The sequence below is a fragment of the Micromonospora sp. KC721 genome (assembly GCF_004348355.1).
Classification (GTDB): domain Bacteria; phylum Actinomycetota; class Actinomycetes; order Mycobacteriales; family Micromonosporaceae; genus Micromonospora.
In genome coordinates this window covers 1-55,457 of the sequence record NZ_SMJY01000014.1, presented here as the reverse complement: position 1 = coordinate 55,457, position 55,457 = coordinate 1, and the positions used below count along the sequence as shown (strand labels likewise).

Below are 55,457 nucleotides of genomic sequence, written 5' to 3'. Positions count from 1 at the left end.
CCCCGCCACCGACCGGTGACGCGATGGCCGAGGTCGCCGCGATGCAACCCGGCTGGAACCTGGGCAACTCGCTCGACGCCGTCGGCGACGACGAGACCGCCTGGGGCAACCCGCGGATCACCGAGGCGCTGTTGGACAACGTCAGGGCGCAGGGCTTCAAAAGCATCCGCATCCCGGTGACCTGGTCGGCGCACCTCGGCGGGGCACCGAGCCACACCATCGAGGCCGCCTACCTCAACCGGGTCAAGGAGGTGGTCGACTGGGCGCTCGCCGACGGGTTCTACGTGATGATCAACATCCATCACGACTCGTGGCAGTGGATCAACACCATGCCCACCGACCGCACCAACGTGCTGAACAGGTACAACGCGATCTGGACCCAGCTGTCGAACACGTTCCGCAACCACTCGTCCAAGCTGGTCTTCGAGAGCGTCAACGAGCCGCAGTTCACCGGCAGTTCCGGCGACGCCCAGAACGCGGCGCTGCTGCACGAACTCAACACGTCCTTCCACCGGATCGTGCGCGCCTCCGGCGGCAACAACGCCAACCGGCTGCTGGTGCTGCCCACCCTGCACACCTCCTCGGAGCAGCCCCGGGTCGACGAGCTGCTGTCCACGTTCAACACCCTCAACGACCCGAACCTGATCGCGACCGTGCACTTCTACGGGTACTGGCCGTTCAGCGTGAACGTGGCCGGTGGCACCCGCTTCGACGCCACCGTCCAGAAGGACCTCACCGACTCCTTCGACCGGGTCTACAACTCGTTCGTCTCCCGACGCATCCCGGTCATCATCGGCGAGTACGGCCTGCTCGGCTTCGACCGGCACACCGGCACCATCGAGCAGGGCGAGAAGCTGAAGTTCTTCGAGTTCCTCGGCCACTACGCGCGCACCCGACAGCTGACCACCATGCTCTGGGACAACGGGCAGCACTTCGACCGGACCTCCTTCGTCTGGAAGGACCCGGAGCTGTTCGCCCAGATCAAGTCGAGCTGGACGACCCGCTCCGGCACCGCCTCGTCGGACCTGCTGTTCAACGCGAAGGCCACCGCCATCACCAGCAAGACCCTCACGTTGAACCTCAACGGCACGTCCTTCGTCGGGGTCCGGCAGGGCGACACCGACCTGGTCCGGGGCACCGACTACACCGTCTCCGGCGACCAGTTGACCTTCACCGCCGCCGCGCTCACCCGGCTGACCGGCAACCGGGCGTACGGGGTCAACGCGACGCTGCACCTGCGGTTCTCGGCGGGCGTACCCTGGCGGGTCAACGTGATCAGCTACGACCGGCCGGTGCTGTCCAACGCCACCGGGACGACCAGTTCGTTCGCCATCCCCACCCAGTTCCGCGGTGATCAGCTCGCCACGATGGAGGCCAAGTACGCCGACGGCAGCAACGCGGGTCCACACGACTGGACGTCGTACAAGGAGTTCGACGTGACGTTCGCGCCGAACTACAGCGCCAACCAGATCACCCTGACCTCGGCCTTCTTCGCCGATGTCGCCGAGAACCGGCCCGTGACCCTCACCTTCCACTTCTGGAGCGGTGAGCAGGTCAGCTACCGGGTGACCAAGTCGGGCAGCACGGTCACCGGCGTCACCGGCTGACCAGCCCCGGACGCGGGTGTCGGCACGGCCGGCACCCGCGTCCGCGCGTCGACGGTCAGGAACGGGCGGCGAGATCGGCGGGGAGCCGTCGCCCGACCTCCGCGCTCCCGGCGGGCCGGTCGGTCAGCCGTCCGGTGCCGTCCGGTGTCGCGTTGGGCTGCCCCGCCGAGGCCAGCTCGTCGAGACGCCGCCCGGACGCCGACACGGGAAGCCCGAACACCGCGAACAGCGACGGGTCGGAGAACGCGGTGACCCGGACGACCGCCGCCCCGACCACGGTGAGCACCTGGAGGTTGACCAGCCGGAAGTCGCCGCCGTCGCCGGCCATGTAGGTGGCCAGGGCGGGCTGGCCGTTGGCGCCGGCCGGCACCAGCCGTACCGGCCCGGGATCCGACAGGCACCGCAGCGCCAGGTGCCGGCCGATGTCGGCCGGCCCCTGGTACCACCCGAGGTACGGCGGCATCTCCCACACCGCGTCCGGCGCGAACAGCTGCACCAGCCCGGCGATGTCCTTGTTCTCGAACGCCGTCACGTACCGGTCGAGCAGTTCGCGTTCCGCCGCGCCGGTAGGCTCGGTGACCTGCTCCTCCCGGGGGGCCAGGTCGTCCAGGCTCGCCCGGGCCCGCTGCAGCAGGCTGTTGACCGCCGCGGTGCTGAGCTCCAGCAGGTCGGCGACCTCGGCCGCCCGCCACTGGAGCACGTCCCGCAGGATCAGCACGGCCCGCTGTCGCGGCGGCAGGTGTTGCAGCGCGGCGACGAACGCCAGCCGGACGCTCTGCCGGGCGCTGACGATGGCGGCCGGGTCCTCCTGCTCCCACCGGAGCATCGCGTCCGGAACCGGTTCCAGCCAGTCGGTGCCGCCGTCGCGGGCCAGGTGCGCGTCCGGGTCGGCGCTCGGCGCGCCGAGCCCCACCGGCAGCGGCCGGCGGCTGCGGTTCTCCAACGCACGCAGGCAGGCGGTGGTGGCGATCCGGTACAGCCAGGTGCGCAGCGAGGACCGCCCCTCGAAACCGTCGTACGACCGCCAGGCGCGCAGGTAGGTCTCCTGGACCAGGTCCTCGGCGTCGTGCACCGAGCCGAGCATCCGGTAGCAGTGGACCAGCAGTTCGTGCCGGAACGGGTCGGTGAGCCGGGGAAAACTCGCCCGGACCGCATTGTCGACCGTCATCGCCTGCCCTCCCGGTGCACCCTGTCGATTGTAGGTCGGGCGGCCCGCAGCCAGCGTGAAAAGCCGCACGACACGACGTTGCCAGCAGGTCAACGCCGTGATCCGTCCGCCGGTACGGCAATCCCGCGAAATGTCTCTGCCGCACCGATGAGTTTCCGGCGCGCCGCGGATCTGTACGAGGGACCAGATTCGGCAACAGGGAAGGATCTGCCATGCACGACACGTCCCCGGACGACACCGGCCAGCTGGCGACCCGCCGGGAGTGGTTCGGGTTAGCGGTGCTCGCGCTACCCACCCTTCTGCTCTCCCTGGACCAGAGCGTCCTCTATCTCGCCCTGCCGCACCTGAGTGCGCAGCTCGGCGCGGACAGCACCGAGGCGCTGTGGATCCTCGACATCTACGGCTTCATGCTCGCGGGCTTCCTGGTCACCATGGGCACCCTCGGTGACCGGATCGGCCGCCGAAAGCTGCTGCTGGTCGGCGCCGCCGCGTTCGGCGTGGGCACGGTGGCGGCCGCGTACTCCGACAGCGTGCCGATGTTGATCGCGACGCGGGCCCTGATGGGCGTGGCCGGCGCGACCCTGATGCCCTCGACGCTGGCGCTGATCAGCAACGTGTTCCACAACGCCAAGCAGCGGGGCGTCGCCATCGCGGTGTGGTTCAGCTGCCTGATGGTCGGCGGAGCCTTGGGGCCCGTCGTCGGCGGTGCCCTGCTGGAAAGCTTCTGGTGGGGCTCGGTGTTCCTGATGGGGGCGCCGGTGATGGTGCTGCTGCTGGTGCTGGGGCCGGTGCTGCTGCCCGAGTACCGCGACCCCAACGCGGGCCGGCTCGACCTGCCCAGCGTGCTGCTCTCCCTGGTGGCGATCCTGCCGGTCATCTACGGCGTCAAGGAGGTCGCGAAGGACGGCTGGGCGGTCGGGCCGGTGCTCACCATCCTGGCCGGCGTCGTGTTCGGCGTGATCTTCGTGGCCCGCCAGCGCCGGCTGACCAACCCGCTGGTCGACATCCGGCTGTTCCGGGCCCGGCCGTTCAGCGCCGCGCTGGTGATCCTGCTCTTCGGCTCGGTCACCACCGGTGGCATCTACCTGCTGGTGAGCCTCTACCTGCAGATGGTCGAGGGGCTCTCGCCGCTGCGGGCCGGGCTGTGGCTGCTGCCCTCCACGCTGGCCATCATCGTGGGCTCGATGATGGCGCCGGCGCTGGTGTCGAAGGTGCGCCCGGCGTACCTCATCTCGGCCGGCCTGGCGGTCACCGCCTTCGGTTACCTGCTGCTCACCCAGGTCAGCCCGACCAGCGGCCTGCCGCTGCTGGTCACCGGTTTCGTGCTGGCCTTCCTCGGTGCCGGCCCGATGGGCGCGCTCGGCACCGACCTGGTCGTCGGGTCCGCACCGCCGGAGAAGGCCGGCTCGGCGGCTTCGCTCTCCGAGACCGGCAACCACCTCGGCATCGCCATCGGTATCGCCGTGATGGGCAGCATCGGTGCCGCCGTCTACCGGAGCGAGATCGCCACCACGGTGCCGGCCGGCGTCCCGACCGAGGCCGCCGTGGCCACCCGGGAGAGCATCACCGGGGCGGTCGCCGCCGCCGAGCAGCTGCCGGCCGGCGCGGCCGACCAGTTGCTCGGTGCCGCCGCGCGGGCCTTCACCGAGGGCCTGAACGCCGCCGCGTTCGTCGGTGCCGGGCTGTTCCTCGCCCTCGCGTTCGTCGCCGTGCTGGCGCTGCGCGACGCCCGGATGCCCGAGGGCGGGGCGGCGCACGGCGGTGGCGGTCCGGTCGCCCCCGAGGAGGACGGGCGGACGACCGCCGCGGTCCGCAGCCCGGCGGCGCAGAAACCGGCATCGTGACGTGACCGCAGCCACGGTGGGTGGGCCGCCTCCGGTGGTCCACCCACCCGCACGGCCGTGGCCCGTTCGGAACGGGCCCGGGCAGGGGATCGGGCCGGCGCGGCGGCGGGCACCGGCACGCGCCGCCGGCCCTCCTGCGGCCTGCGGTGGCGGGAGACCGTGCTCAGGCGTCGGCCAGCGTGAGCGCCAGGTCCACCAGTCGTCGCCGGTCGATCTTGCCGTTGACGTTGTGTGGGAACCGCTCGATCCAACTGAGTTGGCGCGGGACCATGTAGTTCGGCAGTTGCTCGGCGAGGAAGTCCTCCAGCTCGGCCTGCCGGGCCCGGTCGCCGACGAAGAAGGCCGCCAGCTCCACGGTGCCGTCCTCCGCGTGCCACGGGACCACGGCGGCCTCGTCGACCGCCTCGTGCAGCCGCAGCACCGCCTCGATCTCGCCGGTCTCGATGCGGTAGCCGTTGACCTTGACCTGGTTGTCCATCCGGCCGAGGTAGGCGTAGCCGTCGTCGTGGCGGCGCACCCGGTCGCCGGTGCGGTACCAGTGCTCGGCGGTGAGCGGCTCGCCCTCCGTCATCGTCCAGCGGTCGCCCTGCCAGCGGGTGAACCGGCCCACGTCGTCGGCCGGGTCGAGGTACCCGTCGAAGCGTTGCGGCCCGCGGATCAGCAGCTCGCCCTCGTCCGCCGGGCGGCCGTCGTCGTCCATCACCGCGCATTCCACGGTGGGGTACGCCGGGCCCAGCGGCAGGGCGCCGAGTGCGGCACGCGGCCACTCGGCCGGGTCCGCCGGTGCGCGGTAGGTCAGGCAGGTGACCGTGGTCTCGGTCGGGCCGTAGACGTTGGCGATCACGCTGTGCGGCGCGGCCTCCCGCCAGGCCCGGGCCTTGTCCAGGGTGAGCGGCTCCCCACCGAACAGGCTCCAGCGCAACCCCGGCATCGCGCCCGGTTCGAGGTCGCCGAGCATCCGGGCGGTGGTGATGGACGAGGGGGTGGAGAACCAGTGGGTGATCCCGTCGTCGTGGATGTGCCGGCTCGGCACCAGCAGTTCGGTGCGCTCCGGGACGACCAGCGCCCCGCCGGCCGCCCAGGGCAACCAGACGTTCCAGACGGACAGGTCCCAGGCCAGGTCCGAGGTCTGCGACACCCGGACGTCCGGGCCGGCCTCGAAGAGATCCAGCACGTACGGCAGCCAGTGGGCGAGGTTGCGGTGCCGGATGGGGACGCCCTTGGGGGTGCCGGTCGACCCCGAGGTGAACACGATGTAGGCGAAGTCGTCGGGGTCGGCGTTGTACCCGTCGGCGGGGCCGGTGCCGTCGGTGCGTTCCCGGTTGCGGTACCCGTCGGGCACCTCCCACACCTCGGTGCCGGTCCGCGCCGCGACGGCGCCGGCGAGTTCGGCGTCGACGGCGGTGTGCAGCAGCAGGTCGATGCCCGCGCTGCGGATGATGCGCTCGTGCCGGGCGGGCGGGAAGTCGGTGTTCAGCGGCACCACCGTCACGCCGAGCCGCAGCGCCGCCAGGTAGGCCAGGTACGTGCCGGCGGTGCGCGAGACGAACACGCCGATGCGGGCCGGGCGTACGCCCCGTCGGGCCACGATGTCGTCGGCGAGCCGGGCGGTGGCCGTGGCGAGTTGCCGGTAGCTGAGGTCGACGCCGCCGGCCCGCAGGGCGAGGCTGTCCGGGTGGCGTCGTGCTGACCGCGCGAACCAGTCGTACAGGGTGGGTGTGCTGTTCACGGGCGCTGCTCCTCTCCGGCCAGCTCGACGTAGAGCTGGTAGATCCCGCTGACGGTGGTCGCGGCGAAAAGTTGGCGCACCGGCACCCTGCGCCCGGTCTGGCGTTCCAGGGCGGCGAAAAGCCGTACCCGGTGCATCGAGCGCCAGTGCACCGGCTGGTCGAAGTCGTGCTCCAGGTCCGGGTTGGACAGCGGCAGCTTCAGCTCGTCGCGGACGGTACGGATGAACCGCTCTTTTGTGATCATCGAATCGCCTTTCCGGCTCGGCGTACGGTGCTGCGCGGCTCAGTCGGCGCTGATCGTCCACTCGGGCTCGGCCTGAATCTCCAGCACCGCCGAGGTGAAGGTGAAGCCGGTGCCGGCCCCGTTGACCAGCACCCGGTCCCCGACCCGGACGCGGCGGGACTCCAGCAGATACGCCAGGGCGGCGAACTGGTCCCCGGCGCCGAGATGACCGCAGCGGCGACCCCACGGCCAGGTGGTCCGGTCCCGGTTCACGCCGAGCGCCGCCCGGGCGTCCCAGTCGGTCAGCGACAGCCCCATGTTCGGGAAGACCCACCAGGCGATGTCCGCCGGGTCGACGTCCGCGTCGGCGAGGGCACCCTGTACGGTCCGCCGCTCCGCGTCGAAGATCCGCCGGACCAGGTCGATGAAGATCTCCTCACCGTGTTGCCGGACGTAACCGGCGATCCGCGCGCCGGTGTCGATCGGCCAGCCGTTGCCGCCGCTGACCTCCGTCCACGGTTCGTCACCGACCTGGAGCCCCTCGTGGCTGGTGTCGGCCAGCGAGACGCTGGAGAGCAGCCGCGCCACGCCGGCGCCCCGGGACAGCACGAGCGCGGTCCCGCCGTCGCCGTAGAGGGTGCCGCTGGTGCCCCAACGGTCGTAGGCCGGCGGGTGGAAGACGTCGCTGGTGGTCAGCAGGGCGGCCGGGCGGCCAGGGTCGGCCGACAGGTAGGCGGCGGCCAGTTCCAGGGCCGCCATGCCGCCGTTGGAAGCCTGGCGGACCTCCGTCGCGACCGCCGGCCCGCCGATGGTGCGCCGCTGCACGTGTGCCGCGGAGGCGAAGTCGTCGAGGCCCTGGAAGCCGACGTGCGAGTGCGTGACCAGGGCGAACTCCTCTGGCCGGTGGCCCGATCGGTCCACCGCGAGGCGCCCGGCCGCGACCGCCAGGTCGACCGCGGGGCCGTGGTCGACGACCCGTACCGAGAGATAGCCGTCACCGTCGCGGTCCTTCTCCGGGTAGCGGCCGTCGGCGACCGCCTGGTCAGTGGACTCGGCGTGCCCCAGGGAGGCGGCCGCCGCACCGATAAACACGTCGTTCCACCGCATCGGTCCGTCCCCTCGACAGGTGTCTGCCGAGCCGTGGCCCGGCCACGGCGACGGTCGCCGCCGCCGCCTCATCGTGGCACCGGTCGGTGGGGTGGGCCGTCTCCCAGATTGCGCACCGTGCCCCGCCGGGGCGGCGGGGATGGCAGGGTCGGGTACGAACCCGGTCCGGGCCGGACACGGGACGCACCGAACTGTCGGAAACCCAGATGATGGAGGTACGAATGGGCAAGGTCGTGCTGGACATGACGATGTCGGTGAACGGGTGTGTCGCCGGCCCCCACGACGAGCCCGAAGGGCTGCACGACTGGTTCTTCTCGCCGTCGGCGGAGAACCAGCGGGTGGTGGAGGAGCAGATGGCGGCGATCGGGGCCATGGTGATGGGCCGGCGGACGTACGACATGGGAGCCAGTCAGGACGGTTTTGTGGAGAACCCGTTCCAGGTGGAGCACTTCATCGTCTCCCACGGCACGCCGGACGAGCCGGCCAAGGGCGAGACCAGCTTCACCTTCGTCTCCGACGGGGTGGAGTCGGCGGTGCGCCAGGCGCAGGCGGCCGCGGGCGATCGGGACGTCGTCATCGGGGGCGGGGCCCAGATCGCCCAGCAGTGCCTGGCGGCGGGGTTGGTCGACGAGATCCGGGTGGCCGTCCGGCCGGTGCTCATCGACAGCGGCATCCGGCTCTTCGACAACCTGGGGGACACGCTGGTCCTGGAGACCATCGGCGTCGTGCACACCCCCGAGGTGACGCACCTGCGGTACAAGGTCGTCAAGTAACGGCGGCGTTGCGGCGCCGGCGGCCTGCGTGGCCGCCGGCGCCGATTGCTGTCCGGCCCCGGTCGCGCGGCCGGACCGGGCAGGTGGCGGCCCGCAATCCAGGAGATGCGGCGTCTCTTCCCGCTCGCGCAGGATGTGGTGGTCAGTTCCGCAGAGCAACCGACCGGACGTGACACCGGCCGGCCGGGACGGCGGAAGCGCGCCGCCGTACCCGGACCGCTCGGACGGAAGCGGACCGCACCACGGGCGCGACACGCTGCCCACGCGGTCCGCACCCGAATCCGTGCCGTGGCCTGCCGCCCCACCTGGCCCTCGCGGCGCGGGTGGATCGACGGAAGCGACCCCCCATCCTGAGACGAAGGTGCCTCCATGGAGATCGAGAACGGCATCCGCAAGATCCTGAACACCGAGCTCTTCGTCGAGGTGCCGCCGGAGCAGATCGGCCTCGACGACAGCCTGCGCGCCGTGTACGGCCTGGACTCGCTCGGCTTCGTGGAACTGCGGGTGCAGTGCGAGGACATGTTCGACGTGCGGATCTCCGACCAGGACTTCACCCCCGAGAACTTCCAGAGCCTGCGTACCGTGGCCGCTCTGGTCCGCCGGCTGCGTACGGAGGCCCGGGCGTGACCGGACACCTGCCGGCCGACCTGCTGCGCCTGCTGCGGGCCGGCCGTGACCTGCACCTGGACCACTACCAGTCGCACCGGTTGCCGTACGCGGTCACCGGTGGGCGGGGCGTGCGCAGCCGGCTGGTACCCCTGGACGGACCGGACGCCGGCCGGGAGTTCGAGGTGATCGACGCCAGTGGCGCGTACGGCAGTGCCTGCCTCGGCGCCGGCCACGAGACGGTGCGCCGGGCACTGAACCGGGGGGTCCGTGACGGTGGCCAGGCCACCGACGAGGTCGGCTCCCTGGAACGGGCCCGCCTGTTGACCGACCTGTTCGGCCCGGACGGACTGTGGACCGACCACTTCCCGGCCGGCGAGTACCACGTCAGCGGCCGTAACTCCGGATCGGAGGGGATGGAACTGGCCCTGCGGCTGGTGTTGGAGTCCCGGTTCGACCGACACACGTTGCGACCACGTCCCGAGGCGGCGGACCGGGACATCATCCTCGCCTTCGAGGGGGCCTGGCACGGGTGGACCGGCGGCCTGGTGCCGCTGTTGAACCGCCGCCACTACCGGGTGGGCCTGCCGGCGCTCGCGCCGGACCGGCCGTTCGGGGTGACCGTCGAGCACCTGCCCTTCGGCGACGCCGACGTGCTGGCCGCCTGGTTCGCCGAGAAGGGCCACCGGCTGCTCGGGGTGGTGGTCGAACCGGTGCAGGGCGACGCCGGGATCCTCCAGCCGCCGCCAGGGTATCTGCGTGCGCTGGCCGAGCTGTGCCGGGTCAACGGCGCGCTGCTGGTCGCCGACGAGGTGCTCACCTTCGCCAAGACCGGCCGGTTCTTCGCGATGGCGGACGAGGCGGGCCCGGTCCCGACGGACGTCACGGTCATCGGCAAGAGCGTCGGCATGGGTGCGCTGTCGCTGTCCATGGTGATCGCCCGGCGGTCCCTGTCGCCGCGTGGCTCCGGCGCCGTGGCCACCTCCGACCTGCGTCCGCTGGCCTGCGCCGTGATCCGCGACGGGCTGGGCCTGATGGTCGGCGACAAGCTGCTCGACCACTCGGTCGCCCTCGGCGAGCACCTCGCCGGGCTGCTCCGCCGAGAGTTGGTCGAGGCCTTCCCCGACCTGTACCAGGAGGCGCGGGGCACCGGCGTGATGCACGGTGTCGAGCTGACCGAGCGGGCGGCGGGCCGGCTCGCCGAGCTGCGGGAGCAGGTCGTCCGCGCCGGGGCGTACGTCGAGTTCATGGCCGGGGCCGGCCGTCGCTCGCGCGGCCTGCGGTACGTCTTCCCGACCATGCGGGTCGCGCCGCCGCTGATCACCACCTTCGACGAGGCCGAGGAACTGGTGGGCCGGATCGCCGACGGCTCCCGCGTGTTCCGCGGGTCGCGGGAATGACGGGGCTTCGGCAGCTGCGCCGGCGGGTGGAGCATGTCGACACCGACGCGGGCGGCGTCGTCCACTTCAGCCGGTACGCCTCGCTGCTGGAGACGGCGGTGCTGGAGAACCTGGACCGGCTCGGGGTGGGCGTCCGGCAGCTCACCGACCAGGGGTTGGAGTTGGCCGTGCGCGATCTGCGCATGAGCTACCGGGCGTCGGCCCGGTTCCTGGACCGGTTGCGGGTCGACGTCCAGGTGGACCGGGTCGCCGGCGCCACCTGTGAGTTGTCCGGCGCGGTGCACCGTGAACCGGACGGCGACGTGGCCGGCGAGCTGCTGGCCACCGGGGCGCTGGTGCTCTGCGTCGTGGACCGGGCCGGCGGACAGGCGGTGGCACTGCCGGCCCCGCTGCGCCGGGCCCTGCGCGAGTGCCGGCACGAGAGGCAAGCACCGACCGCGGCGGAAGGGGATCGCGATGAGTGAGACGACCGACACCTCCCTCGGTTTCACCGAGCTGAAGAGCTGGCTGCGCCACCGGCACCCGATGATCTACATCGACCGGGTGTTGGAGCACCGCCCCGGCGAGTACCTGCGCAGCCTGATGTCGGTGTCCGGGACGATGGACGCCATCGCCGGTCACTTTCCCGAGCGGGCGGTGTTTCCCGGCAGCCACCTCATGCAGGCGTTCGCGCAGTCCGGGATCATCCTGTACCAGTTGAGCACCTCGCCGCTGGCCGACGACGAGCTGACCCTGATCGGCTCGGTGCAGAGCCGGTTCACCCGGGTCGTCGTCCCCGGCGACCAGGTCGTCTTCGACGTCCGCTGCGACCGGCTCTACCGCTCGTCGTTCCACTTCTCCTGCCGGGCCACGGTGCAGGGCAACCGGGTCGCCGCGTTCCGGGGATCGCTGGTGCGGACCAAAGTCGACGAACTCGGGCGCCAGCTGTGGTGAACCGCCGCGTCCTGGTCACCGGAATGGCCTGGGACACCGCGCTCGGCACCTCGCTCGACGAGGTCTGGGCCCGTCTGCTGGCCGGCGAGAGCGGACTGCGGGAGGTGCCGTCGGCGTACGGGTTGCGCAACCGCACGGCGGCGGCGCTTGCCGACCCGCCGCCGGACTGGGCGCCGGCCCGGCGGCAGGTTGCCCTCGCCACCCGGACGGTCGACCGGGCGATCCGCGACGCCGGCCTCGGCGGCGAGCCCGGATCGGCGCTGCTGGTGCTCGGCACCAGCTACGGCGCCCAGCTGGACGACCCCCGCGCCGGCGGACTGCACGACTGGGCCACGGCGGTGGCGGCCCAGCTCGGCTTCACCCGGCCACCGGTCTCGGTCTCCACCGCCTGCTCGTCCGGGGCGGACGCGATCATGGTGGGTGGGCACCTGATCGCCGCCGGCGTGGCCGACGTCTGCGTCTGCGGCGGGGTGGACGTGCTGACCGAGGCGAAGCGGCTGGGGCACAGCGCGCTGGGCACCATGTCGCCGACCACCCTGCGTGCCTTCGACGCCGACGGTGACGGGACGCTGCTGGGCGAGGGGGCCGGCGTCGTGGTGCTGGAGGAGGCCGACCGGGCGCACCGGCGCGGCGTCGGCGGGTACGCGACCCTCCTCGGTGGTGGCTCGTCCAACGACGCGGCCGGCATGACCGCGCCCGACCCGTCCGGCGCGGCGGTGCTGCTGGCGGTACGGCGGTCGCTGGCCGAGGCGGGCCTGCGGCCCGACCAGATCGCCGTGATCAACGCGCACGGCTCCGGCACGCCGGTGAACGACGCGGTCGAGGCGGCCAGCTTCGCCCGGCTGTTCCCCGACGGCACCCGGCCGGTCCTCTTCGCCACCAAGGGCGCCTTCGGGCACACCCTCGGCGCGACCGGCGCCATCGAGGCGATCGCCCTGGTGCAGGCGCTGCGGCACGGCAAGGTGCCGCCGGTGTACGGCCTGGAGACCGTCGCCGCCGCAGTGACGCTCCCGATGCCCCGGGGCGGGCCGGTCGCGCTGGGCGACGGAGCGGGGCTGAGCGTGACGCTCGGGTTCGGCGGGTTCAACACCAGCCTGGTCCTGGCCGGGGTGCCCGATGGTCTGGGCTGACCAGGATGCGCTGGCCGTGCTGGCGACCGCCACCGTGACCGGCGGCGACGAACCGGACCGGCACCGGGGAGCATCCTTCTACGCCGACCCGGTGGCCTGGCTCGTCGCCGACGCGGTCGGTGCGGTGTTCGACGCGGCGGGACAGAGCGGGAAGGGCACCGGCACCGACGTCGGGGTGCTGGCGGTCAGCGAGTACGGCACCAGCCACACCATGCGGGAGGTGACCGCGATGCGGGACCGGGGACGAGTCTCACCACTGCGGTTCGCCGGTGCGAACCCCGGGTCGGTGGCCGGTCTCGCCTGCATCGTGCACGGGCTGCGGGGTCCGAGCCTGATGCTGTCGATGCCGCCCCCGGCAGCCCGACCCACCGTCGCGCTGCTGGCCCGGGCCTGGCTCACCGGTGGGGTGTGCCGTCGGGTGGTCGTCTCCGAGCACGAGCGGGGCCCGGCTGGACACACCGTCCGCACGGTTGTCCTGACCAGCGCGGAGGCCCGGTGCTGACGTACTCGCGGGACGAGATCGCGGCGTACCTCGACGGGGTGGTCGACCTGGAGCCGACGCCGGACGCGGCCGGCCTGCTCGACGGGGTCGCCGAGGAGCTGCACGCACTGGACCGGCGGCCCGGCGAGGTGGTGCTGGTGGCGCTCGCCAACGGAGCCGCGTTGCTGCGCTGCTTCTTCGGTGTGCTCCTCGCCGGTGGCGTGCCGGCGCTGGTGCCCCCCGGCACGCCCACCGGCCGGATCCGGGAGATCGCCGACCGGATCGGCGCCCGTACCCTGATCACCACCGGCCACCCCGCCGACCCGCCCGGGCGGCAGCTCGGGCCGGTGCAGGTCGAGACCCTCACCGGGGTGCTCCCGCAGCGGCACGAGCCGGGGCACGTCGTCATCCTCACCTCGGGCACCTCCGGGGTTGCCAGCGGCTGCCTGCACCGCTTCTCGTCGCTGACCCGCAACGCGGCCCGGCACGCCCGGTCGGTCGGGCTGCGTGCCGACGACACGATCCTGGTGAACCTGCCGCTGTACTTCTCCTACGCACTGGTGGCGCAGGCGTTGGCCGGTCTGGTCACCGGTGCCCGGCTGGTGATCGCCGGGCCGCCGTTCACGCCGGCCGCCTATTGGACAGCGGTGCGGGAACACGCGGTGACCAGTTCGTCGGTCACCCCGTACATGGTCCGGGGGCTGGTCGCGGCGGACTGGCGTCCGCCGCCGTCGTTGCGGATGCTGACCGTCGGCGGTGAGTCGCTGGACCCGGCGACGGCCGGGGCCGTGCTCGACCGCAGCCCCGGGTTGGAGTTCTACCTCACCTACGGGCTGACCGAGGCGGGGCCCCGGGTCAGCACCCTCGCCGCCCACCGGGAACCGCGCCGCCGGCTCGGCACCGTGGGCCGCCCGCTGGACGGCGTCCGGGTGGCGCTGCGCGACCCCGGCCCGGACGGGGTGGGGGAGCTGCTCGTCACCTCCGACACGGTGCTGCGGCGCAAGGTGGGGGTGGCGGAGGGCCGGGTCGGTGACTGCCTGGTCGGCCCGGACCAGATCGCCACGGGAGATCTGTTCCTCCTCGACGACGACGGCTACCTGCACTTCCGGGGCCGGCTCTCCGACTTTGTGGTGACCGGCGGCACCAAGGTGTCGCTGGCATCGGTGCGGCGGATCGCCAACGCCCTGCCCAACGTGATCGCCTCGGCTACCCGCACCTACCAGGCGCACGACGGCACCCGGTTCGACCTGGACCTGTACCTGTACGAGGCCGACCCGGTCGTCGCCGAGGAGGTCCGCCGCGAGTTGCGCCGGCAGCTCGTCCGCGCCGAGTGGCCGAGCCGGATCAGGACGCTGTCACTGCGGGACCTGGGGCACAAGTAGGCCCGTCGGCGCCACCGCCGGGCCGGCCCGATCCCGTAGGTGGCCGGGCCGGCACAGCGACGGACAGCGACCCCGCCCGAGGGTTGCGCACGGTGGAAGATGTGCCGGCCGGGGCCGGCTGCCAGGGTCGGGCCATGACCGAAACTGGCCCTAGCGGTTCCCCGGAGTTCGGCGCCGCGGGGCGGCGGGAATGGCTCGCCCTGGCCGTACTCGCCCTGCCGACGGTGCTGCTCGCCGTGGACATGAGCGTGTTGTTCCTGGCCCTGCCGCAACTCAGTGTGGACCTGGGTGCGGACGCGGTGGCCCAACTCTGGATCACCGACGTGTACGGCTTCATGGTCGCCGGGCTGCTGGTCACCATGGGCGCGGTTGGTGACCGGGTCGGGCGCCGACGGCTGCTGCTGGTCGGCGCCGCCGCGTTCGCGGCGGCCTCCGTGCTGGCCGCCTTCTCGACCAGCAGCGCGATGCTCATCGCCACCCGGGCGGTGTTGGGGGTGGCCGGCGCCACGCTGATGCCCTCGACGCTGGCGCTGATCAGCGACCTGTTCACGCAGCCCCGGCAGCGGGCGACGGCGATCGCGGTCTGGATGAGCTGCTTCCTCGCCGGCAACGCCGCCGGTCCGCTGGTCGGCGGGGCGCTGCTGGAGTTCTTCTGGTGGGGTTCGGCGTTCCTGCTCGGCGTTCCGGTGATGTTGCTGCTGCTCGTGACCGGTCCGCTGCTGCTGCCGGAGCGGCGCCGCCCGGACCCGGGCCGCGTCGACCTGCCCAGCGTGCTGCTCTCCCTCGCCGCGGTGCTGCCGATCGTGTACGGCCTGAAACACCTGGCCCGCCACGGCTGGCACCCGGTGGTGCCGCTGGCGACCGCGGTGGGTGTGGCGGCCGGCGTCGCCTTCGTCCGGCGGCAGCGCGCGTTGGCCGACCCGCTGCTGGACCTGTCGCTGTTCGCCCGGCGGGCGGTCCGGCCGGTGCTGGTGGTGCTGGTCGCCGGTGGTGTGCTGCTCGGCGGCAGCACCCTCCTGGTCACCCAGTACCTCCAACTGGTCGGGCAGTTGTCTCCGCTGCGGGCCGGGTTGTGGCTGCTGCCGTCCACCCTGGCCATGATCGTCGGGACGATGCTCGCGCCCGTGCTGGCCGCCCGGTTCGGAGCCGGTCCCGTGATGGCCTCCGGTCTTCTGGTCGCCGCCGGAGGCTTCGCGGTCCTGGCCGGGGCGGGCGCGGGCGGCACCGGTGCCGTGCTGGCGGGGTGGACGGTCGTGGCGTTCGGCAACGGCCTTCCCGCCGGGCTGGGCGTCGACCTGGTGGTCGGCGCGGTGCCACCGCAGCGGGCCGGGGCCGCCTCGGGCCTCTGCGAGACCAGCACCGAGTTCGGCCTGGCCACCGGTATCGCTGTGCTGGGCAGCGCGGCCACCGCCGTCTACCGGGGCCGGTTGGGTCAGGCGGTGCCCGACGGGATTCCGGCGGCGGACGCCGCCACCGCGCTGGACGGGCTCTCCGGTGCGCTGCGGGTCGCCCACCGGCTGCCCGAGGTGCTCGCGCCGGCGCGGGAGGCGTACACCGCCGCGCTGGCGGTCGTCGCGGTGGCCGGGGCGGTCGTTTCCGTGGCTCTCGCCGTACTGACCGCGCTCGCCCTGCGCCCGGCCCGGTCACCGGGCACCGGGACCGCGTCTGTCGGGACCGGCCCGCCCGTCCCTCCGGCTAATGCGCAATCGGAGAGATGAGCCGGCGGCCGTCGGCCAACAGGATGAACGGTGACTCGTCTCGGTAGCCGAGGAATCGACCACTGGAGGTCCCATGCGTACATCCCGCGCACTGATCGCGTCGTCGCTCAGCGCAGCGGTCGCCCTGTCCCTCGTCCCGCCGGCCGCCGCGGCGGCGGAGGCGGCCACCCACAAGAAGGTGGTCATCGACGTATGGCTCGCCGACTATCCCTTCCCCGGCTACCTCGACCAACGCAAACAGTTGGCTGAGGAGTTCAACCGGGCCCACCCGCGCTACCAGGTCAAGGTGGAGGCGCACGACTACACCGCCCTGCCCGGCAAGGTGGCCGAGGCGGTCAGCGCCGGCAACCCGCCGGAGGTCGCGAACTACTACTACAACGCCACCCAGATCGCCCGGGACGCGAGGGGCCGCGACGGCCGACCGCTGTTCACCTCGGTGCAGCGGGCGATCGGCGGGCGCAGCCACATCCTCGGCGAGCGGGTGGTGCTGCGGGACCTGCTGCCGCAGGTGCGGGACTACTACACCTACCGCGGTGACCTGATGTCCTTCCCGGTCACCAGCATGACCAGCCTGCTGTACGCCAACACCACCGTCACCGCCCGGGCGGGCATCTCGCGGCTGCCGCGTACCTGGGCGGAGATCGAGGCCGCCTGCGCGAGGATCGCCACGTTGCCGGACGCCCCCGAGCACTGCGTCACCTGGCCGAACCACAACTGGTTCTTCCAGCAGGCCATCGCCCAGCAGGACGGCCTGCTGACCGACCGGGACAACGGCCGCAGCGGCCGGGCGACGCGGGTGCACCTGGACTCGCCCCAGATGCTCGCCTACGCCGGGTGGTGGCAGCGGATGCACCGCGCCGGCCACTACCGCTACAGCGGTACGCCGGAGGACTGGGGCGCGAACTTCGAGTCGTTCGTCGGCCAGCAGGTCGCGTTCGTCCTGGACGCCGCCAACATGGGCGACACCTACGCCCAGTTCGGTGCCGAGGCCGGCTTCGGTGTCGGGGCCGCCCCGCTGCCGCACGACGGGTACGGCCGGTCGGTGGGCAACGTCAACTCCGGTGACTCACTGTGGCTGCGGGCCGGGCTGGACCGGCAGACCCAGGACGGCGCGCTGGCCTTCATGCAGTTCCTCAACAGCCCGCGCAACTCCGCCGCCTGGCACAAGAGCACCAGCTACCTGCCGATGAACACCCACTCGATCCAGCTGCTGCACCAGGAGGGCTGGTTCGCCGAGCACCCGTCGTCGAAGGTTGCGCTGGACCGGATCCGGACGGCGAAGCGGTCGCCGGCCGGTCTCGGCGTGGTGACAGGGGCATTCGACGGCATCCAGAACGAGCTGGTGCAGGCGATGGACGACGTGCTGCTGCGGGGCGCCGACCGGGTCGCCCGGTTCCGGCTCGCCGACGCCCGGGCGCAGCGGCTGCTGGACGCGTACAACGCCCGGTGCGTGGGTGCGGGGCAACGGCCCGCGGAGTGCTACCAGGTCGGGGTCTGGGGCTGACCCGACCCACCGGGCGGCAAACGCTGCCCTGACCCGCCCGTACCCGCGGAAACGGACCGTCGGTGGCGCGTGCGCGCCACCGACGGTCCTGCCGTTTCGTGACCTCGTCGGGCGGTTCGCCGCAACCCGGAAGATGCGTCCGGCGAGTCGCCGGTGGCACCGTCTAAACGTGCCGATGAGGTCGCGGGTAATCGTCCGCGGCGCCGGCGTACGCAATTTCCGCGTGGTGATCCAACGATCCGGCTGGAGGAATCGGATGGCCAATCCCTTCGATGTCGAGGACGGCGCTTTCCGGGTTCTGGTCAACGCCACGGGCCAGCACTGTCTGTGGCCGGAATTCGCCGAGGTGCCGGCGGGCTGGACCGCCGTGCACGGTCCGACCGGCCGGGACGAATGCCTGCGGTACGTCAACACCCACTGGACCGACCCCCGCCCGCGTCGGCTCGTCGACACCCGCTGACCGGTGTCCCGCCGGGCCGTGCCGGCGGCGGCGCCGAACCGACCCACGACAAGGGGAGATGATCTGATGAGCACAGCACCGACCTCGGTTTTCGGCCAACTGTCCCTCGATCACATCGAGTTCTACGTCAGCGATCTGGCCGACGAGACCCGTCGACTGGTGGACGGCTTCGGCTTCGCCGTCTACGCCGGCACCGACCCGACGGCGCCCCTGGAGGCGCGCTCGGCCGGGGTGGGCCGCGAGGAGATCCGGCTGGTGCTGACCGAGCCGCTGGTGGGCGACCACCCGGCCGCCGCGTACGTGGAGAAGCACGGCAGCGGCGTCGCCGACATCAGCTTCGGTGTCGCCGACCCGGCCACCGCCTTCACCGAGGCGGTACGCCGGGGCGCTCGGCCGGTGTCGCCGCCTCGGGAACGGGACGGTGTCGTCCAGGCCACCGTCATGGGTTTCGGCGACGTCGCGCACACCTTCGTCCGCCGTACCGGGGATCTGGACGCCCGCCACCTGCCGGGCCTGCTGCCCCACCACGGCGCCGAGCCGAGCTGGGACAGCGGGTTGACAGCCGTGGACCACTTCGCGGTCTGTCTGGAGCCCGGTCAGCTCGACCCGACCGTGCAGTTCTACGAGACGGTCCTCGACTTCCGGATGATCTTCGAGGAGCGCATCGTGGTCGGCGCCCAGGCGATGAACTCGAAGGTCGTGCAGGACGCGAGCGGTGCGGTGACGCTGACGCTCATCGAACCGGACGTCTCCCGCAGCCCCGGCCAGATCGACGAGTTCCTGAAGAACCACGGCGGCGCGGGCGTGCAGCACGTCGCCTTCACCGCGACCGACATCGTGCGTGCGGTGCGCGAGGCCGGTGAGCGGGGGGTGGAGTTCCTGTCCACCCCGGACACCTACTACGCGATGCTGCCGCAGCGGCTGGAGTTGGCCCGGCACACGGTGACCGACCTGCGTGACGTCAACGTCCTGGTCGACGAGGACCATCACGGCCAACTGTTCCAGATCTTCACCCGGTCGGCGCATCCCCGGCGGACCTTCTTCCTCGAGATGGTGGAGCGGCTCGGCGCCCGTACCTTCGGCAGCGGCAACATCAAGGCGTTGTACGAGGCCGTGGAGGCACAGCGCCAGGCGGAACGGGACTGACGGTGACCTCCGGTATCGGCGTCGCCGACGACCTCGCCGGGGTCAATCTCGCCGATCCGGCGACCTTCGCCGGTCCCGGACTGGACGAGGTGTGGCGGCGGCTGCGCGCCACCCGGCCGGTCTGGCGGCATCCGCGGACCGTCCACGGCCCGCACTTCTGGGTCGTCACCCGGTACGCAGACGCCCTCGCGGTCTACAAGGACCCGGCGACCTTCGTCTCCGGCCACGGGAACATGCTGACCTCGCTGCTCACCGGTGGGGACACCGCTGGCGGGAAACTGCTGGCGGTCTCCGACGCGCCCCGGCACACCGCTGTCCGCGCCACCCTGCTGCGGTCCTTCTCCCCCCGGATGCTCAAGCCGGTGCTGGATGCCGTCCGGTCCCGGGCCGACCGGCTGGTGGCGGCGATGGTGACGGCCGGTGGTGGTGACTTCGCCCGGGACGTCGCGGACGAGCTGCCGATCGGCACGATCTGCGACCTGCTCGGCGTGCCGCCGGCGGACCGGGCCGCCCTGCTGCGGCTGAGCAAGCAGGCGCTCAGCTCCGACGTGCCGGACCAGCCCGACCACGAGACCTGGCTGGCCCGCAACGAGATCCTGCTCTACTTCCACGGCCTGGCGGCGGACCGGCGGCGCAACCCCCGCGACGACGTGATCAGCACCCTCGCCACCTGTGACGTGCAGGGGGCGCCGCTGACCGACGAGGAGGTGGTGCTGAACTGCTACGGGCTGATTCTGGCCGGGGACGAGACCAGCCGGCTGGCGATGATCAGCGCGGTGCTGAACTTCGTCGAGTTCCCGGCGCAGTGGCGGGCACTGCGCCGCGGCGAGGTGTCGCCAGACGACGCGGTGGAGGAGATCCTGCGCTGGAACACCCCGGCCATGCACGTCGGTCGGGTCGCCCGCCGGGACGCGGTGCTCGGCGGGCAGAGCATCCCGGCGGGGGACGTGGTGACCGTCTGGAACGCCTCGGCCAACCGGGACGAGGAGGTCTTCGACCGGCCGGACGTGTTCGACCTGGGCCGGTCGCCGAACAAGCACCTGACCTTCGGGCACGGGCCGCACTTCTGCCTCGGGGCGTTTCTGGGCCGGGCGGAGGTCCGAGCCGTGGTGGACGCGCTGCGCCGCCGGGTGCGGACCATCGAGCTGCGTGGGCGGCCGACCCCGCTCTATTCCACCTTCCTGCGCGGATACAGCAGTCTGCCGGTGGCGTTCGGCCCGGCCGGCTGACGGTTCCCGTCAACGATCGTGCGTATTCGGAAATGGCATCGAGGCGTCGTGGTCCTAGTCCACGTGATTGGAGCGGGTGATGACTTCCACCTCTGTTCATGAATTGTTCGCCGAGCAGGTGGGCCGGACCCCGGACGCGGTGGCCGTGGTGGCCGGCGACCGCCGGTTGACGTACCGGGAACTGGACGAGCGGGCGAACCGGCTCGCGCACCGGCTGATCGCCCTGGGCGTACGACCGCAGCAGCCGGTGGCGGTGCTGACCGAGCGCACCGCGGAGCTGGTCGTGGCCCTGCTGGGAGTACTCAAGGCCGGGGCGTGGTACCTGCCGCTGCACGCGGCCTACCCGCGCGAGCGCATGGAGTGGATCCTCGACCAGGCGGGCGGCCCGCCGCTGCTGGCCGACACGGCGACCCAGCGGCGCGGGCTGCCCGAGGGCGGCACCGTCCTGCTGGTCGACGCCGACGCCGAGCTGGCCGGGATGCCGTCGACCGACCCGGCGTTGCCCACCGACCCGGAGGACATCGCGTACGTCATGTACACCTCCGGGTCCACCGGCGACCCGAAGGGGGTGGCCATCCCCCAGGGGGCCGTCGCCCGGCTGATCCGGGACGAGGCGTGGTCCGGTGACCGGCACCTGCGGGTGCTGATGGTGGCCCCGTACGCCTTCCAGGTCTCCAGTTACGAGCTGTGGGTGCCGTTGACCCGGGGTGGTCAGGTCGTGGTGGGTCCGTCGGCGGACCTCGACGTGGCCACCCTGCGCCGGCTGGTCGACACGCACCGGATCACCGCCGTGCACCTGACGGCCGGCCTGTTCCGGGTGGTGGCCGACGAGGCGCCGGACTGCCTGGCCGGGGTGCGGGAGGTGATGACCGGCGGTGACGTGATCGCGCCCAGGGCGGTGCAGCGGGTCCTCGACGCCTGTCCCGGCCTGGTGGTCCGCGCCATGTACGGCTCGACCGAGTCGACCCTGTTCACCACGCACTCGCCGATGGCCGCGCCGTTTTCGCCCGGCCCGACGGTGCCGGTGGGCCGGCCGATGGACGGCATCCGGGTGTACGTCCTCGACGAGTCGCTCACCGAGGTCGCCGAGGGTGAGGTGGGTGAGCTGTACGTCGCCGGGCCCCGGCTGGCCCGCGGGTACGTCGGTCGGCCGGATCTCACCGCGGAGCGGTTCGTCGCCGATCCGTTCGCCGGTGGTGGTGAGCGGATGTACCGCACCGGCGACCTGGTCCGGCGAACCACCGACGGGCTGATCGACTTCGTCGGCCGGGCCGACGACCAGGTGAAGGTCCGGGGCTTCCGGGTGGAGCTCGCCGAGGTGGAGAGCGCGCTCGCGGGCTTTCCCGGGCTGTCCGACGTCGCGGTCGTGGCGCGGCAACTGGGGACCGGGGAACGGTCGTTGACCGGCTACGTGGTGGCCCGGGACGGGCAGGTCGACCTGGGCGCGCTGCGCGCGTACGCCATCGCGAGCCTGCCCGACTTCATGGTTCCGGACGCCTTCGTGGCGCTGTCCGCCCTGCCGCTGACCCCGAACGGCAAGCTGGACCGTCGGGCGTTGCCGGAGCCGGACCCGGAGGCCGCGGTGGCGTACCGGGCGCCGCGTACCGCGCAGGAGGAAATCCTCAGCGAGATCTTCGCCGAGGTGCTCGGGCTGGACCGGGTGGGTGTGGACGACGACTTCTTCCAGCTCGGCGGCCAGTCCCTGCTAGCGATGCGGCTGATCAGCCGGATCGAGGCGGGTCTCGGGGCGAAGCTGCCGCTGCGGGCGCTGTTCGAGGCGCCGACGGTGGCCGGCCTGGCCGAGCGGTTGTCCGTCGGCGCGGAGCCGGCCCCGGCGGGCCTGCGGTGACCGGGGCCGGCCCGGGCGCGACAGCGGGGTCGGCCCGGGCCGGTACCCACCGGCGGCTGTTGCCGCCTGCATGGACCAGACCGGCGGCTGTGCCGCCTGCATGGACCAGACCGGCGGCTGTGCCGCCTGCATGGACCACTGACCGGGAACGACGAAAGGGCTGACGGCCATGAGCATTCCGGAGAACTCGGCGCCGGGCGGCCTGGTGCACCAGGCGCCGCTGTCGCTGAACCAGGACTTTCTCTGCATGTACGACCGGGGCGACGAGGAGGGGCCCTTCGGCCCGCGTTACCACATCGTCCACGGCTGGCGGGTCCGTGGCGAGGTCGACGTCGAGGCGTTGCAGGGTGCCCTCGACGACGTGGTCGCCCGGCACGAGGCGCTGCGGACCACGATCATGCGCACCCCCGACGACCGCCACCAGGCGATCTGCGCGCCCGGCTCGCCCCGACTGACGCTGCGTGACCTGTCCACGGTTCCGCCGGGCGACCGGGACGCGGCGGCCGAGGGGCTGCTGATCGAGGCGGAGGCCGCCACCTTTCCGAGCACGGAGCTGCCGCTGCTGCGGGCCGTGCTCGCCCGGTTCGACGACCGGGACGCGGTGCTGCTGCTGGTCTCGCACCACACCGCCACCGACGGCTGGTCGATGCGGCTGATCATCCGGGATCTCGCCCACCGGTACGCCGTGCGGTGCGGCCACGATCTGCCGGCGCTGCCGGAGCCACGGCAGTACCGGGAGTTCGCGGAGTGGCAGCGCGCGTTGGTCGGCGATCCGGCCGTCATGGACGCCCCACGCCGATTCTGGTCGGAGAACCTGCGGGGGGCCCGGGTCTTCACGGTGGGCACGGACCGGCCGCGCTCGGCGGCGGCGGAGCCGACCACCGCGGTGCACCGGTTCCTCATCGGCGCGGACGTGATCGGTCCGGCGCTCAAGCTGGGCCGGGCCACCCGCAGTTCGCCGTTCATGGTGCTGTTCGCGGCCTTCGCCGTCCTCGCCGAGCGGGTCGGCGGCTCACCGGACGTGGTCGTGCCCACCTTCACCCCGGGCCGGGGTGGAGAGCTGTTCCAGTACACCGTCGGGTCGTTTTTCAACTTCATGCCCATCCGGGTCGACCTGACCGGCTGCCGCACCTTCCGGGAGGCCGTGGTGGCCACCCGGAACGTCTGCGTCGACGCCTACTCGCACGACGTGCCGCAGATCCTGGCCCACGCGCCGGAGCTGATGATGCCGGCAATCGAGGACGACCGGGCGGTCTGCGTGTTCCAGGTCTTCCCGTTCCCCTTCCTGCTCGACCGTGAGCGGGTCGGCGACCTGGAGTACACGGAGATCCGCCGCCGGCTGGTGTCGCAGCCGCTGGGCTCGGACGTTCCCGACGGTGCCCTGTGGACGCTCAACCTCGACCCGTGCGGGGACGTGATCGGCTGCGTCGCCTACAAGAGCGGCCTGTTCGACGAGGCGACCGTCGCCGGTCTGGTCGCCGCCTACCAGGAGGTGCTGGCGGAGTTGGTGGCCGCGCCCGACGCCGTCCGCGAGCCGGTCGAGGCCGCCGCATAGGCCGCCGGCCACCTCCCGTCAAGCATCGGACGTCGCAATTCGGAAGGTGCGCCCCCGGCCCGCGGATGCCAGGGTCGGGGTGCGCCGGCCAGGCCGGTCGCCCGGCCGCCGCGCCGCGCGGCGACGTCCGTTCTCATCGGAGGGCCGCGCCCGGCCTTCCCGTACGTGCCCGTCGTGTCAGCCGTTCGACGTACCAGGAGGTTCGATGGAGACCATGGCAGCACCGCCCCGTTCCGAGCTTGCCCGCCGCGCCGCGGACATGGTGCCCCTGCTCCGGGAGAAGGCGCAGAAGGCCGAGGAGAGCCGCCGCCTGCCCGAGGACGTGATCGCGGCGATCACCGACGCCGGTCTGCTGAAGATGCGGCTGCCCGCCCGGTACGGCGGCTACGAGTCGGACATGCGTACCGTCGTCGACGTGGTCTCCGAGCTGGGCCGGGGCGACGGCTCGACGGCCTGGACGATGGCCGTCTGGATGATCAGCAGCTGGATGGCCGGCCTCTTCCCGGACGAGGTGCAGGAGGAGATCTTCTCCACGCCGGACGTGCGGGTCAGCGGCATCCTCAGCCCGGGCGCGGTCGCGGTGCCCACCGAGGGTGGCGTCATCCTGAACGGGAAGTGGTCGTTCAACACCGGCGCGACGCAGAGCCACTGGAACACCAACGCGGCGGTGCGGCCCACGCCGGACGGCGGGCACGAGCCGGTCATGGTCGCCGTGCCGATCAGCGACCTGCAGATCGTGGACGACTGGCACACGGCCGGCATGCGCGGGTCGGGCAGCGTCACCACGGTGGCCGACGGGGTGTTCGTCCCGGAGCGCCGGGTGGTGTCGATGGGGCCGGTCATCCAGGGCGCGCCGCTGACCAACTCCAACGCCGACTCGTCGATGTACCGCGTCCCGTTCATGTCGATGGCCTGCACGACGGTGGGGGCGAGCTGTCTCGGCCTGGCCAAGGGGGCGCGCGAGGCGTTCTTCGAGCGGCTGCCCGGCCGCAAGATCACCTACACCGACTACGCCGACCAGAGCCAGGCGCCGATCACGCACCTCCAGGTCGCCGATGCCACCATCAGGATCGACGAGGCCGACTTCCACGCGTACCGCTCCGCGGAGCTGCTCGACCGCAAGGCGGCCGCGGGTGAGGAGTGGACCATCGAGGAACGCGCCCGAATCCGCCTCGACCTGGGCGCGGTGTGTCAGCGGTCCAAGGAGGCGGTGGACCTGCTGAACACCGCGAGTGGCGGCTCGTCGATCTACCAGGACGTACCGATCCAACGTATCGCGCGCGACGTGCAGACGCTGAACCTGCACGCCATCATGCACCCCAACACGAACCTGGAGCTGTACGGCCGGATCCTCTGCGGCCTCGGCCCGAACACCCTCTACATCTGACCCGCGGTGGCGGCGCCGGGATCCGCCGCCACCGTGCCGGTCGCGCCCGCGGGGCTCCCCCGGGTGGGCGCGGCCTCGTCGGCCGGGCATCTCCCCAACCGGGAGGTGCCCGGCCGACCTGCCCGGCGGGGCTGCGCGGACGCGGCTCCGGACCGCGCATTCTCGGAGATGAGCCGGCCCGGCCACCGCCACAGAATGGGACTGGGCAGGACGTCGAGCAGGCAGGACCGCCGGCCATACCGACCCCAGCCGTTGACCACGGTGTCGGTGCCGGCCCGGGCTGCCGTGATCCCGCATCGCACCCCACCGGCTGCCGTCCGGGAACGCCGGCGGCGTACCGGACGGGCCACCCGACCCCAGGAAGGGACCAGACCCATGCCGAACAGCACCACGGTTTCGCTCAGCGCCGAGGACGAGGCGGCGGTGCGCGACGTGCCGCAGCGCATCATCGCCGCCTGGGCCGCACACGACGCCGACGCCTTCGCCGCCACCTTCACCGAGGACGGCAGCATGATCCTGCCCGGGCTCGCCCGGCACGGCCGCGACGAGATCCGCGGCTTCATGGCGCAGGCCTTCGCCGGTCCCTACCAGGGCACCCGGGTCACCGGTACGCCCGTCGCGATGAAGGTGCTGGCCGACGACGTCGTCCTCGTGCTCACCGAAGGGGGCGTGCTCGCCCCGGGACAGACCGAACTTGCCGCCGAGCGGGCGGTGCGGGCCAGTTGGCTGCTGGTCAGGCGGGAAGGGCAGTGGCTGCTCACCGCGTACCAGAACTCCCCGGCCAACCCGGCCTGAGCCGGCCGCACCGGGCGAGGACGTGACGTGATGGGGGAGGGTTCCACCCGACGGGTGGTGGTGCTCGGGGCGAGCATGGGCGGCCTGCTGGCCGCCCGGGTGCTCGCCGACCGGTATGCCGAGGTGCTGCTGGTCGACCGGGACGAGGTCACCGGCGTTTCCGGGTACCGGCCGGGGGTGCCGCACGGCCGGCACGCGCACGGCCTGGTGGCGCGCGGGTACCAGATCCTGGAGAGCCAGTTCCCGGGGCTCACCGACGACCTGCGGGCGGCCGGGGTCGTGCCGGGCGACTTCAGCGGCGACATCCGCTGGTACGTGGACGGGCAGCGGATGCTGCCGTCCCGTTCGGGGCTGGTCTCCGTGCCGGCCACCCGGCCGGTCCTGGAACACGCGGTACGCAACCGGGTGCAGTCCATCCCGAACGTGCGCGTCCTGGAACGACACGACATCGTCGGCCTGGTGACCACACCGGACCGTGCCCGCGTCATCGGGGCCCGGGTCCAGCGACGGGCCGAGGACAGCCGCGAGGAGGTGCTCGACGCGGACCTGGTCGTCGACGCGACCGGTCGGGGGTCGCGCACTCCGGCGTGGTTGGCGGCGCTCGGCTACCAGCGACCGGCCGAGGACCGCGTCAAGATCGACCTGGCGTACACCACCCGCCACTTCCGGCTGCCCGAGGACCCCTTCGGCAGCGACCTGGCGATCATCCCGGCCGCCACCCCGACCAGCCCTCGGGGCGCCTTCTTCTACCGGGTTCCGGGTGACGGCGGGGTGGTGGAGCTGACCCTGACCGGGATCCTCGGCGACTACCCGCCGGCCGACCCGGAGGGGTTCCTCGCCTTCGTCCGCTCCCTGCCGGTGCCGGACATCTACCGGGCGGTCCAGGACGCCGAGCCGGTCGACGACGCGGTGACCTTCCGGTTCCCGGCCAGCGTCCGCCGGCGCTACGAGCGTCTCACCCGGTTCCCCGCCGGCCTGCTCGTGATGGGCGACGCGGTGTGCAGCTTCAACCCGATCTACGCGCAGGGGATGACCGCCGCCGCGCTGGGTTCACTGGTGCTCGCCGAGCACCTGCGCCACGGTGAGCCACAGCCGGTGGCCTTCTTCCGCGACCTGGCGCGGCAGCTCGACTCGCCGTGGGACTTTTCCGGCGGTGCCGACCTCGGGTACGCCGGGGTCGAGGGCAAGCGGACCGCGAAGATCCGCTTCGCGAACGCGTACGTGGCACGCCTGCAACGGGCGGCCACCCGGGACGCCCGCCTCACCGACGCGTTCATCCGGGTGGCCGGGTTGATCGACCCCCCATCGTCGCTGATGCGCCCGGCCACCATGCTCCGGGTGCTCCGCCACGGCCGCCCCCGGGCCACGAACCACACCCCCGCCCGGCCGGGCCAGCTGCTCGGCGGACGATCCTGACCACGAGAAACGGAGGGTCCACCATGCGTCCGTTCCGGATCGACGTCCCGCAGGCCGACCTCGACGACCTGGACCGTCGGCTCGCCGCCGTCCGCTGGCCCACCGAGCTTCCCGGAGTGGGATGGGAGCGCGGGGTGCCGTTGGACTACCTGCGTGACCTGGTCGACCACTGGCGGCACCGCTACGACTGGCGGGCCGCCGAGCGACGGCTCAACGCCTTCCCGCAGTTCGTCACGGAGATCGACGGCACCGACGTGCACGTCGTGCACGTCCGCTCGGCCGAGCCGACCGCGACTCCGGTGATCCTCACGCACGGCTGGCCGGGTTCGTTCGTGGAGTTCCTCGGGATCGTCGGGCCGCTGACCGATCCGGCCGCGCACGGCGGCGACCCGGCCGACGCCTGCCACGTGGTGATCCCGTCGATTCCGGGGTACGGGTTCTCCGGCCCGACCCGGGAGGTCGGCTGGGACACCCGGCGGGTGGCGCGGGCCTGGGCCGAACTCATGCGGCGGCTCGGCTACGACCGGTACGTCGCCCAGGGCGGCGACTGGGGGATGCCGATCTCCCTGGAGCTGGGGCTCGCCGACCCGGAACACGTCGCCGGCGTCCACGTCAACATGCTCGCCACCTTCCCGCCCGAGGACCCGGCCATGTTCGCCGACCTCGGCGTGGAGGACCTCGCCCGGCTGGAGTTCGCGCAGACGTTCGAGCAGGACGGCGCCGGCTGGCGCAAGATCCAGTCCACCCGTCCGCAGACCCTGGCGTACGCCCTGACCGACTCGCCGGTGGGGCAGCTCGCCTGGATCGTGGAGAAGTTCTGGGAGTGGACCGACTCGGTGAAGGCGCCGGAGGACGCCGTCGACCGGGACGATCTGCTCACCAACGTGATGATCTACTGGTTGACCGGCACCGCCGGCTCCAGCGCCCAGCTCTACTACGAGTCCAACCGGCTCGACGCCGACTTCGTCCGGACCTGGGCCGGGCCCTGGCCGCTGCGGATGCCGGTCGGGGTGGCCTGCTTCCCCGCCGACGCCGTACGCCCGGTCCGGCGGTGGGCGGAGCGGATCCTGCCCACCCTCAGCCGTTGGACCGAGTTCGACCGGGGCGGTCACTTCGCCGCGTTGGAACAGCCCCAACTGCTGGTCGACGACATCAGAAGCTTCATCCGTCCGTTGCGCTGACCGGTGTCCGGCGGTGCGGCCTCCCGCCGCGGGTGACCCGAACCGGTCGTCCGCGGCGGCCGTGGAACTGGGGGAGAAATGATCAGCAGAAGGAATCTCCTGGCGGCCGGCGCCCTCTCCGGAGCCGGTCTGGTGATCCCGGCCGGGGAGCACCTTCGGGCGGTGGCTTCGGGCGGCGGGCAGCACGGGCACGGGACGCACGGTGGTTCGCCGCCCCGAGGCGCCGCGCCGACGGGCACGCCGTTCAGCGTCCGGATGCCGGTGCCGCCGGTGGCGATGCCGGTCCGCTCGTGGGGCGGCGTGGACCACTACCGGATCCCGATCCGCACCGCCTCCGTCGAGCTGCTGCCCGGCGTACGGACGCCGGTGCTGTCGTACGGGGGTGGGTTCGTCGGCCCGACCATCCGGGCCCGGGCCGGTCGCCGGATCCGCGTCGAGTACCACAACCAGCTCGACCACCCGGCGAACGTGCACCTGCACGGCGGGCACGTCGCCCCCGAGGACGACGGCCACCCGATGGACGTCATCGCGCCGGGCCGGTCCCGGGTGTACGACTACCCGAACCGGCAGCGGGGTGCCACCCTCTGGTACCACGACCACAGCCACCACACCGAGGCCGAGCACGTCTACCGCGGCCTGCACGGCTTCTACCTCATCGACGACCCGCAGGAGCGGCACCTGCGCCTGCCGGACGGTCAGTACGACGTGCCGATCATGCTGCGCGAGTCCCGCTTCGACGAGCAGGGCAACCTGTACTTCGACCCATTCGACTTCGACCGCCCGGTGGTGCTGGTCAACGGCAGGCCACAGCCGTACTTCCCGGTGGCCGCCCGCAGGTACCGGCTCCGGCTGCTGAACGCCTCCACCCACGGCACGCTCACCCTGCACCTCGATGGCCTGCCGATGGTCCAGGTGGGCACGGACGGCGGACTGCTCCCGGCGCCGGTGCCGGTCACCGAGCTGCGGCTCGGCCCGGCCGAGCGGGCCGACGTGGTGGTCGACTTCTCCCGGCGCCGCCCGGGCAGTCAGGTCGTGCTGTCCGAGACCCGGGGGCCGGTGCTCCGGTTCGACGTGGTACGGCACGCCCACGACCACAGCCGGCTGCCGGACCGGCTCCGGCCGCTGCCGGCGTTGCCGCCGCCGACGGTACGCCGTGAGGTCGTGCTCAGCACCAACTTCGAGACCATCGAGAGCCTGATCAACGGCAAGCTCTGGGATCCGGACCGGATCGACTTCCGAATCCGGCACGGGGCCACCGAGGTCTGGCGGATCACCAACATCGACACCGAGTTCGGTGGGGTCAACCACACCTTCCACATGCACCTCGTGCAGTTCCGGGTGCTGGACCGCAACGGCCGGCCGCCGGCGCCCGGTGAGCGTGGGCTCAAGGACACCGTCTTCCTCGCCCCCGGCGAGAGTGTCCGGGTCCAGGCGACGTTCCGTGGGTACCTCGGTCGCTACGTCTACCACTGCCACATGCTGGAGCATTCGGCGTACGGCATGATGGCGCAGTTGCGGATCGTCCCCTGAATTGAGTTCGCGCTCACGGCGGTGTCCCGGCCCGGGGCACCGCCGTTCGCCGCCGGCACCCGGCGATCGACGACCGTAAGGCTCAGCCGGCGAGGTCGGGGCGGAGGCGGGCGGCGCCGTCGAGGTAGACGTGGTTGACCGCGGCGCGGGGCCGAGCGGTGCGGACGTGCGCCAACAGCCGGACCACCCGGCCCAGCGCACCCGGTACGGAGATCTCCGTCGCGCACAGTAACGGCACGTCGGTCAGGCCGAGCCGACGGGCCGCCTCCGCCGGGAAGCAGCTCACCAGGTCCGGCGTGGCGGTGAAGAAGACGCTGATCAGGTCGTCTTCGGTCAGCCCGTTGCGCCGCATCACCTCGGTGAGCAGCCGTTGGGTCTGCGTGGTGATGTCCCGCGGGTCGTCGCGGTCGACCTGGATCGCGCCCCGGATCGCGCGGACGGTCAGGGCCGCCTGCTCCGAAGCGTCGGGGAGGGCTGGGTCCGCGGTCATGGCGGGCGTACCTCCGTTCGTCGGGTGGACACCCGGTCGCCGTCGGCCGGTGTTCGGTCCGGTGCAGCCCGAAGCGTACCCAGGGGCGACGGCGGTGGCCGGCACGGACGGCGCCGATCCGGTCTCCGCCGCGGCGGACACCGGATCGGCGCCGAGGTCACACTCCGGGATGGGCGGCCGATCGGGAGCCGGTCACCGGGTCGCGTCGGCGAACTGGCCGGGTGCTCGGCCGGGGCCGGCCGGCCCACGGTAGGCCTGCGCGATGTCGAGCCAACGGTCGGCCTCGTCGCCGATCGCCGTGAGGGCCAGGTCGGCGCGGTGGCGACGCCGGGTCACCAGCAGGCAGAGGTCGACCGCCGGCCCGCTGACCCGCTCGGGAGAGTCGGCCGGCCCGAACGTCCACTGCGCCCCGGAGGGCGCGGTGATCTCGAAACGTAGCTGCACCGCCGGCACCTCGAGGCCACGGGCCAGGTAGCCGAAGTCCCAGGTACGCACGGCGAACCCGACCAGATGCCGGATCCGGTCGGTGCGTTCGCGGTGTACCCCCAGCGCGTCGGCGATGTCCTGGCCGTGCCCGAACAACTCCATCATGCCGGCCGCCGCGAGGACGCCCGCCGGCAGCGGCCGGACCAGCCACGGTACGAGCTGGTCGGGGGAGACCGCGGCGAGCGCCTTTTCCACGCCGGCTCGCTCCTCCCGCCACCGGCTCAGCAGCACGTCCGGCGGGTCGGCGAGGTAACCGGCGAGCGCGTGCCGGACGTTGGCGTCGAAGTCGGGGCTGAGCCGGGCCGTCACCTGCTGGAAGGCTTTCGGCTCGGCGACGGCCAGCGCGGCCAACCGGAAGGTGGCGGCCAGGTGGGCCACCTGGTGGGCGATGGTCCAGCCTGGCGCCGGCGTGGGGCGTGCCCAGGTCTCGGCGTCCAGACCGGCGAGCATCCGGTCGACGTCCTCGCCCTCGGCGGCGAGGTCGCTGTACACGTCGGGCTGTGGGGTCATCAGACGTCCTCTCGGAGTCGGAACAGGGGCGGGTCGGGCGAGTCGTCGGTGTCGCCCCGAGGCGGCCGGGTGACCAGCAGCATGGTCACCACGATGGCTACCACCAGGGCGTTGACCACGAGCAGGACGGCGCTGACCGGGTCGACGCCGTGCCCGTGGGTCGACCCGACCGCCTCGGCGGCCTGGCGCTGCGCGTCGCTTAGCGGGGCGGGGGGCTGGCCGGTGCCGACACTGAAGCGTCGCCAGCCGGTCAGCTCCCGGCCGTCGGCGAACCGCACGTGCCAGACGGTGGTGAAGTCACCCGGCCGGTCGATGGCGACGTCCCGGGTCAGGGTGTGCCCGGACCGGACGGCTTCGGTGTCGCCGACCGGCCGTCCCTCGGTGTCCAGCACGGTCAGGTGGTACCCCTCGGCCAGCGGCTCGGCGGCGAAGGTCACCACGACCCGGGTGGGCGCCGTGGCCAGTACGGCCTGGGCGGGCGGGACACTGGCGGTGACCAGGTCACCGCCGGTGTCCACGCGGGGCGCCGCCACCGCCGGCACCGGGAGGGCCAGGCCGGTCACGGTCATCGCGAGGCCGACCGCGGCCGCCGCGAGGATCCCCCCTCGGGTGCCGGGGGTGACCATCTCAGACGGGCATGGTGGCGGGTCGACGCGGCTGCCGGTGGCTGTGCGCCACGCAACTGCACGTGGTGGCCGCCAGCTCGGCTGCGTTCGGCCGCAGGTGCAGGTACATCGCGATGAGCATCGGCACGAAGACCACCGAGTTGTAGAACAGGTGCAGTTCGACCCGGGGCAGTACGAGTTGGACGACGCTGGTCGGCACCGCGGCACCGAAGAACATGGTGCCGAGTTGGGCCTGAAGGAACAGCAGGGCGTGCTCGATGTGGTGCCAGAACTGGAGGGCCAGGCTGACCGTCCACCAGGTACGGGCGCGGCCGACGAAACCGGGACGCAGCAGGAACAGGCCCACGAGCATCAGCAGCGCGTAACCGTAGTGCAGCCACTCCGAGGTGACCAGCCAGGGGTAGTACTGCCCGAGCACGCCCCGGGCCTGCGGCCGGGCCATGCCCAATCCCCAGATCTGGTACGCCTGGACCAGGTGCTCGGCCCAGTGCGCGACCACGATCAGCAGGTAGATGTTGAGGGCGGCCCGGTGGTGGGCGCCGTTGAGCCGGCCGACGAGGCCGGCTTTTCGCGGTTCCGCGTGGACTGCCATTTCCGCTTCCCATCCTGTCGCAGGGCGTGCACGGTCACGCTACCGACAGCGATGACATGAGGGTTCTTCCAGGTTGCGCAGTTGCCGGAGGGGTCGTTCGGGCCGGTTGATCGGCTCGGTCTCAAAAAGCAACCGAGAAGATGCAGCCCACCTCGTGTGGCCAGAACGATGAGACGGCCCGGCGCGGCGCAGGCCCCGGAACCCGGTCTGTTCCCCAACGACAGGAGGAACCCCCGTGCAATCCGTACTTCCCGCCGCCGATCCGGCGCGGGCCATGACGCTCGAGGCGTACGCGGACACGATCCTGCCCGGCGAGAAGCGAGATCCCGACGATCGGGCGGTGGCTGGCGTCTCGGCCGGCGGCGGCGCGGTCGCCTCCGGCGCGCTCGACGTGCTGCGTACCGAGGAGGGCGGGATGGGCCCCGCGCTGGACACCCTCGCCGACCTGCTCAACGACCACGCCACCCGGTACGCCGACGAGCACGGACTGACCCTCGACCCGGCGGTCCCGCCCTTCGTCGCCCTCGCCTACGACCACCGGGTGACGCTGGTGGGTCAGCTCGTCGCGGCCGACCACCCCGAGCGGGAGGCGTGGGTGAGCGTGGCGATGTTCAGCACCATCGCCTTCGACGCCGCAGCGCACCTGCACACCGTCGATGCGCTGGCCGCCGGCCACCCCGGCCTCACCACGATGGGCTACCGCGGGCCCGACGCCGACGGGCTGTGGCGGTTCCCCTCGTTCTCCTACGGCCGGGTGCTGGCCCGGCCGCATCCCGACACGACCCCCTCAGGGAGCCCGGCATGACGGTCACCGAAAGCACCGACGTCCTGGTCGTCGGCAGCGGATTCGGCGGTGCGATCACCGCCTACCACCTGGCCGCCGGTGGGGCGCGGGTGGTCGTCCTCGAACGCGGCCCCTGGCTGACCGGCCCGGACTTCGACCATGACCTGAAGTTCGGCTCCTCCTCCACCCGGGCGTTCGACTTCGTCATCGGCGACGGGATGAGCGTGCTCGGGGGCAACTGCGTCGGCGGCGGCAGCGTCGTCTACTTCGCGGCGATGCCCCGCGCCCCCCGCTTCGTCTTCGAACGGCAGGGCAGCATCGGCCGGCGGATGTGGCCGGCGGTGATCTCCCGGGACACCCTGGAACCCTGGTACGACCGGGTGGCCGAGGCGCTGCCGGTGGTGCGGCAGGAGTGGAAGGACGTGCCCTTCTCCGGTGGCGTGTTCGGCGCGGCCTGCGACCGCGCCGGTCGGACGGCCAACCCGGTGCCGGTGGCCGTCGACCACGACAAGTGCACCAACTGCAACTGGATGATGTCCGGCTGCCGCTTCGACGCCAAGCGGTCGCTGCTGCTCAACTACCTGCCGGCGGCGCTGGCACACGGTGCGACGATCCGCCCGCTGCACGAGGTCCAGCACCTGTCGCGCACCGACGACGGCGGCTACCGGGTGCACTACACGGTGGTCGACGACACCGACTACCGGGTGGTGGTGGATAGCGGAACGATCGACGCGAAGATCGTGATCCTGGCGGCGGGCGCAGGCGCGACCCCGGTGATCCTCCAGCGTTCCGAGCCGCACCTGGGGCGGATGCCGGCGGCGGTCGGCAGGTACTTCTCCGGGAACGGCGAGCGGCTGAACACCGCGATCGTCAACGAGGACCGGGTCCGCGACGTGCTCGGGCTGTCCCGTCCGGACGGCGTGCCGTACGAGGGTTACCAGATCGGCAAGGGCCCCTGCGTGGCCACCTGGGACCGGCTGGACGGCTCGCTGCCGGAGTACAGCCGGTTCTCCCTGGAGCAGCTCTACTTCCCGCCCGGGTTCGGCACCATCCTCGCTCAGGTCCCGGACGCCACCGGCCCCACCTGGTTCGGCGCGGAGAAGAAGGAACTGCTGCGTACCTGGCGTTCCTGGCTGACCGTCTTCACGATGAGCGAGGACGACAACGAAGGTGTCTTCGGGCCGCCGCCGGAGCGGGGCAACGCGACCCGGCTGTCGCAGCAGATGCTCGCCCGGGGCGCGCTGCGCTACCGGCCCACCCCGAACACGCTACGGGGCTGGGCGGAGTCCGACGCGGCCGTGCGCGACATCCTGGAACGCGACGGGTTGTCCCGGGTGATGCCGTGGACCAACGAGGTGGTCGGGGCGTACACGGTGCATCCGTTGGCGTCCTGCCGGATCGGCGACGACCCGACGACCAGTGCCCTGGACGACCGCCACGAGCTGCGGAACCATCCCGGAATATTCGTCACCGACGGCGCCGCCGTGCCCGGGGCATTGACCGTCAACCCCGCGATGACCATCGCCGCGCTGGCCGAGCGGTCGGTGCCGGGCATCGTCCAGGCCGCCCGGGAGCGCGGTGTCGACGTCACGTACGGGGCACCCGCGCCGGACGGCGGTACGGCCGGACGGCGCGGGGTGCTGCCGCTGGTGGACAACCTCAGCCGGCAGTGAGGCCACCGGCGGCGACGGCCCGGACTCGGAAGCTCACCGGGTCCGGCGGCCGGGTCGTCGACGCCGGGCGGCGGCAGTGGCGTCCGACGGCCAGGTGGCGACCTCCCGGCCCTGACGCTGGCGGTGGGCGACGTAGTGGGGGGAGAGCCGGGTGCTGATCTCCGCCTCGGTGAGCGGACCGCCGCACCGGGTGCAGTGCACCTCGGTGCGGACCGGGCCACCGCAGTTCTCGTGCTCGGCGAGCCGGGGCGGCCCGGCCTCGTCGGCGCGGTGCCGGTCACCCCATTCCATCAGGGCGAGCACGACCGGGGCCAGTTCCCGCCCCCGGTCGGTGAGTCGGTACTCGTGGCGCAGCGGGCGCTGCTGGTACGGCACCCGCTCGAAAACGCCGGCCTCCACCAGTGTGGACAGCCGGTCCGCGAGGATGTTGCGGGCGACGCCGAGGCTCTTGAGGAAGGCGTCGAACCGGGTCACGCCCAGCATCGCGTCCCGGACGACGAGCAACGTCCACCGTTCGCCGACGACCTCCAGGGCGCGGGCGATCGAGCAGGCCTGTCGATTGTGGCTCACCATCGACCCATTCTAGTGACCTTGTCGATACCCAGCGTGGTTCGGCTTCGGCCGGGCCACCGGGAGGGAGTGGACGTGCGCTCATGGTTGCTCCGGACGGCCGTCCGTCGGTCGTTGACCGATATCCGACACGTGGTGCCCGTCCGGCCTGCTGTGGCACCGGCGGCGCTGGCCGAGGTGTACGCCGGGATCGAGCGGGAGTTCGGCGTCCTCGCGCCGCCGGTGGTTCTGCACTCGCCCGACCCGGCGGTGCTCGGCGCGTGCTGGGCGATGCTGCGGGAGACGCTGGTGGCCGCCGGCGAGGTCGACCGGGCGACCAAGGAGGCGGTGGCCGCCGCCGTGTCCGCCGCCAACGCCTGCCCCTACTGCGTGGAGGTGCACGGCAGCGCGGTGCATGCCCTCGCTGGCCCGGACGAGGCCGCCGCTCTGCTCCGGGGCGGGACCGGCGCGGTCCGCGACCCGGCCGCCCGCCGGCTCGTCGAGTGGGTACGCGCCGACGGCGAGCACCCGTTGGATTCGTCGCTGTCACCGGCGGCGACCGCCGAGTTGGTCGGGGTGGCGGTGACCTTCCACTACATCAACCGGATGGTCAACATCTTCCTCGACGACTCCCCGTTGCCGGCCGCCGCGCCGGCACCGGTGCGGGATGTGCTGCGCCAACTGCTGCGGGTCCGCATCCGGCGTACCGCGGCGCAGGCCGGCCCGGCCGGGACGGCGGCCGACCGGCTCCCGGTGGCCGAGCTGCCCGCGGACCTGGCCTGGGCGCGCGGGTCGGTCCCGGTGGCGGCGGCGTTCGCCCGGGCAGCCGCGGTCATCGAGGACGCCGGCCGGCGGACCGTCAGCCCCGCGGTACGGGAGCTGGTCGTCGGGCGGGTTGACCGGTGGGACGGCCCGACCGGCCCGAGCCGGTCCTGGGTCCACGACGCGGTCGCCGGCCTGCCCACGGTGGACCGTCCGGCCGCCCGGCTGGCCCTGCTGGCGGCGCTGGCGTCCTGGCAGGTTGACGACGGTGCGGTGGCCGAGGTCCGCCGCACCGGTGTCGACGACGCCGAGCTGATCGGCCTGACCGCCTGGGCCAGCCTCACCGCCGCCCGGCGCGTCGGGGCCCGGCTCTGGACCGGAGCGTCCGGCGGGCCGACCGGAGCGGCCCGGCCACGCGGCTGACCGGCCTGCTCGGTCGGACTGCTCGCCCGCAGGCGGCACGACGCGGCTGCCCAGCCGGCTCTACCGCCTGGCACCGGCCGGACGCCCAGGTCCTCAACGCGACGCCCGGCCTCACGGCGGGCTGCCGAGCCGGCCTCACGGCGGTGGGCCGGCTGCCCGCCCGGCCAGCCGGCGGCTGAGGTGGCCGGCGGCGTGCAGCCAGCGCACCGTGTCGGCCAGGGTCTCGCCGAGCGGGCGGGCCGGCCGGCCGAGCAGCTCGTCGGTGGCGTGAGTGTCCATCGGGCGGGCCACCCGGCAGGTGTAGATGGCCCCGTACTCGGCGGGTATGTGCACCGGGATCGCGTGCTGTACCAAACCGGCCAGCACGCCGACCGGCAGCATCGCCGCGGCGGGCAGCCGGACGGCCGGCAGCCGCCGGCCGGTGACGGCACGCAGCGTGTCGAGCAGCACGCCGGTGTCGACGTAGGCCCCGGGGCCGAGGTACCGCCCGGAGCGTGGCCCCGATGCGAGCAACGCGGCGTGCAGCCGGGCCAGGTCCCGGACGTCGCCGACGGGGAAGCCGCCCCGTGGCCAGATCGGCATCAGCCCGCGCAGGGCGTTGCGGATTCTGGTGGTCTGGTCGCCGAGGTGCGGGTCGTGCGGCCCGAGCACGGCCGGCGGGTAGCTGATCAGGACCGGGGCGCCCTCGCCCTGGTGCCGACGGGCGACCGCGTCCGCCGCTGCCTTGCTGGCCAGGTACGTCTCCCGGGGAGCGCCGACCGGGGTGTCCGGGGTGACCGGCCCGGCCCCGCAGGGCAGCAGCGCACCGAAGGTGGACACGTGCACCACCCGGTCGACGGCGGCGGCCCGGGCGGCGGCGAGCACCAACTCGGTGCCGCGTACATTGACCGCCCGCATCCGCCGGTGCCGGCGCGGGTCGAAGCTGTACACGCCGGCGGCGTGCAGCACCGCGTCGCAGCCGGCGACCGCGGCGGCCACGTCGTCGGGGTCGGTCACGTCCCCGCAGGTCACCTCGACCTGCTCCGGGTCGACGCCGAGCGGGGCGAGCACCGGCCGTACCCGGGCCGGATCCCGGGCCAGGAGCCGGATCCGGTGGCCGTCGCGGTGCAGCGCGGCCACCGTGTGCGACCCGACGAAGCCGGTACCGCCGGTCACCAGAACCCTCATCCGTTCCTCCTCGGTACGGCGGTCACGCCGGTGATTATCGACGACCGTGAGCCGTTCGCGGTTCTCCTGCCGTGCGCACGTCGGGCCGTCCGGTGGGTGCCGCAGGTGCGCAATCTCGGAGTTTTTCCGGCCGAGCGGAGCCGGCCATGCTGGCAACAACCCCCGACCGGATACCGGCGGGAGTCCACCCACCGCAGCACCAGGGAGGCGGCATGCTCGCCAGCCGGGTCGTATCGTCGGTTGTCCAGCGTCAGGTCAAGCACGTCACGCCGGTCGCGCGGGCCGCCGCCGAGGGGCTGGTCGCCGCCGTCTACGACCAGGTCGAGCAGGAGATGCGGCTGGTCATCCCGCCGGTGCTGCTGCACTCGCCGTCCCCGGAGGTGCTCGCCGCGTACTGGATGCTGATGCGGGAACCGCTGATGGCCGCCGGGGCCGTCGACCGGGCCACCAAGGAGGCGGTGGCCGCCGCCGTGTCGGTGGCCAACATCTGCCCGTACTGCGTGGACATGCACAGCACCGGCATGTACGACCTGGCCGACGCCGACGACGCGGAGGCGATCGTCGCCGACCGGCCCGGCGACGTGGCGGATCCGACGTTGCGCCCGCTGGTCCACTGGGCCCGTATCGCGCACCTGCCCGACGAGCAGGCCGGCTCGGCGGCGCCCTTCGCCGAGGAGCAGCGAGCCGAGCTGGTGGGCGTGGTGGTGGCCTTCCACTACCTGACCCGGATGGTGAACGTCTTTCTCGCCAGCTTCCTGCTGCCGCCCCGGTTGACCCCGGCCGCCCGACGCCGCCTCAAGCACGGCATCAGCCTCCTGCTCAGCCCCACTCTGCGGGAGTTTCCGGCCGGACGCGCCCTGCCGCTGCTGCCGGCGACGCCGCTGCCGACCGACGCCGGCTGGGCCGCCGGCAGCGAGACGATCGCCGGCGCCGTGGCCCGCGCGTACGCCGCCCTGGAGGCGGCCGGCGACCGCTCGGTGCCCCCGGCGGTCCGGGCACTGGTGCACCAGTTCCTGGCCGATTGGCGGGGCGAGGAGACCGGACTGGACCGGCAGTGGTGCGAGGACCTCGTCGAGCGGTTGCCGGTACGGCAGCGGGCCGCCGGGCGGCTCGCCCTGCTCACCGCCGTGGCTTCGTACCAGGTGGACGAGAGCGTGGTGGCGGAGTTCCGGCGGGACCACCCCGGTGACCGCGAGCTGGTGGAGGTGGCCGCCTGGGCCAGCCTCGCCGCCGCCCGGCGGGTGGGTGCCTGGCACCTGGCTCCGGACCGGGCGGCACCACCGCAGTGACCTCGCCGGCGTCCCGGGAGGACGACCGAGAGCCCTCGGGACGTCGGCGACCCGAATCTTCCGACCAAGAGGAGGCGAACGTGTCGACCGTCCTGGGTTCGTTGCGCCGGCTGGCACTGGCTCCGTCACTGGCCGAGGTCGGTTTCGCGCGGCGGGGCTTCCCGAAGCCGGACGCGGCCGTGGCCCGCTGGTTGGAGGCGGTGCCGCAGTCGGTGGTCTGCGGCTTCGAGTGGGGGGTGGACGCCCGGGACCAGTGGGAGCTGGAACGCCGGCTGGAACTGGTCGACGTGGCGCTGCGCGGCTTCGCGTACGAGGGGGCCACCATGGCCTGCACGGTCCGCGACGCGATGCGCGCAGGGCGCGGTTCGCTCACCCGTGAGCTGCTGCTGGGGCCCGGCCGGCCGCACCTGTTCCTGGCCTACATCGGCATCGGGTTCGCGATGGCCCGGCTGCCCCGCCGGCTCTGGCGGACGGTGCTGCCCGACCTGCCCGGCATGCCGTACCACCCGACGATGAGCTGGCTGGCCGTCGACGGGTACGGCTTCGACCGGGCCTACTTCGACACCGACCGGGTGGTGCGGACCCAGGAGCGGCTGCGACCGTACCCGTGGCAGGGCGACGCCGGGTACTTCCCGAAAGCCGTCGACCAAGGCATCGGCCGGGCGCTGTGGTTCATCCACGGGGCGCGGACCGTCGACGTGGCGGCGGCGGTGCGCGCGTTCGCCACCGAACGCCGGCCCGACCTGTGGAGCGGTGTGGGGCTGGCGGCGACGTTCGCCGGCGGCGCCGACCAGGGGGCGCTGACCGCGCTCGGCGAGGAGGCCGGCGAGCACCGTGGCGATCTGGCCCAGGGCGCGGTCTTCGCGGCCAAGGCGCGGGCGTTCAGTGGGCACGTCCCGGCGCACTCGGAGCAGGCGACCCGGTTGTTCACCGGGATGTCGGTGGCCGGGGCGGCGGAGCTGGCCGACGATGTGGCCGTCGACCTGCGGGCCCCGCGCGGGGTGCCGGCGTACGAGGAGTGGCGGCGGCGGGTCCGGGTGCGTTGCCTGACCACGCATCCTTTCTGAGCTCGTTCGTTTCGATGGATTACTTATTGCTCGGCACTGTCCTTGTCGGCAATTATCCCGTGCTGCGTGCCGGGCTCGGCAATTCTGAAGAAGACGTGTGTCGGGCTGCCTGGCAGGATCGTCCAGGAGCACCTTAAACGGTTGCTTTCCGATCTTTCTTGGGGGACGCTTTGACCACCTACTGGCGTACGCTCAGGCGTCGCGTCCTGACGCCGGACGTTTCCCAGACCAGGCTCGACGTGCGGGGATTCCACATCAAGAGCCGGGCCACCCGAACCGTGCTGGAGACGGTCGGCGAGTCATTTCTCACCGGCTTCGCGGCCGCTGCCCAATCGCGCACGGATGAGGACTTCGCGCCACACCTGGATCAATTAGAGCGCCGTTTCCGTGGGTTCGCCTACGAAGGTGCGGCAATGGCACTCGCAATTGTCGACGCGCTGTCGCCGGTCCGGGGGAGACGGGTCGAGCGATTCCTGGACGGCGTCGGGTCGGCCCACCTCTACATGGCGTACGTGGGCGTCGGCTGGGCGATGGCCCGGCTGCCCCGGTTCCTGTGGCACCGGCTCGCCATGCCGGACCCGCTGCTGCGTTGGCTGGTCCTCGACGGCTACGGCTTCCACCAGGCGTACTTCCACACCGATCGGTACGTGCGGGCCCGGTACCAGGACCCCGGGTTCCGGTGGCCGGGCGGCGGCCCGGCGGGGTACGCCAACCGCGCCATCGACCAGGGCATCGGGCGGGCGTTGTGGTTCGTCTGCGGCACCGACCCGGACCGGGTGGTCGACACGATCGGCGGGTTCGCGCCGCACCGCCGGGCCGACCTGTTCGGCGGCGCCGGCCTCGCCGCCACCTACGCCGGTGGCGGCGAGGAGGCCGAGCTGCGGGCGTTCTGGCAGCGTGCCGGCGAGTACCGACCGCAGCTCGCCCAGGGCAGCGCCTTCGGGGCGACCGCCCGGGTCCGGGCCGGCCTGGTCGTACCGCACAACGAGCTGGCCGCCGAGGTGTTCTGCGGGATGAGCACCGCGCGGGCGGCCGAGTTGACCGAGCAGCGACGTCCGGCCACGCCGGACGGCGACCAGCTGCCGGCGTACGAGATCTGGCGACAGCGGGTCGCCGACGAGTTCGTGGCGATCGGGAGGAACTAGCAGATGTCTATGTCAGTAGGCTGGCTTCGGCGGAACCTGGCCGGGGTCATCGCCCTCGCCGTCATGGCGAGCCTGTTCTTCGCGTCCCGACTGCCGACGGCGTCGGCGGCCGAACGGGACGACCTGGCGCAGCGGTACGCGTTCAGCCCGACCTCGATCGCGCTGCCCGCCGGATTCCCGCAGCAGACCATCCGCAAGGTCAACCAGCGTTACCGCAACATCGACGCCTGGATATCCTCGGTCGGTTCCGGGGTCGCGATGAACGACCTCGACGGCGACGGCCTCGCGAACGACCTCTGCATCACCGACCCCCGCACCGATCAGGTGGTGGTCACTCCGACGCCCGGTGCGAAGGCCGACCGGTACGCCCCGTTCGCGCTCGACCCGGCTCCCCTGCCGATGAACGACGTGATGGCGCCGATGGGTTGCGTGCCGGGCGACTTCAACGAGGACGGCCGGATGGACCTGCTGGTCTACCTCTGGGGCCGCACGCCGATCATCTACCTCGCCCGCGACGGCGCCCGGTCGCTGTCCACCGCCGCGTACCGGCCGGTCGAGCTGGTGCCCGGCTCCAGCAGGGAATACACCGAGCCGCAGTGGAACACGAACGCCGCCGCGGTCGACGACTTCGACGGCGACGGTCACGTCGACATCTTCATCGGCAACTACTTCCCGCACGGGCCGGTGCTGGACGACTCGCAGAACGGCGGCGTCGAGATGAACCGGTCGATGTCGTACGGCCTGAACGGCGGGGAGGACTACTTCTTCCGCTTCACCGGCGGCAGCGGCGGCGCCGAGCCCACGGCCACCTTCCAGAAGGTCGACAACGTGCTGCCCCGCGACGTCTCCAAGGGCTGGGCGCTCGCCGCCGGGGCCAACGACCTCGACGGTGACCTGCTGCCCGAGCTGTACGTGGCGCACGACTTCGGCCCGGACCGGCTGCTGCACAACCGCTCCACCCCAGGGAAGATCAAGTTCGCCCTGCTGGAGAGCGCCCGCGGCAGCGCCCTGGTCCCGAAGTCCAAGCGGGTCGGTGTGGACTCCTTCAAGGGCATGGGCGTCGACTTCGGCGACCTCGACGGCGACGGCCTCTACGACATGTTCGTCAGCAACATCACCACCTCCTTCGGGATCGAGGAAAGTCACTTCGCCTTCGTCAACTCCGCCCGGGACCACGGCGACCTGGCCCGGCAGTTCGGCCGGGGCAAAGCGCCCTTCGACGACCGCAGCGCGCCGCTCGGGCTGGCCTGGTCCGGCTGGGGCTGGGACGCCAAGCTGGCCGACTTCGACAACGGCGGTGACCTCGTCGTCGCCCAGACCACCGGTTTCGTCAAGGGCGACGTGAACCGCTGGCCGCAGTTGCAGGAGCTGGCCACCGCCAACGACGAGCTGCTGGCCAACCCGTTGTGGTGGCCGCACGTCACCGCCGGCGACGACATCGGCGGCAGCCAGCGGCTGCACTTCTTCGCCAAGGGCGAGGACGGCCGGTACGTGGACCTGGCCGGTGAACTCGGCCTGGACATCCCGGTGCCGACCCGGGGCATCGCCACCGGCGACGCCGACGGCGACGGCCGGCTGGACTTCGCGGTCGCCCGGCAGTGGGACGAGCCGGTCTTCTACCACAACGACAGCCCGTCACCGGGGGCGTTCCTGGGACTGCGGCTGACCCACGAGGGGGCGGCCCCGGGCCAGACCCCGGCGGGCAAGCCGGTCACCGGTTCCCCCGCGGTCGGCGCCCAGGTCACCGTCACCACCGGCGACGGCCGCAAACTCCTCGGCCGCGTCGACGGCGGCAGCGGTCACTCCGGCAAGCGCAGCAGCGAGGTCCACGTCGGACTCGGTCGGAACGTGACCGGCCCGGTCGAGGTGCAGCTGTGCTGGCGGGACCGGACCGGCCGCACCCACAAGCAGACCCTCACGTTGACCCCGGGCTGGCACTCGATCCAGCTCGGCTCGCAGGCTCAGGAAAGGTGACCGACATGGCTGAGACCACGATCAGCCCTCCGCGCCACGACCTCAAGGTGGTCAAGGCTCTGCGGAACTTCGCCATCTCCATCACGGTCTTCAACATCGTCGGGTACACCGTGCTCGGGTTCGAGCAGCCGTGGCTGTGGCCGTTCGTGGCCCTGGCCACCGGTTACACCCTGGAGATCGTGCTGGAGGTGATCGGAGCCCGGATGGAGGGCCGCCGGCCCCGCTTCCTCGGCAACGGCGTACGCGGCCTGGTCGAGTTCCTCTACCCGGCGCACATCACCAGCCTGGCGATGAACATGCTGACCTACGTCAACGACCAGGTCCTGGTGCTGATCTTCGGGGTGTCGGTGGCGATCGGCGCCAAGTGGGTGCTGCGGGCGCCGGTCAAGGGCCGGATGCGGCACTACATGAACCCGTCGAACTTCGGCATCGCCGTCATCCTGCTGCTCTTCCCCTGGGGCAGCATCGCCCCGCCGTACCACTTCACCGAGCACATCTCCGGCCCGCTGGACTGGGCGCTGCCACTGCTGATCATCCTCGGCGGCACCATGATCAACGGAAAGCTGACCGGCCGGATGTGGCTGATCTTCGGCTGGCTGCTCGCCTTCGCGATCCAGGCGGTCGTGCGTGGCCTGATCCTGGACACCTCGATCCCCGGCGCGCTGGCCATGATGACCGGCACCGCGTTCATCCTCTTCACCAACTACATGGTCACCGACCCGGGGACCACGCCCTCCCACCCGGCCGCGCAGTTCGCCTTCGGCGCCGGGGTGGCCGTCGTGTACGCCTTCCTCACCGGAGCGGGGATCGCCTACGGGATCTTCTTCGCCACCGCACTCGTCTGCCTGGCCCGTGGCGGCTTCCACTGGGCCCTGCACTTCATCGACAAGGCCCGCGCCGAGCGAGCCGCCGCGCCGCCACCAGCGAGCGAGCCGGCACCGGCCACCCCGGTGTCCGCGATCTCGGTCAACGGCGGCCCGGTGCACGGTGACCGGAAGGTGGTACCGGCATGAGCAGGATCGCCGTCGTGGGCATGGCGTGCCGCTACCCGGACGCCGCGTCCCCGCGCGAACTGTGGGAGAACGCGCTCGCCGGGCGCCGCGCCTTCCGCCGCCTGCCCGACGTGCGGATGCGGCTGGAGGACTACTGGGACGCCGACCCCGCCGCCCCCGACCGGTTCTACGCCCGCAACGCCGCGGTCATCGAGGGGTACGAGTTCGACCGGGTCGCGTACAAGGTCGCCGGAAGCACCTACCGGTCCACCGACCTGACCCACTGGCTCGCCCTCGACGTGGCCGCCACGGCGCTGGCCGACGCCGGCTTCCCGATGGCCGAGGGGCTGCCCCGGGACCGCACCTGCGTGGTGATCGGCAACAGCCTCACCGGTGAGTTCTCCCGCGCCAACCAGCTACGGCTGCGCTGGCCGTACGTCCGCCGGATGGTCGCCGCCGCGCTCAAGGAGCAGGACTGGAACGACGACCAGCTCGACGTCTTCATGGCCGACTTCGAGACCCGCTACAAGTCGCCGTTCCCCGAGATCGACGAGGACACCCTGGCCGGTGGCCTGTCGAACACCATCGCCGGGCGGATCTGCAACCACTTCGACCTCAAGGGCGGCGGTTACACCGTCGACGGTGCCTGCTCGTCGTCCCTGCTGTCCGTGGCGACCGCCTGCAAGTCACTGATCGACGGGGACGTCGACGTGGCGGTGGCCGGCGGCGTGGACCTGTCCATCGACCCGTTCGAGATCGTCGGCTTCGCCAAGACCGGCGCGCTGGCCCGCAGCGAGATGCGGGTGTACGACCAGCGCTCCAACGGCTTCTGGCCCGGCGAGGGCTGCGGGATGACCGTGCTGATGCGCGAACGGGACGCCGTCGAGGCCGGCCACCGGGTGTACGCCACGATCGCCGGCTGGGGCATCTCCTCCGACGGCAAGGGCGGCATCACCCGGCCCGAGGTCAACGGCTACCGGCTGGCGCTGCGCCGGGCGTACGAGCGGGCCGGCTTCGGCATCGACACCGTCGGCCTGTTCGAGGGGCACGGCACCGGCACCGCGGTCGGGGACGCCACCGAACTGCGGGCGCTCTCCACCGCCCGCCGGGACGCCGACCCGGACGCCCGGCCCGCCGCGATCAGCTCGATCAAGGGCATGATCGGCCACACCAAGGCCGCCGCCGGCGTCGCCGGCCTGATCAAGGCCGCGATGGCGGTGCACCACGAGGTGCTCCCGCCGGCGATCGGCTGCGTCGACCCGCACGAGCTGCTCACCGCCGACGACGCCGCCCTGCGGGTGCTACCGAAGGCGGAGGGCTGGCCCACCGACGTGCCGGTCCGCGCCGGCATCACCGCGATGGGCTTCGGCGGCATCAACACCCACGTCGTGCTGGAGAAGCGCAGGCCCCGGCGGCGTGGGGCGCTGGACACCCGCACCCGGGCGCTGGCGTCGTCCCGCCAGGACCTGGAGCTGCTGCTGTTCGACGCGCTCTCCGCCCGGGACCTGCGCGACCGCGTCGGCCGGCTGATCGAGTTCGTGCCGACCGTCGCGTACGGTCAGCTCACCGACCTGGCCGCGACCCTGCACGCCGAGCTGCGCGACCTGCCCTACCGGGCCGCCGTGGTGGTCGCCTCCCCGGAGGACGCCGAGCACCAGCTGCGGCGGATCGCGGACGCACTCGACGGCGGCGAGACCCGGATGTTCTCCCCGGACGGCCGCTGCTTCCTCAACCACACCAACGGCACCGGCCGGGTCGGCTACCTCTTCCCCGGCCAGGGCTCCGGCCGGGGCACCAGCGGCGGGGCGCTGCGCCGCCGCTTCCCCGAGGTGGACCGGGTCTACGCCCGCGCGGCGCTGCCCACCAGCGGCGACATGGTCGCCACGGCGGTCGCCCAGCCGCGCATCGTCACCGGCTCGATGGCCGGCCTGACGGCCCTGACCGAGCTGGGGCTGGAGGCCGCCGTGGCGGTCGGGCACAGCCTCGGTGAACTGTCGGCGCTGCACTGGGCCGGGGCCATGGACGAGGCGACGCTGCTGCGGGTGGCCGGGGTGCGGGGGCGCACCATGGCCGAACACAGCGCGTCCGGGACGATGGCGAGCGTGGCGGCCTCCGCCGAGGTCGTCACCGGGCTGATCAGCGGTACGCCGCTGGTCGTCGCCGGTTACAACGGTCCCACCCAGACCGTCGTCGCCGGCCCGGTCGACGCCGTCGACGCACTGTGCGCCCGAGCCCGGAAGGACGGCCTGCGGGCCAACCGGATCGCCGTCTCGCACGCCTTCCACTCGCCGCTGGTGGCTCCGGCCGCCGCCGCGTTCGCCGGGCACCTCGCCGGGGAACGCTTCGGAGCCGTCGGCCGGTCGGTGGTCTCCACGGTGACCGGCGACGTGCTGGCCCCGGAGACCGACCTCGCGGCGCTGCTGCACCGGCAGATCACCGATCCGGTGCTCTTCGCCCAGGCGGTGGAGGTGGCCGCCAAGGACATCGACCTGTTCGTCGAGGTCGGCCCGGGGCGGGTGCTCAGCGGGTTGGCCGCGGAGGTCACCGACGTTCCCGCGGTCGCCCTCGACACCGACGACGAATCCCTCGGCGGGCTGCTGCGGGTGGCCGCCGCGGCGTACGTCACGGCGGCCGGGGACCTGCAGACCGGGCTGCTGCACGGACGGCTGGTCCGGCCCCTGGAACTGGGTCGCCAGTTCCGCTTCTTCGAAAGCCCCTGCGAGCAGGCGCCGCAGGTGGCCGCGCCGAAAGTGAAGCGGGCAGCGGTGGCCTCCGCCCCGGTGGACACCGCTGCGGCACGCGAGGGGGAGTCGAGCCTGGAACTGCTGCGGCGGCTCGCCGCCGAGCGGGCCGAACTGCCGTTGGAGATGGTGCGGGACGACAGTCGGCTCCTTGACGACCTGCACCTCAGTTCGATCACCGTGGGGCAGGTGGTCAACCAGGCCGCCCAGCGCCAGGGCATCGCAGCGGCCGACACACCGACCAATTTCGCCACCGCCACCGTCCGGGAACTGGCCGAGGCGCTCGACGAGCTGGTCAGCACCGCGCGCCCCGAGGACAGCGCCCGCAGCACCCCGGTCACCGGGGCCGCCGCCTGGGCCCGGGCGTTCACCGTCGACCTCGACGTGGTGCCGCCGCCGCAGCCGCGCACCGGCGAGGGCAACGGACGCTGGCAGGTCTACGCGCCGGAGGACCACGAACTCGCCGGTCACCTGCGTGAGGCGCTGGAACAGGGCGCTGTCGGTTCCGGTGTGCTGGTCTGCCTGCCCACCGACTGCGTCGACGAGCAGTTGGAACTGGCCCTGTTGGGTGCGCGCGCCGCGCTCGGCGGCGGCCCCGGCACCCGGTACGTGCTGCTGCAGGACGGTCGGGGCGCGGCGGGATTGGCCAAGACCCTGCGCCTGGAGGCACCCCACCTGCGGGTGACCGTCGTACACGCGCCACTGCCGGTGGTCACCGCCGAACGGATCCGCGACGAGGTGGCCGCGACGGAGGACTTCGTCGAGGTCCACTACGACGCCGACGGCGTCCGCCGGGTACCCATCCTGCGGGCGATGCCGGTCCGGCCGGCCCGGTCCGTCCCGCCCCTGGGCGACGACGATGTCCTGCTGGTCACCGGCGGCGGCAAGGGCATCACCGCCGAGTGCGCGCTGGCGCTCGCCATGGACAGCGGGGCCCGGCTGGCCGTGCTCGGCCGCTCCGACCCCGCCCAGGACGCCGAACTGGCCGACAACCTGAGGCGGATGGCGGCCGGCGGGGTACGGGTGCACTACGCCCGCGCCGACGTCACCGACCCCGAACAGGTCCGGCAGGCGGTGGCCGAGGTGACCGACGCGCTCGGTCCGGTCACCGCGGTCCTGCACGGAGCCGGCCGCAACGAGCCGACGGCCCTGGGGAACCTGGACATGGCCACGGTGCGGCGCACCTTCGCCCCGAAGGTCGGCGGCCTCCGGGCGGTGCTCGACGCGGTCGACCCGGACCGGCTGCGGCTGCTGGTCACCTTCGGCAGCATCATCGGGCGGGCCGGGCTGCGGGGCGAGGCGCACTACGCGACCGCCAACGAGTGGCTGGCGGAGCTGACCGCCGACTTCGGCCGCCGGCACCCCGACTGCCGCAGCCTCTGCGTGGAGTGGTCGGTCTGGTCCGGTGTCGGCATGGGCGAGCGGCTGTCGGTGGTGGAGAGCCTGTCCCGTGAGGGCGTCACGCCCGTCTCGCTGGACCAGGGCGTGGCCCTGATGCGCCGGCTCGTCACCGACCCGGACGCCCCCTCGGTGGTCGTGGTCAGCGGCCGGACCCAGGGTCTCGGCACCGTCCGCTACGACCTGCCCGAGCTGCCGCTGCTCCGGTTCGTCGACAAGCCCCTGGTCCACTACCACCAGGTGGAGCTGGTCACCGAGACCACGCTCAGCCCGGGCGCCGACCTCTACCTCGCCGACCACCTGCTCGACGGGAACCTGCTGTTCCCGGCGGTGTTCGGCATGGAGGCGATGACCCAGGTGGCCACCGCGTTGACCGGCCGGAGCACGGTACCCGTCATCGAGCAGGCCGAGTTCCTGCGGCCCATCGTGGTGCCGCCGGACGGCAGCACCACCGTCCGGATCGCGGGTGTCGTCACCGACGACGACACGGTGGACATCGCCATCCGCAGCGCCGAGACCGGATTCGCGGCCGACCACTTCCGCGCCCGGCTGCGCTTCGGTGACCCCGGCGTGCTCGCCGGACCGCCGGAGCAGGTCGGCGACGGACTGCCGGTCGTACCGCTCGACCCGGCACGCGACCTGTACGGCGACACCCTGTTCCAGGGCGACCGGTTCCGGCGGCTGCTCCGGTACCACCGGGCCGCGGCCCGCGACGTCGACGCGGACGTGGCCGTCGTCGCGGACGGCGACTGGTTCGCCAGCTTCCTGCCGGCCCAGTTGCTGCTCGGCGACCCCGGCATGCGGGACGCGCTGATGCACGGCAACCAGGTCTGCGTCCCGGACGGCACCCTGCTGCCGCAGGGCGTGGAGCGGATCGTCCCGTCGGGCGCCCGGCCGGCCGACGGCCAACTGCGGTACTGCGCCACGGAACGGAGCCGGGACGGCGACACCTACGTCTACGACATCGCCGTCCGCGACGCCGCCGGCGAGGTCGTCGAGCGGTGGGCTGGCCTGCGGTTGCGGGCGGTCCGCAAGAAGGACGGCTCCGGCCCCTGGGTCGCGCCGCTGCTCGGTTCCTACCTGGAACGGGCCGTGGGGGACCTGCTCGGTGCGGCGGTCGCGGTGGCGGTGGAACCGGACGACCCGGCCCATCCGGCCGAGGGCGTCGCCGCCCGTCGGGAACGGACCGCGGTGGCCGTGGGCCGGGCCCTGGGCCGCGCGGTGGCACTCCGCTACCGGCCGGACGGGGCGCCTTCCGTCGACGGGGACCACCGGGTCTCCGCCGCGCACGGCGCGGGGCTGACGGTGGCGGTCGCGGCCACCGGCCCGGTCGGCTGTGACGTCGAGCCGGTGGCGCAGCGCAGCCCGGAGGACTGGGGACAGCTACTCGGTGGCCACCGGCCCCTGGCCGAGCTGATCACGGTAGAGACCGGTGAGGGCGCCGACGTCGCCGCCACCCGGGTGTGGACCGCTCTGGAGTGCCTGCAGAAGGCGGGTCTGACGACGGGCGGCCCGCTGGCCCTGTCCGAGGAACGCCGGGACGGCTGGTTGGTGTTCGCCAGCGGCACGCTGCGGATCGCGACGCTGGTGACCACCCTCCGCGACCGGCCCGAGCCGATCGTCTTCGCGGTGCTGTGCGGGAAGGAGGACTGATCGTGGCGGACCACTTCGAGTACCTGCACACGGTCGGCTTCGAGGAGACCAACATCGTCGGCAACGTCTACTACGTCAACTACCTGCGCTGGCAGGGGCGGTGCCGGGAGATGTTCCTCAAGCGGCTCGCACCGGAGGTGCTGGCCGAACTCCAGGACGACCTGAAGCTGTTCACCCTGAAGGTCGACTGCGAGTTCTTCGCGGAGATCACCGCCTTCGACGAACTGTCGATCCGCATGCGCCTGGTCGACCTGGCGCAGACGCAGATCGAGTTCAGCTTCGACTACGTCCGGCTCGACCCCGGGGGCGGCGAGACGCTGATCGCCCGGGGCCGGCAGCGGGTGGCCTGCATGCGGGGACCGAACACCCGTACCGTCCCGGCCCGGGTGCCGGAACCACTGGTCCGCGCGTTGCAGCCGTACCGGGCGTGACCGCGGGCGGAGGGAGGACCACCGTGACCGTCAACCATCAACCGACGACCGGCGAGCTGGTCGACCCCGAACAGCTGCGTGGGGCGTTCGGCACGTTCGCCACCGGGGTCACCGTGGTGACCGTCGGTGGGCAGGAACCGCACGGCATGACCGCCAACTCGTTCACCTCGGTCTCCCTGGATCCGCCCCTGATCCTGGTCTGCGTGGACCGGAAGGCGGTCATGCACGACACCCTGCACGCCGCCGGCGCGTTCGGGGTCTCCGTCCTGGCGGCGGGCCAGGAGCCCGTCGCCCGGCACTTCGCCAACCGGTGGCGGCCGCTCGGCCGGGCCCAGTTCGACACGGTCGACTGGGTGCCCGGCCGGGCCACCGGGGCGCCCCTGATCTCCGGCGCCCTGGCCGGCTTCGAGTGCCGGCTCTGGCGCGCGTACGACGGCGGTGACCACTCCATCTTCATCGGCCGGCTGTTGACGGTGGAGCGGCTCAGTGAGGAGGAGCCCATGCTGTTCCTGCGGGGACGGTTCCGTCAGGTCGGGCCGGACCGGAGCGAGGTGCGGAGGTGACTCTCACCGGTGTCCGCGCCGTGCCGCCCGGTCCGCGTGGCCGGGAACTGATCAGCACACTGTGGAAGTTCGGGTCCGACCGGCTCGGGCTGATGTCGTCGGCGGCCCACCGGTACGGCGACGCGGTCCGGCTGGCGCCGCCGCCGCGGCCGTTCTACTTCTTCAACCATCCCGACCACGCCAAGCACGTACTCACCGACAACAGCCAGAACTATCACAAGGGCATCGGTCTGGTGCACGCCCGCCGGGCGCTGGGCGACGGGCTGCTCACCAGCGAGGGGGAGCTGTGGCGCACCCAGCGTCGGGCCACCCAGCCGGTGTTCCAGGCCAAGCGCATCGCCGGCCAGGCGGGGGTGGTGGCGGAGGAGGCGGCCGGCTTCGTCGCCCGGCTCCGGGCGCTGCGCGGCGACGGTCCGGTCGACCTGATCCAGGAGCTGACCGCGCTGACCCTCGGGGTGCTCGGTCGTACCCTGCTCGACACGGACCTGAGCGCGTACCACTCGATCGGTCGGTCCTTCGAGGCGATGCAGGACCAGGCCATGTTCGAGCTGGCCACGATGAGCATGGTGCCGATGTGGGTGCCGCTGCCCAAGCAGCTGAGGTTCCGGCGAGCCCGGCGGGACCTGCAGGGCGTGGTCGACCGGATGGTGACCGAGCGGGTGGCGCGGGACGGGCAGAACCCCGACGGGGACGACGCCCTGTCCCGGCTGATCCAGTCCACCCGGCGGGAGGCGGACCCCCGGCGGGGGCGCCAGCGGATGCGCGACGAACTGGTCACCCTGCTGCTGGCCGGGCACGAGACCACGGCCAGCACCCTGGGGTGGAGCTTCTATCTGGTGGACCGCTACCCGGAGGTCCGGGAGCGGCTGCACGCCGAGGCTGTCGAGGTGCTCGGGGACCGGCTGCCGACGTACGAGGACCTGCACGCGCTGCGGTACACCACGATGGTGCTGCACGAGGTGATGCGGCTCTTCCCGCCGGTGTGGATGCTGTCGCGCAAGGCACAGGGGCCCGACACCGTCGGCGGGTACGACGTGCCGGCCGGCGCCGACGTGCTGATCTGCCCGTACACCCTGCACCGCCATCCGGGGTTCTGGCCGGAGCCGGACCGCTTCGACCCGGAGCGTTTCGACCCGGGCCGGCCGACCGACCGGCCTCGGTACGCGTACGTGCCGTTCGGGGCCGGTCCCCGGTTCTGCGTCGGCAACAACCTGGGGATGCTGGAGGCCACCTTCGTTCTCGCCCTGGTGTCGCGGGAGTTGCGGCTCACCCGGGTACCGACCCACCAGGTCGTTCCCGAGCCGATGCTGTCGCTGCGGGTGCGGGGCGGGCTGCCGGTGCGGGTGGAGCCCCTGGACTGACCGCGGCGGTCGGGTAGGCCCGCCTGGCCTCCTGGCCGCCGGGCCGCCCGGCCCTCTGCCGGGCCGCCCCGGCCGTGTGCCGCAGATGGCGGTGTCCCTGCATCGGGACACCGCCATCTGCGCCGAACGGAGTCGATCAAGCACGGCCGTCGTACCCGGCCGGGCCGGGTGGTGGGCTGGTCAGCGGCTGCTGACTCCGACCGGCCGGCGGTCGGCGGCGACCCGCTCGATGGCCGAGCGCCGAACGTCCAGCAGGGCGAGCAGCACCGGCGGATCGATGATCCGCATCGGTTGCAGGGTCATCTCGACCTCCACAACGCTGTCCCGCCGGACGACCACCGGGCCGTGGCTGCCCACCAGGGTGCCGGTGGTCGGGGACGCGGTGTGCTCCTCCGCGGCGGAGTGGGCCAGGATGTGCCACACCCCGGCGGGAACCCGGTCGAGTACGAACTTCCCGGGCCGGTCCAGGATGCAGCACTGCACCGGTCGGCCCTCGGGGATGCGATCCGGGAACACGCCGACGAAGATTCGGCTGCCCGGCAGTTCCGGGGCACATGTCAGCCGGCCCTGGACGCGGCCCGCTGGCCGGTTGACGATGGCCTGTCCGTCCTCGACGGGCACCCGCGTGGTGAACCCTCCGAGCCGCCGGTACGTCGTCGGTGACAGGCCCACGCTACGGGTGAAGCGGGAACTGAAGGTGCCGACACTGGCGTAACCGACCCGGAGGCTGACGTCCGCCACGCTCAGGGACGTGGACACCAGCAGCTGCTTGGCACGTTGCAACCGCAGGGCCGACAAGAACCGACCCGGCGACAACCCCGTCGCTCGCTGGAAGATCCGAGAGAAGTGGAACTTGCTGAACAGTGCCGCCCGGGCCATGTCGTCAATCGTGAGTTGCTCACCGAGATTGTCGTGCATGAACTCGATGACGCGTTCGGCGGCTTTCTCGCTCGGCTCCGTCAATTTCTCCCCCTTTTTCGATGGCCACCTCGACAACGGTTTCCCGGAACTGCCAGATGTTTTGCCCAGGGTGCGGCAACACGGCTTCGTCAACAGTTATTCATGTGCTCTTCGCTGCCAGGCCGGCATGTGCGACGAGTGACGGTATTGACGCCGGGAATCGTTGCCCCAATGACTGAACCGATGCTAGCCGACCCAGGTCCGGGCGGCAATATGGGTCGTGATCATGTGATTACTCATCGTGACAGTTAAGCCCGGTGTCGATGTCACCCAGCGCAGTCACCGACTAGCGGGACAATGCATGATTAGTCAGTCCTGCTATCCATTTACCGGCGGGCGGCCGCGGTGACGATTCGGCCAGCAGCCGCATACCGGACAATCGCGATACGAGGGTGGGTGTGGCAGACTGTCGGGAGGTAGAGTCACCATTTCCCACGGAGCTCGATGCGCATCTCGGAACTTGGCAGGCGGAGCGGGTTGCCGGTTGCCACCATCAAGTTCTACCTGCGGGAAGGCCTGCTTCCGCCCGGCGCCCGTACGGCTCGCAACCAGGCGAACTACGACGAGGGGCACCTGTCGCGCCTCCAGTTGATCCAGGTCCTCACCGTCGTCGGCCGCTTCAGTCTGGCCTCGGTGCGCGGGATCCTGGCCGCCATCGACGATCGGGAGATGTCGCTGGCCGGGCTCTGTGCCGCCGTCAACGACGCGCTGTTCGCCGCACTGCCGCCGACTCCGGACGAGCCTGCGGAGGTCGGGAGGCTCCGGGGGCAGGTGGACGAGTGCATCAGTCGACTCGGCTGGCAGGTCGACCCGCGGGCGCCGGCCCGGTCCGCACTGGTTCAGGTGCTTGTGGCGTTACGTGAACTCGACGACCAGTTCGACATGGATTACCTCGCCCCTTATGTCCGGGCGGCCGATCGGCTGTCGGCGTACGACATCGAGTCGCTCTCCGGTGAGACTGCCACGGAAGCCTTGGCCAGTGCCTGGGTCGCCCGGCTGGTTCTGTTCGAGGCGGCTTTCACTGCGCTGCGGGCACTCGCCCAGGAGCACCAGTTGGCCCTGCGTGCACAGGGTGGCATCGGCGGATCTCACGCGGAGTAGCGTTCCTGGGACGGGAAAAGCAACGTGGAAGAAAAGCCTCCAGAGGGAGGACCCATCTGGCGGGAAACCTGCCGTCCAGCGGCCTGGGCGGTCGCTGACCGATGCTCCCGTCTAGCGTTGCCGCAGTTCACCGGGCCTCGTCGCGTTCGCGCCCGGCCCGGCACCCACCACGGTGGACGCCCGCGAACACGGCGCCGACCAATGTAGGGGCCTCTGGCGGGTCGTCGTGCTGTCAGAGTCTCGCCACGATGGAATCGGCGACCGCGACCAGTCGCCGCTGCACGTCCTGTGGGTCGTCGCGGCGGCTGCCCAGCTTGTACGCGCCCCGGGGGTGTCGGGGAGTCGCAGCCGACGATGGCGAGGGCGACCAGGTGAGCGGCGGCGACCGGTGGCGGCCCACACCGGCACGCCGGCCGCACCGCATGGACGCCCGGCCGGGGAACGCGTCGGCCGGCGCGAGCGTGCCCGATGGTGCCGGTGAAGTGGCCGTTGACGAGCGGATTGCCGCCCGCCACAATCGGACCACCCCGCATGTTAGCGCTAACAGCCATCCCCACCTCCCACAC

The 55,457-nt window shown here is 72.4% G+C and carries 45 protein-coding genes and 1 pseudogene; 35 read left to right on the top strand and 11 right to left on the bottom strand.

From position 1 onward, the window contains the following. Positions 1-1,607: cellulase family glycosylhydrolase (locus E1182_RS04645; protein WP_132261374.1), on the top strand; the 1,607-nt coding region annotated here is incomplete at its 5' end. 163 nt (positions 1,608-1,770) lie between these two features. Here the strand turns inward: E1182_RS04645 and E1182_RS04640 are convergent. Further along, positions 1,771-2,775, bottom strand: a pseudogene (locus E1182_RS04640) (sigma-70 family RNA polymerase sigma factor); the annotation flags it as partial. Between the two features lie 212 nt (positions 2,776-2,987). Here E1182_RS04640 and E1182_RS04635 point away from each other — a divergent pair. Then, on the top strand, positions 2,988-4,619 hold the full coding sequence (locus E1182_RS04635; protein WP_132261372.1) for an MFS transporter: 1,632 nt from the start codon (positions 2,988-2,990) through the stop codon (positions 4,617-4,619). Between the two features lie 163 nt (positions 4,620-4,782). Here E1182_RS04635 and E1182_RS04630 read toward each other — a convergent pair whose 3' ends face one another. Genes E1182_RS04630 through E1182_RS04620 form a run of 3 tightly spaced genes read right to left on the bottom strand, consistent with a single transcriptional unit; the run spans position 4,783 to position 7,679 of the window. Beyond that, positions 4,783-6,348, bottom strand: a complete 1,566-nt coding sequence (locus tag E1182_RS04630; RefSeq protein ID WP_132261371.1) for an amino acid adenylation domain-containing protein — start codon at positions 6,346-6,348, stop codon at positions 4,783-4,785. Beyond that, positions 6,345-6,593 (bottom strand): acyl carrier protein, encoded by a 249-nt coding sequence (locus tag E1182_RS04625; protein WP_132261370.1) that lies wholly within the window; start codon positions 6,591-6,593, stop codon positions 6,345-6,347. Before E1182_RS04625 ends, E1182_RS04630 begins: the two co-directional genes overlap by 4 nt. Positions 6,594-6,632: 39 nt before the next feature. Next, positions 6,633-7,679, bottom strand: a complete 1,047-nt coding sequence (locus E1182_RS04620; protein WP_132261369.1) for a ketoacyl-ACP synthase III family protein — start codon at positions 7,677-7,679, stop codon at positions 6,633-6,635. A gap of 221 nt (positions 7,680-7,900) precedes the next feature. Here E1182_RS04620 and E1182_RS04615 point away from each other — a divergent pair, with 221 nt between their 5' ends. The 20 genes from E1182_RS04615 to E1182_RS04520 all read left to right on the top strand — a co-directional run bounded on the left by E1182_RS04615 (position 7,901) and on the right by E1182_RS04520 (position 30,154). Beyond that, positions 7,901-8,452: a dihydrofolate reductase family protein gene (locus tag E1182_RS04615; RefSeq protein ID WP_256370809.1), complete on the top strand. Its 552-nt coding sequence runs from the start codon at positions 7,901-7,903 to the stop codon at positions 8,450-8,452. Positions 8,453-8,821: 369 nt separating this feature from the next. Further along, the gene (locus tag E1182_RS04610) at positions 8,822-9,079 is read left to right on the top strand and encodes an acyl carrier protein (protein WP_132261368.1); all 258 of its coding nucleotides are present in this window, start codon (positions 8,822-8,824) and stop codon (positions 9,077-9,079) included. Continuing rightward, positions 9,076-10,458, top strand: a complete 1,383-nt coding sequence (locus tag E1182_RS04605; RefSeq protein WP_132261367.1) for an aminotransferase class III-fold pyridoxal phosphate-dependent enzyme — start codon at positions 9,076-9,078, stop codon at positions 10,456-10,458. Before E1182_RS04610 ends, E1182_RS04605 begins: the two co-directional genes overlap by 4 nt. Next, entirely contained in the window at positions 10,455-10,922 is a 468-nt protein-coding gene (locus E1182_RS04600; protein ID WP_132261366.1) for a thioesterase family protein, read from the top strand. The genes E1182_RS04605 and E1182_RS04600 overlap by 4 nt, the downstream gene beginning before the upstream one ends. Next, positions 10,915-11,391: a 3-hydroxyacyl-ACP dehydratase FabZ family protein gene (locus tag E1182_RS04595; protein ID WP_132261365.1), complete on the top strand. Its 477-nt coding sequence runs from the start codon at positions 10,915-10,917 to the stop codon at positions 11,389-11,391. The genes E1182_RS04600 and E1182_RS04595 overlap by 8 nt, the downstream gene beginning before the upstream one ends. Continuing rightward, positions 11,388-12,521: a beta-ketoacyl-[acyl-carrier-protein] synthase family protein gene (locus E1182_RS04590; protein WP_132261364.1), complete on the top strand. Its 1,134-nt coding sequence runs from the start codon at positions 11,388-11,390 to the stop codon at positions 12,519-12,521. Before E1182_RS04595 ends, E1182_RS04590 begins: the two co-directional genes overlap by 4 nt. Beyond that, complete coding sequence (locus tag E1182_RS04585) at positions 12,508-13,023, top strand: hypothetical protein (protein WP_132261363.1); 516 nt, start codon at positions 12,508-12,510, stop codon at positions 13,021-13,023. Before E1182_RS04590 ends, E1182_RS04585 begins: the two co-directional genes overlap by 14 nt. Further along, positions 13,017-14,384, top strand: coding sequence for a class I adenylate-forming enzyme family protein (locus E1182_RS04580; RefSeq protein WP_132261362.1), 1,368 nt, complete (start codon positions 13,017-13,019; stop codon positions 14,382-14,384). The genes E1182_RS04585 and E1182_RS04580 overlap by 7 nt, the downstream gene beginning before the upstream one ends. A gap of 134 nt (positions 14,385-14,518) precedes the next feature. Continuing rightward, complete coding sequence (locus E1182_RS04575) at positions 14,519-16,102, top strand: MFS transporter (protein WP_132261361.1); 1,584 nt, start codon at positions 14,519-14,521, stop codon at positions 16,100-16,102. Positions 16,103-16,175: 73 nt separating this feature from the next. Further along, the gene (locus E1182_RS04570; RefSeq protein ID WP_132261360.1) at positions 16,176-17,606 is read left to right on the top strand and encodes an extracellular solute-binding protein; all 1,431 of its coding nucleotides are present in this window, start codon (positions 16,176-16,178) and stop codon (positions 17,604-17,606) included. 256 nt (positions 17,607-17,862) lie between these two features. Beyond that, positions 17,863-18,066, top strand: coding sequence for an MbtH family protein (locus tag E1182_RS04565; RefSeq protein WP_132261359.1), 204 nt, complete (start codon positions 17,863-17,865; stop codon positions 18,064-18,066). A gap of 66 nt (positions 18,067-18,132) precedes the next feature. Then, complete coding sequence (gene hppD / locus E1182_RS04560) at positions 18,133-19,212, top strand: 4-hydroxyphenylpyruvate dioxygenase (RefSeq protein WP_132261358.1); 1,080 nt, start codon at positions 18,133-18,135, stop codon at positions 19,210-19,212. Positions 19,213-19,214: 2 nt separating this feature from the next. Continuing rightward, positions 19,215-20,441, top strand: coding sequence for a cytochrome P450 (locus tag E1182_RS04555; RefSeq protein ID WP_207921268.1), 1,227 nt, complete (start codon positions 19,215-19,217; stop codon positions 20,439-20,441). Positions 20,442-20,520: 79 nt separating this feature from the next. After that, on the top strand, positions 20,521-22,290 hold the full coding sequence (locus E1182_RS04550) for a non-ribosomal peptide synthetase (RefSeq protein ID WP_132261356.1): 1,770 nt from the start codon (positions 20,521-20,523) through the stop codon (positions 22,288-22,290). Between the two features lie 169 nt (positions 22,291-22,459). Then, the gene (locus tag E1182_RS04545) at positions 22,460-23,845 is read left to right on the top strand and encodes a condensation domain-containing protein (protein WP_132261355.1); all 1,386 of its coding nucleotides are present in this window, start codon (positions 22,460-22,462) and stop codon (positions 23,843-23,845) included. A 214-nt stretch (positions 23,846-24,059) separates the two neighbouring features. Continuing rightward, positions 24,060-25,232, top strand: a complete 1,173-nt coding sequence (locus E1182_RS04540) for an acyl-CoA dehydrogenase family protein (RefSeq protein WP_132261380.1) — start codon at positions 24,060-24,062, stop codon at positions 25,230-25,232. A 375-nt stretch (positions 25,233-25,607) separates the two neighbouring features. Continuing rightward, on the top strand, positions 25,608-26,027 hold the full coding sequence (locus tag E1182_RS04535) for an SgcJ/EcaC family oxidoreductase (RefSeq protein WP_132261354.1): 420 nt from the start codon (positions 25,608-25,610) through the stop codon (positions 26,025-26,027). Positions 26,028-26,057: 30 nt separating this feature from the next. Beyond that, positions 26,058-27,443 (top strand): NAD(P)/FAD-dependent oxidoreductase, encoded by a 1,386-nt coding sequence (locus tag E1182_RS04530; protein ID WP_132261379.1) that lies wholly within the window; start codon positions 26,058-26,060, stop codon positions 27,441-27,443. A 23-nt stretch (positions 27,444-27,466) separates the two neighbouring features. After that, on the top strand, positions 27,467-28,624 hold the full coding sequence (locus tag E1182_RS04525; protein ID WP_132261353.1) for an epoxide hydrolase family protein: 1,158 nt from the start codon (positions 27,467-27,469) through the stop codon (positions 28,622-28,624). Between the two features lie 78 nt (positions 28,625-28,702). After that, positions 28,703-30,154 carry a multicopper oxidase family protein gene (locus tag E1182_RS04520; protein WP_132261352.1) on the top strand — a complete coding sequence of 484 codons (1,452 nt, stop codon included), beginning with the start codon at positions 28,703-28,705 and terminating at the stop codon, positions 30,152-30,154. Positions 30,155-30,236: 82 nt separating this feature from the next. Here E1182_RS04520 and aroH read toward each other — a convergent pair whose 3' ends face one another. The 4 genes from aroH to E1182_RS04500 all read right to left on the bottom strand — a co-directional run bounded on the left by aroH (position 30,237) and on the right by E1182_RS04500 (position 32,858). Continuing rightward, complete coding sequence (aroH, locus tag E1182_RS04515; RefSeq protein ID WP_243706032.1) at positions 30,237-30,644, bottom strand: chorismate mutase; 408 nt, start codon at positions 30,642-30,644, stop codon at positions 30,237-30,239. A 192-nt stretch (positions 30,645-30,836) separates the two neighbouring features. Continuing rightward, a complete protein-coding gene (locus E1182_RS04510; RefSeq protein WP_132261351.1) occupies positions 30,837-31,640 on the bottom strand; it encodes a TIGR03084 family metal-binding protein in 804 nt (267 codons plus the stop codon). Further along, positions 31,640-32,266 (bottom strand): copper resistance protein CopC, encoded by a 627-nt coding sequence (locus tag E1182_RS04505; RefSeq protein ID WP_132261350.1) that lies wholly within the window; start codon positions 32,264-32,266, stop codon positions 31,640-31,642. Before E1182_RS04505 ends, E1182_RS04510 begins: the two co-directional genes overlap by 1 nt. Before the next feature lies 1 nt (position 32,267). Continuing rightward, positions 32,268-32,858 (bottom strand): hypothetical protein, encoded by a 591-nt coding sequence (locus E1182_RS04500; protein ID WP_132261349.1) that lies wholly within the window; start codon positions 32,856-32,858, stop codon positions 32,268-32,270. Between the two features lie 274 nt (positions 32,859-33,132). Between E1182_RS04500 and E1182_RS04495 the strand changes: the two genes are divergently transcribed. Both E1182_RS04495 and E1182_RS04490 read left to right on the top strand, forming a co-directional pair. Next, the gene (locus E1182_RS04495) at positions 33,133-33,663 is read left to right on the top strand and encodes a DUF5987 family protein (protein ID WP_132261377.1); all 531 of its coding nucleotides are present in this window, start codon (positions 33,133-33,135) and stop codon (positions 33,661-33,663) included. Then, positions 33,660-35,315 carry an FAD-dependent oxidoreductase gene (locus tag E1182_RS04490; RefSeq protein ID WP_132261348.1) on the top strand — a complete coding sequence of 552 codons (1,656 nt, stop codon included), beginning with the start codon at positions 33,660-33,662 and terminating at the stop codon, positions 35,313-35,315. The genes E1182_RS04495 and E1182_RS04490 overlap by 4 nt, the downstream gene beginning before the upstream one ends. Before the next feature lie 33 nt (positions 35,316-35,348). On the opposite strand, the gene E1182_RS04485 is transcribed toward E1182_RS04490, so the two are convergent. Further along, the gene (locus tag E1182_RS04485; protein ID WP_132261347.1) at positions 35,349-35,888 is read right to left on the bottom strand and encodes a helix-turn-helix domain-containing protein; all 540 of its coding nucleotides are present in this window, start codon (positions 35,886-35,888) and stop codon (positions 35,349-35,351) included. A 111-nt stretch (positions 35,889-35,999) separates the two neighbouring features. Here E1182_RS04485 and E1182_RS04480 point away from each other — a divergent pair, with 111 nt between their 5' ends. Then, positions 36,000-37,049, top strand: coding sequence for a carboxymuconolactone decarboxylase family protein (locus tag E1182_RS04480; RefSeq protein ID WP_243706031.1), 1,050 nt, complete (start codon positions 36,000-36,002; stop codon positions 37,047-37,049). A gap of 135 nt (positions 37,050-37,184) precedes the next feature. On the opposite strand, the gene E1182_RS04475 is transcribed toward E1182_RS04480, so the two are convergent. Next, positions 37,185-38,216 carry an SDR family NAD(P)-dependent oxidoreductase gene (locus tag E1182_RS04475; protein WP_132261345.1) on the bottom strand — a complete coding sequence of 344 codons (1,032 nt, stop codon included), beginning with the start codon at positions 38,214-38,216 and terminating at the stop codon, positions 37,185-37,187. A gap of 212 nt (positions 38,217-38,428) precedes the next feature. Between E1182_RS04475 and E1182_RS04470 the strand changes: the two genes are divergently transcribed. From E1182_RS04470 to E1182_RS04430, 9 genes are all read left to right on the top strand, one after another. Then, positions 38,429-39,505 carry a carboxymuconolactone decarboxylase family protein gene (locus tag E1182_RS04470; RefSeq protein WP_132261344.1) on the top strand — a complete coding sequence of 359 codons (1,077 nt, stop codon included), beginning with the start codon at positions 38,429-38,431 and terminating at the stop codon, positions 39,503-39,505. Positions 39,506-39,585: 80 nt separating this feature from the next. Next, a complete protein-coding gene (locus E1182_RS04465; protein ID WP_132261343.1) occupies positions 39,586-40,572 on the top strand; it encodes a DUF1702 family protein in 987 nt (328 codons plus the stop codon). Positions 40,573-40,742: 170 nt separating this feature from the next. Further along, positions 40,743-41,717, top strand: coding sequence for a DUF1702 family protein (locus E1182_RS04460; RefSeq protein ID WP_132261376.1), 975 nt, complete (start codon positions 40,743-40,745; stop codon positions 41,715-41,717). Between the two features lie 3 nt (positions 41,718-41,720). Continuing rightward, the gene (locus tag E1182_RS04455) at positions 41,721-43,691 is read left to right on the top strand and encodes a CRTAC1 family protein (RefSeq protein WP_132261342.1); all 1,971 of its coding nucleotides are present in this window, start codon (positions 41,721-41,723) and stop codon (positions 43,689-43,691) included. Positions 43,692-43,696: 5 nt separating this feature from the next. Next, complete coding sequence (locus tag E1182_RS04450; protein WP_132261341.1) at positions 43,697-44,704, top strand: enediyne biosynthesis protein; 1,008 nt, start codon at positions 43,697-43,699, stop codon at positions 44,702-44,704. Next, positions 44,701-50,475 (top strand): SDR family NAD(P)-dependent oxidoreductase, encoded by a 5,775-nt coding sequence (locus tag E1182_RS04445; protein WP_132261340.1) that lies wholly within the window; start codon positions 44,701-44,703, stop codon positions 50,473-50,475. Before E1182_RS04450 ends, E1182_RS04445 begins: the two co-directional genes overlap by 4 nt. 2 nt (positions 50,476-50,477) lie before the next feature. Further along, entirely contained in the window at positions 50,478-50,906 is a 429-nt protein-coding gene (locus E1182_RS04440) for a thioesterase family protein (RefSeq protein WP_132261339.1), read from the top strand. 23 nt (positions 50,907-50,929) lie between these two features. Beyond that, complete coding sequence (locus tag E1182_RS04435) at positions 50,930-51,469, top strand: flavin reductase family protein (protein ID WP_132261338.1); 540 nt, start codon at positions 50,930-50,932, stop codon at positions 51,467-51,469. Beyond that, a complete protein-coding gene (locus E1182_RS04430; RefSeq protein WP_132261337.1) occupies positions 51,466-52,830 on the top strand; it encodes a cytochrome P450 in 1,365 nt (454 codons plus the stop codon). Before E1182_RS04435 ends, E1182_RS04430 begins: the two co-directional genes overlap by 4 nt. Positions 52,831-53,010: 180 nt before the next feature. Here the strand turns inward: E1182_RS04430 and E1182_RS04425 are convergent, their stop codons facing one another. Beyond that, positions 53,011-53,793, bottom strand: coding sequence for a helix-turn-helix domain-containing protein (locus E1182_RS04425; protein ID WP_371687512.1), 783 nt, complete (start codon positions 53,791-53,793; stop codon positions 53,011-53,013). A gap of 441 nt (positions 53,794-54,234) precedes the next feature. Between E1182_RS04425 and E1182_RS04420 the strand changes: the two genes are divergently transcribed. Further along, entirely contained in the window at positions 54,235-54,891 is a 657-nt protein-coding gene (locus tag E1182_RS04420) for a MerR family transcriptional regulator (protein ID WP_132261336.1), read from the top strand. The last annotated feature ends 566 nt before the right edge of the window (positions 54,892-55,457 follow it).

What these genes read in the sequence shown, in the direction of transcription:
- E1182_RS04635 (WP_132261372.1), top strand. Translation starts at nt 2,988, where the DNA reads ATGCACGACACGTCCCCGGACGACACCGGCCAGCTGGCGACCCGCCGG.
- E1182_RS04625 (WP_132261370.1), bottom strand. Translation starts at nt 6,593, where the DNA reads ATGATCACAAAAGAGCGGTTCATCCGTACCGTCCGCGACGAGCTGAAG.
- E1182_RS04620 (WP_132261369.1), bottom strand. Translation starts at nt 7,679, where the DNA reads ATGCGGTGGAACGACGTGTTTATCGGTGCGGCGGCCGCCTCCCTGGGG.
- E1182_RS04615 (WP_256370809.1), top strand. Translation starts at nt 7,901, where the DNA reads ATGGGCAAGGTCGTGCTGGACATGACGATGTCGGTGAACGGGTGTGTC.
- E1182_RS04610 (WP_132261368.1), top strand. Translation starts at nt 8,822, where the DNA reads ATGGAGATCGAGAACGGCATCCGCAAGATCCTGAACACCGAGCTCTTC.
- E1182_RS04600 (WP_132261366.1), top strand. Translation starts at nt 10,455, where the DNA reads ATGACGGGGCTTCGGCAGCTGCGCCGGCGGGTGGAGCATGTCGACACC.
- E1182_RS04595 (WP_132261365.1), top strand. Translation starts at nt 10,915, where the DNA reads ATGAGTGAGACGACCGACACCTCCCTCGGTTTCACCGAGCTGAAGAGC.
- E1182_RS04585 (WP_132261363.1), top strand. Translation starts at nt 12,508, where the DNA reads ATGGTCTGGGCTGACCAGGATGCGCTGGCCGTGCTGGCGACCGCCACC.
- E1182_RS04575 (WP_132261361.1), top strand. Translation starts at nt 14,519, where the DNA reads ATGACCGAAACTGGCCCTAGCGGTTCCCCGGAGTTCGGCGCCGCGGGG.
- E1182_RS04570 (WP_132261360.1), top strand. Translation starts at nt 16,176, where the DNA reads ATGCGTACATCCCGCGCACTGATCGCGTCGTCGCTCAGCGCAGCGGTC.
- E1182_RS04565 (WP_132261359.1), top strand. Translation starts at nt 17,863, where the DNA reads ATGGCCAATCCCTTCGATGTCGAGGACGGCGCTTTCCGGGTTCTGGTC.
- hppD (WP_132261358.1), top strand. Translation starts at nt 18,133, where the DNA reads ATGAGCACAGCACCGACCTCGGTTTTCGGCCAACTGTCCCTCGATCAC.
- E1182_RS04550 (WP_132261356.1), top strand. Translation starts at nt 20,521, where the DNA reads ATGACTTCCACCTCTGTTCATGAATTGTTCGCCGAGCAGGTGGGCCGG.
- E1182_RS04545 (WP_132261355.1), top strand. Translation starts at nt 22,460, where the DNA reads ATGAGCATTCCGGAGAACTCGGCGCCGGGCGGCCTGGTGCACCAGGCG.
- E1182_RS04540 (WP_132261380.1), top strand. Translation starts at nt 24,060, where the DNA reads ATGGCAGCACCGCCCCGTTCCGAGCTTGCCCGCCGCGCCGCGGACATG.
- E1182_RS04535 (WP_132261354.1), top strand. Translation starts at nt 25,608, where the DNA reads ATGCCGAACAGCACCACGGTTTCGCTCAGCGCCGAGGACGAGGCGGCG.
- E1182_RS04530 (WP_132261379.1), top strand. Translation starts at nt 26,058, where the DNA reads ATGGGGGAGGGTTCCACCCGACGGGTGGTGGTGCTCGGGGCGAGCATG.
- E1182_RS04525 (WP_132261353.1), top strand. Translation starts at nt 27,467, where the DNA reads ATGCGTCCGTTCCGGATCGACGTCCCGCAGGCCGACCTCGACGACCTG.
- E1182_RS04520 (WP_132261352.1), top strand. Translation starts at nt 28,703, where the DNA reads ATGATCAGCAGAAGGAATCTCCTGGCGGCCGGCGCCCTCTCCGGAGCC.
- aroH (WP_243706032.1), bottom strand. Translation starts at nt 30,644, where the DNA reads ATGACCGCGGACCCAGCCCTCCCCGACGCTTCGGAGCAGGCGGCCCTG.
- E1182_RS04510 (WP_132261351.1), bottom strand. Translation starts at nt 31,640, where the DNA reads ATGACCCCACAGCCCGACGTGTACAGCGACCTCGCCGCCGAGGGCGAG.
- E1182_RS04505 (WP_132261350.1), bottom strand. Translation starts at nt 32,266, where the DNA reads ATGGTCACCCCCGGCACCCGAGGGGGGATCCTCGCGGCGGCCGCGGTC.
- E1182_RS04500 (WP_132261349.1), bottom strand. Translation starts at nt 32,858, where the DNA reads ATGGCAGTCCACGCGGAACCGCGAAAAGCCGGCCTCGTCGGCCGGCTC.
- E1182_RS04495 (WP_132261377.1), top strand. Translation starts at nt 33,133, where the DNA reads ATGACGCTCGAGGCGTACGCGGACACGATCCTGCCCGGCGAGAAGCGA.
- E1182_RS04490 (WP_132261348.1), top strand. Translation starts at nt 33,660, where the DNA reads ATGACGGTCACCGAAAGCACCGACGTCCTGGTCGTCGGCAGCGGATTC.
- E1182_RS04485 (WP_132261347.1), bottom strand. Translation starts at nt 35,888, where the DNA reads ATGGTGAGCCACAATCGACAGGCCTGCTCGATCGCCCGCGCCCTGGAG.
- E1182_RS04475 (WP_132261345.1), bottom strand. Translation starts at nt 38,216, where the DNA reads ATGAGGGTTCTGGTGACCGGCGGTACCGGCTTCGTCGGGTCGCACACG.
- E1182_RS04470 (WP_132261344.1), top strand. Translation starts at nt 38,429, where the DNA reads ATGCTCGCCAGCCGGGTCGTATCGTCGGTTGTCCAGCGTCAGGTCAAG.
- E1182_RS04455 (WP_132261342.1), top strand. Translation starts at nt 41,721, where the DNA reads ATGTCTATGTCAGTAGGCTGGCTTCGGCGGAACCTGGCCGGGGTCATC.
- E1182_RS04450 (WP_132261341.1), top strand. Translation starts at nt 43,697, where the DNA reads ATGGCTGAGACCACGATCAGCCCTCCGCGCCACGACCTCAAGGTGGTC.
- E1182_RS04445 (WP_132261340.1), top strand. Translation starts at nt 44,701, where the DNA reads ATGAGCAGGATCGCCGTCGTGGGCATGGCGTGCCGCTACCCGGACGCC.
- E1182_RS04420 (WP_132261336.1), top strand. Translation starts at nt 54,235, where the DNA reads ATGCGCATCTCGGAACTTGGCAGGCGGAGCGGGTTGCCGGTTGCCACC.